The 42546-nt window shown below is 50.3% G+C and carries 37 protein-coding genes; 19 read left to right on the top strand and 18 right to left on the bottom strand.

Going from position 1 to position 42546, the window contains the following annotated elements:
* Positions 1-239 precede the first annotated feature (239 nt).
* On the bottom strand, positions 240-407 hold the full coding sequence (locus tag E1189_RS14020) for a hypothetical protein (RefSeq protein ID WP_155160954.1): 168 nt from the start codon (positions 405-407) through the stop codon (positions 240-242).
* Between the two features lie 99 nt (positions 408-506).
* Here E1189_RS14020 and E1189_RS26270 point away from each other — a divergent pair, with 99 nt between their 5' ends.
* Positions 507-854: a helix-turn-helix domain-containing protein gene (locus E1189_RS26270; protein WP_155160953.1), complete on the top strand. Its 348-nt coding sequence runs from the start codon at positions 507-509 to the stop codon at positions 852-854.
* Here E1189_RS26270 and E1189_RS14010 read toward each other — a convergent pair.
* On the bottom strand, positions 805-1179 hold the full coding sequence (locus tag E1189_RS14010; RefSeq protein WP_155160952.1) for a type II toxin-antitoxin system PemK/MazF family toxin: 375 nt from the start codon (positions 1177-1179) through the stop codon (positions 805-807). The two genes, E1189_RS26270 and E1189_RS14010, sit on opposite strands and share 50 nt — an antisense overlap.
* Positions 1179-1445, bottom strand: coding sequence for an AbrB/MazE/SpoVT family DNA-binding domain-containing protein (locus E1189_RS14005; protein ID WP_155160951.1), 267 nt, complete (start codon positions 1443-1445; stop codon positions 1179-1181). The genes E1189_RS14010 and E1189_RS14005 overlap by 1 nt, the downstream gene beginning before the upstream one ends.
* 180 nt (positions 1446-1625) lie before the next feature.
* Between E1189_RS14005 and E1189_RS25810 the strand changes: the two genes are divergently transcribed.
* Positions 1626-1760 carry a helix-turn-helix domain-containing protein gene (locus E1189_RS25810; protein ID WP_268921646.1) on the top strand — a complete coding sequence of 45 codons (135 nt, stop codon included), beginning with the start codon at positions 1626-1628 and terminating at the stop codon, positions 1758-1760.
* A 187-nt stretch (positions 1761-1947) separates the two neighbouring features.
* Positions 1948-2304, top strand: a complete 357-nt coding sequence (locus tag E1189_RS14000; RefSeq protein WP_155160950.1) for a hypothetical protein — start codon at positions 1948-1950, stop codon at positions 2302-2304.
* A 357-nt stretch (positions 2305-2661) separates the two neighbouring features.
* Here E1189_RS14000 and E1189_RS13995 read toward each other — a convergent pair whose 3' ends face one another.
* The 6 genes from E1189_RS13995 to E1189_RS13970 form a co-directional block, all read right to left on the bottom strand.
* Entirely contained in the window at positions 2662-4125 is a 1464-nt protein-coding gene (locus E1189_RS13995) for an ATP-binding protein (protein ID WP_155160949.1), read from the bottom strand.
* Positions 4126-4182: 57 nt separating this feature from the next.
* Positions 4183-7461 (bottom strand): type I restriction endonuclease subunit R, encoded by a 3279-nt coding sequence (locus tag E1189_RS13990; protein WP_155160948.1) that lies wholly within the window; start codon positions 7459-7461, stop codon positions 4183-4185.
* Positions 7462-7581: 120 nt separating this feature from the next.
* Positions 7582-8631: a PDDEXK nuclease domain-containing protein gene (locus E1189_RS13985; RefSeq protein WP_155160947.1), complete on the bottom strand. Its 1050-nt coding sequence runs from the start codon at positions 8629-8631 to the stop codon at positions 7582-7584.
* On the bottom strand, positions 8628-9950 hold the full coding sequence (locus E1189_RS13980) for a restriction endonuclease subunit S (protein WP_155160946.1): 1323 nt from the start codon (positions 9948-9950) through the stop codon (positions 8628-8630). Before E1189_RS13980 ends, E1189_RS13985 begins: the two co-directional genes overlap by 4 nt.
* The gene (locus tag E1189_RS13975) at positions 9950-11002 is read right to left on the bottom strand and encodes a PDDEXK nuclease domain-containing protein (RefSeq protein WP_155160945.1); all 1053 of its coding nucleotides are present in this window, start codon (positions 11000-11002) and stop codon (positions 9950-9952) included. The genes E1189_RS13980 and E1189_RS13975 overlap by 1 nt, the downstream gene beginning before the upstream one ends.
* Positions 10999-13263 (bottom strand): type I restriction-modification system subunit M, encoded by a 2265-nt coding sequence (locus tag E1189_RS13970; protein WP_155160944.1) that lies wholly within the window; start codon positions 13261-13263, stop codon positions 10999-11001. Before E1189_RS13970 ends, E1189_RS13975 begins: the two co-directional genes overlap by 4 nt.
* Positions 13264-13477: 214 nt before the next feature.
* Here E1189_RS13970 and E1189_RS13965 point away from each other — a divergent pair, with 214 nt between their 5' ends.
* Positions 13478-13723 carry a terminase small subunit gene (locus E1189_RS13965; protein WP_155160943.1) on the top strand — a complete coding sequence of 82 codons (246 nt, stop codon included), beginning with the start codon at positions 13478-13480 and terminating at the stop codon, positions 13721-13723.
* A 1328-nt stretch (positions 13724-15051) separates the two neighbouring features.
* On the opposite strand, the gene E1189_RS13960 is transcribed toward E1189_RS13965, so the two are convergent.
* Positions 15052-17343 (bottom strand): hypothetical protein, encoded by a 2292-nt coding sequence (locus E1189_RS13960; RefSeq protein ID WP_155160942.1) that lies wholly within the window; start codon positions 17341-17343, stop codon positions 15052-15054.
* Between the two features lie 453 nt (positions 17344-17796).
* Between E1189_RS13960 and E1189_RS13955 the strand changes: the two genes are divergently transcribed.
* The 3 genes from E1189_RS13955 (at position 17797) to E1189_RS13945 (ending at position 23553) form a co-directional block, all read left to right on the top strand.
* Positions 17797-18105, top strand: a complete 309-nt coding sequence (locus tag E1189_RS13955; protein ID WP_196221434.1) for a NirD/YgiW/YdeI family stress tolerance protein — start codon at positions 17797-17799, stop codon at positions 18103-18105.
* A gap of 90 nt (positions 18106-18195) precedes the next feature.
* Entirely contained in the window at positions 18196-20502 is a 2307-nt protein-coding gene (locus tag E1189_RS13950; protein ID WP_155160940.1) for a hypothetical protein, read from the top strand.
* Between the two features lie 303 nt (positions 20503-20805).
* Positions 20806-23553, top strand: coding sequence for a hypothetical protein (locus E1189_RS13945; RefSeq protein WP_155160939.1), 2748 nt, complete (start codon positions 20806-20808; stop codon positions 23551-23553).
* Positions 23554-23572: 19 nt separating this feature from the next.
* Here the strand turns inward: E1189_RS13945 and cysQ are convergent, their stop codons facing one another.
* Complete coding sequence (cysQ, locus tag E1189_RS13940) at positions 23573-24403, bottom strand: 3'(2'),5'-bisphosphate nucleotidase CysQ (protein WP_155160938.1); 831 nt, start codon at positions 24401-24403, stop codon at positions 23573-23575.
* A gap of 15 nt (positions 24404-24418) precedes the next feature.
* On the bottom strand, positions 24419-24979 hold the full coding sequence (gene nudE / locus E1189_RS13935) for an ADP compounds hydrolase NudE (protein WP_155160937.1): 561 nt from the start codon (positions 24977-24979) through the stop codon (positions 24419-24421).
* 133 nt (positions 24980-25112) lie between these two features.
* On the opposite strand from nudE, the gene E1189_RS13930 reads away from it, so the two are divergent.
* The 5 genes from E1189_RS13930 to E1189_RS13910 all read left to right on the top strand — a co-directional run bounded on the left by E1189_RS13930 (position 25113) and on the right by E1189_RS13910 (position 28873).
* On the top strand, positions 25113-26363 hold the full coding sequence (locus E1189_RS13930; RefSeq protein ID WP_155160936.1) for an ankyrin repeat domain-containing protein: 1251 nt from the start codon (positions 25113-25115) through the stop codon (positions 26361-26363).
* Positions 26364-26418: 55 nt separating this feature from the next.
* Positions 26419-27075 (top strand): GMP/IMP nucleotidase, encoded by a 657-nt coding sequence (gene yrfG / locus E1189_RS13925; protein WP_230460399.1) that lies wholly within the window; start codon positions 26419-26421, stop codon positions 27073-27075.
* A 10-nt stretch (positions 27076-27085) separates the two neighbouring features.
* Positions 27086-27523, top strand: a complete 438-nt coding sequence (gene hslR / locus E1189_RS13920) for a ribosome-associated heat shock protein Hsp15 (RefSeq protein WP_155160934.1) — start codon at positions 27086-27088, stop codon at positions 27521-27523.
* Between the two features lie 355 nt (positions 27524-27878).
* A complete protein-coding gene (locus E1189_RS13915; RefSeq protein ID WP_230460398.1) occupies positions 27879-28544 on the top strand; it encodes an AzlC family ABC transporter permease in 666 nt (221 codons plus the stop codon).
* The gene (locus tag E1189_RS13910; protein WP_155160932.1) at positions 28541-28873 is read left to right on the top strand and encodes an AzlD domain-containing protein; all 333 of its coding nucleotides are present in this window, start codon (positions 28541-28543) and stop codon (positions 28871-28873) included. Before E1189_RS13915 ends, E1189_RS13910 begins: the two co-directional genes overlap by 4 nt.
* Here the strand turns inward: E1189_RS13910 and E1189_RS13905 are convergent.
* Both E1189_RS13905 and E1189_RS13900 read right to left on the bottom strand, forming a co-directional pair.
* Positions 28865-29821 carry an alpha/beta fold hydrolase gene (locus E1189_RS13905; protein ID WP_155160931.1) on the bottom strand — a complete coding sequence of 319 codons (957 nt, stop codon included), beginning with the start codon at positions 29819-29821 and terminating at the stop codon, positions 28865-28867. The genes E1189_RS13910 and E1189_RS13905 overlap by 9 nt on opposite strands.
* A gap of 78 nt (positions 29822-29899) precedes the next feature.
* The gene (locus E1189_RS13900; protein ID WP_230460397.1) at positions 29900-30832 is read right to left on the bottom strand and encodes an alpha/beta fold hydrolase; all 933 of its coding nucleotides are present in this window, start codon (positions 30830-30832) and stop codon (positions 29900-29902) included.
* Positions 30833-31019: 187 nt separating this feature from the next.
* Here E1189_RS13900 and hslO point away from each other — a divergent pair, with 187 nt between their 5' ends.
* The 6 genes from hslO (at position 31020) to E1189_RS13870 (ending at position 38030) form a co-directional block, all read left to right on the top strand.
* Positions 31020-31895: an Hsp33 family molecular chaperone HslO gene (gene hslO / locus E1189_RS13895; RefSeq protein ID WP_155160929.1), complete on the top strand. Its 876-nt coding sequence runs from the start codon at positions 31020-31022 to the stop codon at positions 31893-31895.
* Positions 31896-32028: 133 nt separating this feature from the next.
* On the top strand, positions 32029-34407 hold the full coding sequence (locus E1189_RS13890) for a Tex family protein (protein ID WP_155160928.1): 2379 nt from the start codon (positions 32029-32031) through the stop codon (positions 34405-34407).
* Positions 34408-34681: 274 nt separating this feature from the next.
* Positions 34682-36268, top strand: coding sequence for a glutamate--cysteine ligase (gshA, locus tag E1189_RS13885; protein ID WP_155160927.1), 1587 nt, complete (start codon positions 34682-34684; stop codon positions 36266-36268).
* Between the two features lie 111 nt (positions 36269-36379).
* Positions 36380-36883 carry a disulfide bond formation protein B gene (locus E1189_RS13880; protein WP_155160926.1) on the top strand — a complete coding sequence of 168 codons (504 nt, stop codon included), beginning with the start codon at positions 36380-36382 and terminating at the stop codon, positions 36881-36883.
* 69 nt (positions 36884-36952) lie between these two features.
* Positions 36953-37315: a CidA/LrgA family protein gene (locus E1189_RS13875; RefSeq protein ID WP_155160925.1), complete on the top strand. Its 363-nt coding sequence runs from the start codon at positions 36953-36955 to the stop codon at positions 37313-37315.
* Complete coding sequence (locus E1189_RS13870; protein ID WP_196221432.1) at positions 37308-38030, top strand: LrgB family protein; 723 nt, start codon at positions 37308-37310, stop codon at positions 38028-38030. The genes E1189_RS13875 and E1189_RS13870 overlap by 8 nt, the downstream gene beginning before the upstream one ends.
* A 6-nt stretch (positions 38031-38036) precedes the next feature.
* Here E1189_RS13870 and E1189_RS13865 read toward each other — a convergent pair whose 3' ends face one another.
* Positions 38037-38258 carry a hypothetical protein gene (locus E1189_RS13865; RefSeq protein WP_155160923.1) on the bottom strand — a complete coding sequence of 74 codons (222 nt, stop codon included), beginning with the start codon at positions 38256-38258 and terminating at the stop codon, positions 38037-38039.
* A gap of 239 nt (positions 38259-38497) precedes the next feature.
* Here E1189_RS13865 and E1189_RS13860 point away from each other — a divergent pair, with 239 nt between their 5' ends.
* Entirely contained in the window at positions 38498-38710 is a 213-nt protein-coding gene (locus tag E1189_RS13860) for a cell division protein ZapB (RefSeq protein ID WP_196221431.1), read from the top strand.
* 54 nt (positions 38711-38764) lie between these two features.
* Here E1189_RS13860 and brnQ read toward each other — a convergent pair whose 3' ends face one another.
* The 3 genes from brnQ to E1189_RS23940 form a co-directional block, all read right to left on the bottom strand.
* Positions 38765-40075, bottom strand: a complete 1311-nt coding sequence (gene brnQ, locus E1189_RS13855; protein ID WP_155160921.1) for a branched-chain amino acid transport system II carrier protein — start codon at positions 40073-40075, stop codon at positions 38765-38767.
* 222 nt (positions 40076-40297) lie between these two features.
* Positions 40298-42232 (bottom strand): ATP-binding cassette domain-containing protein, encoded by a 1935-nt coding sequence (locus E1189_RS13850; protein ID WP_155160920.1) that lies wholly within the window; start codon positions 42230-42232, stop codon positions 40298-40300.
* Positions 42233-42344: 112 nt separating this feature from the next.
* Positions 42345-42546 (bottom strand): hypothetical protein (locus E1189_RS23940; RefSeq protein ID WP_196221430.1); only part of this gene is annotated, 202 nt, incomplete at its 5' end.

The raw sequence follows: 42546 nt of genomic DNA, 5'->3' as shown, positions 1-42546 counted from the left end.
TCCCGAGTTCGACTCTTGGTGCCGGCACCAAATTTCCTTATACAGATCAAGGCCTTAGCACTGCTAAGGCCTTTTTCGTTTCTGGCTCCCGGTCATCACGCGGCACGTCTGCGACATGAATAACCTCTATAAAATCCCCTGCCTCTATAAAGCCCTTCTATTTCCGTAGATGTCATATCAACTCCCATTTTGCTCGCCGGGGCATTTGCTGAATATTCGGATAGGTTGAGATTAAGGGTTCAGGCGTCGTCTGTGCTGTCCAGAGAATCAAGAAGGTCTGAGTAGGCATCGGAGAGAATATCGCCACAGGATTCCACCTCATCGGGCGTTAACTCCCCTGTAGCTTTCTTCAGAATTTTGGCGACAACGGCCAGGCGTCCCAACGCTTCTCGGAGCGTTTTGTTCATAGATGCAACCTCTTCACATGATGTAGCCGTAGTTAACTGATTGAAAAGTTGTGAACCGGAAGGGGTTAAGAAGTCAAAAACCTCCTTATTGTTGAGGTAATGAGTGAGACCAGAAAAGAAAAACCACAATCCTCTTTTGGCCGAAGGTTGGCTGTAGCGATCCGTCGCTCGTGTCGCTCAAAAAAGGATGTTGCCTCCCATCTGGGAGTGAGCCCCAGCATGGTCAGCCAGTGGTGCGATGACCAGAAAAAGCCGGGGTTCGATAATCTGTGTAAGCTGATTCTGTTTCTTGATGTGAAGGCTGACTGGCTGCTATTTGGTCATGACAGGAAAACTATCGACAGTCGTCTTCTGTCATCTTCCCAAACCATAAGCCCGGTTTCCCGCCGGGCCTTGGCTACTCCTCTTCGGACATGTACTCTTCAAGAACAACATCAGCCCCGATAAGTGGGATGATCTTCAAAATCACTTCTTCAAAAACACCTTTCCGCGCTTTGGTGATGTACTCCGCCCCCCGATCCTTCCAACTTAGTGTCTGGATCAAGCTGGCAGCAACGACAGACTTTACTTTGAGGTTATCTACCGGAACCTCTGTAGCCGCTCCTCGGATACTTGTGCTTATGGGGCAACAAATCAGTAACCCGGTCTTTTGGTTGTAGTCTTTGCTCGATAACACCAAGGCAGGGCGTAGTTTGCCGATCTCTTTCCCCTTGGTAGGCTCAAAATCCAACCAAATGATGTCATTCTTTTCTGGGATGTACTGCTTCTTCATTAGGCACCAAACTCAGAGGGATTCAGGGGGGCCAGCTCATCAGCATGAGCCTTTTCAGGAGTCATGTCTTCCAGCAATGACTTTTCAGAATACGGCAGTTTAAGTTTGCGGCGAGGTTTGGCTACTTTCTTCACCAGTAACCCATCAGGAGTAATATCAACAGACACCTTCGAGCCTGCTTCAAACTGAGGCAATTCAGCCATAGCACCAGAGATTCTCAGGGCCAGACTATTCCCCCATTTTTTGATTTCGCTTTGAACCTTCATGCTGCCACCTCATTTCTGCCATTATTAGTATATACATTGTGTATCCATTATGACATTAGCAGAGAAAAAAGGTTCCTGCTTTAGAGATTTGGGCTGTATCCGAGCGATCGGGCCGGATAAGAATCAAAACGCAGCTCCCGCAGAGCACCCTCTTGAGCCGTGAGAGCATGCTCGCTGCTATTGACCATTACTCGTCTACAACAGCGGTTGGTTGAGGAGGGCCTTGATGTCGCAGTCAACGGCAAGCGAAGTCACCATGGGCCAGCTCGCAAGCTGGATGGTGAGGCTGAAGCCCATCTCATTGCTCTTACCTGATCACCGCCACCGAAAGATCACTGCCGCTGGACTCTCAATTTGCTAAGAGATCGTATGATTGAGCTTGAGTATGTCGAGTCCATCTCGAGAAGTACGATTCATGAAGGGTTAAAAAAACGAACTCAAGCCCTGGCAGAAAAAGGAGTGGTGCCTTCCAAAGAAGGAAAACGCCAGTTTCGTAAGCGCTATGGAAGATATTCTTGAGGTGTACAAGCGCCCGTATGATCCCTTGCATCCGCTTGTTTGCCTGGATGAAAGCAGCCATCAACACATCATTGAGGTCGCCAACCCAATCCCTATGGAACCCGGTCAGGCAGAGCGCTACGACACAGAATATGAACGCAATGGTGTCAGCAGCCTATTCATGATGTTTGAACCCCTGTCAGGCTGGCGACATGTTAAAGACAATTTGAACACACACTCACCGACCTCCCTCTACAAGGCCTTTTCACCAGAGGAAGCCCGCAGAATCGCTGACAAGCTGGAGTTTCATTCAACACTTTGGGCCGGAGAAAAAACCAAAAGGCGCAGTGCTGGCCAGTGATTCCAGCTTTTGACCGGGGGGCAGGTGCCGGGTATGCTGGACATGGGACTCTACCCGGCTCTGTTTGGCTATGTCATGGGGGGGCACACGCAGTAAAAGCCTCCTGCATGGGCCGTCTCTATCAAATAACCATCAAATAAATTTTTTTTCATATAAACCCTTGATACACAAGGGGTTGACAGCAAAGACCCACTCTAAAATCCATTGTGAATGAGCCTAGCCATCAAATAACCATCAAATAAAACCTTTCCCTTCCAACCCCTTGATATAAAAGGGATTAAGAACAAAACCAACCCAAATATCCGCGACAAGCAGGGCTGCCTATCAAATAACCATCAAATAAACCCTGCGGTGGAATTAAGCCCAGGATGGAATGTACTTAGCGTTACGCCGCCCCTGGCTTGCATCAAAAGGACGAATCAGCCCTGCACTCAGCGCATCCCTGATTACACGCGAAATAGCTGCACTGTTTTTGGCTTCAATACCGAACCGTTCCCGGAGAGAGGCATTCGTCATCTGGCTTCGTTCAACCCACTTCAGGCAAGCGTGCTGGTAGCAGGCTCGTGCCCGGTCTGCCTGATCCATATCTGACCAATCTTTGTGTCCGAACAACACCGCAATGGTCGACTCATCCTTGGTTTCAAACAATGGCGCTGGAAGCTGGTATACCTCCGTCTGAGCAACGGCCTTATCTATTCCACTGCCGCGCTCTTCACATATGCCCACTCGTCGCAGGAGGGAAGCCATCGCCTCGTTGCGTGAACGGGGTGGGCTGTCGAGAAATCGGCTGGGGTCAACGAGAGGCACGCCCGGATTGGTTATCTCCATCCTATCTTCAAATATCTCCACCATTGGGCTGGTGCCTGTCATAAACAGGTCCTGGTGGATCAGGGCATTCGCAACCAGCTCTCGTACGGCCAGATCGGGAAACATCGGCACGTCCTTGCGTAAGGCCTTACCCATGACTTCATTGCGAGGCACAAAGGTATTGATGAAAGCGATTAGCCCTTCAAAACCATTGGCATACCCTTTACCGCCAATCTGCTCCCGAATCGTTTCCAGACGGTTTACGCCTTTATAAATGACGACCCGGATCGCTTTGCGCCGCAACTTCTTGAACTGTTCCAGATCCTTGGCAAAGAGCAGCGCACCCAGATTAGTAATATCCCAGTTTCCGGCCTTGTCGGGCTGAATCAGCATATCCTGCTTCAGCTTCTCCAGTATGCCTGCCCTATTGTCTGGCAGCGGCTGTTCCATCAACTCAAAATACGCCGGGTAATCCAGCACAGCCAATACCTTCTGACCATCGACATTCTCAAGTGCCAACTGCTCTTCAAACGGGGTATTGTCGAATGCACGCCACAGCGCCCGTTCCTTTTCGGGAAAGTCTTTGAGCTTTTTCTTGTAGCTACCCACACGGATGAACTCGGTACTGCTGAATTGTACTGGGGTGTGAACAGCCTTGGCGATTTCCAGTATCACCACGGGCTTGTCATCGCACTCAATGGTCTTAAAGTAGAAATGGATACGCGGGGTCAGCTTTTGTAGCAACCAGCTCTCCAGCTCCTGACCACCGCGTTTATCAGTGGCTGGCTTAAAGTCTGTGCCGATGATGTCATGGGTTTCATCATCGACGCCCCAGACCAGATAGGCATTTTGCTTGCCACACAGGGCCGCCCCATTACTCAAAGCAGAAATGTATTCGCCAAGGTCGTCAGGCTTAATACGGTTGGTTTTAAACTCCACCCACTCGGTTTCGGCAGGCAGCGCCAGAAGCTCCCGCAATACCCCTTGCCAATAACTATCCGGCTTCAAAATCATCCCCATGTCTCCTTACAACACGCTGCCAGTGTAACCGATAACGGCTCCGGCATTCCCCTACCGCTTCAACAACTCAAAAGCCAACCGCTTCAAACTGTCCGCCAGCTCGGGGTTAGACAGGTACTGCATCATCATTTCCTGGTGGGCTTCGTTGCTGTCCATAACAGCGTCATCAAACGCCTGTGGGAAGTCTCCCAGCAGTGCCTGACTGGCCGTGTTGTTTTTCACCTGCTTCATCACCGTGGCGTTCTCAGCCACCTTGCTGGTTGTGGTGTGCAGGAAGTTGATCATGTCGCCGTCGGTGAGGTTGTCGGTGATAAACATCTCGTTCAGGCGGGCGACGATCTGGGACAGGAACTCTTCTTTCTTGTCCTTGGCTTTGGCGGTGCCGACATCGCTGGCAGGTTCCAGCCTGTACTCTTCCGCATCTTCTTTCAGCTTGATGTGCTGTTCCCGAATCCTGGACAGGCGGTAATGGCTCATCACCACGTTATCCAGGTCGATGTCGTCTTCCTGAATCACCTTCTCCCGTAGCAGCGGACGCAGGTAACGGGCGAACAGGCTGAGTTTTTCCAGCTCCTTGTCGTCGTAGTCCACGATCTGGGACATAAACTCATAGAAGCGGGTGAAGCTACCCAGGTCCTTCTTGAAGATTTCCAGCCGGTCTTTTTCCTGCTTGCACTCCTTGAAGCTGTTCTCGGCGTTAGCCATCAACACGGCATCACCGGTTTTCTTAGTGCGCTCAAACATGTCTCTGGCCTGAATGTACGCTTCAACCGCCGAGCTGTACCGCTTCTGCCAGCGCTCAACCGCAGGCTTCACGATATTGCTGATGGCCGCATTGCTTTTGTTCTTGGTCAGAAAGGCTTCGCAGAAACGCTCCACCTCATTCCAGGTGAAGATGCCACTGGCACGGAGCTTTTCGTACAACTCAAACACCTTGTCCGGGTCGCTCACATCCGCTAACTCTGCAGTCTGGTAGTAAGGCTGGAAGGCCGCCAGAATCTCTTCAGGCTTGTTGAAGAAGTCCAGTACAAAGGTGCCGCACTCGGCTTTGCCGGGATAGGTGCGGTTGAGTCGAGAGAGGGTCTGCACGCACTCCACACCGCCCAGAGGTTTGTCCACGTACATGGCGCAGAATTTGGGCTGATCAAAGCCAGTCTGGAACTTGTTGGCGACCAGCATGATCTGGTAATCGTCGGTATCGAAAGCCTTGCGCATATCCCGCCCTTTCAGGCCGGGGTTCATGCTTCTCTCGGTAAACTTCTGATCCAGCAGAGCGGTGCTGTCCGGGTCGTTCTGGTTGAACTCCACTTCTCCGGAGAAGGCCACCATCACCGCCACACGGCTCTGCCCCTTATGAGCTGTCTCGGCAAGGTACTTATCAAATGCCAGCTTGTACCGTACTGCCTCTTTACGGGAGCTGGTCACCACCATCGCTTTGGCCTGACCATCCAACAGGTGCATCACATGGGTTTTGTAGTGCTCAACAATCACCTTCACCTTCTGGGCGATGTTGTACTCATGGAGCCGCACCCACTGGTTCAACTTAACCTTGGCTTTCTTGCTGTCCACCTCTTCATCGGCGGCTTCCATCTTCTGGGCCAGTTGGTAGGCCACCTGATAGTTGGTGTAGTTTTTCAGGACATCGAGAATAAAGCCTTCCTCAATAGCCTGACGCATGGTGTAAACGTGAAAGGCTTCGGGAACTTGCTTTTGTGAAGAGCTTTCGGAAGCAGATTCATCCGGCTTGGGCAGACGACCAAACAGCTCCAGCGTCTTGGCCTTGGGCGTTGCCGTGAAAGCGTAGTAATTCAGGTTGCTACTGCCCCTTCTTGCGGAAAGAGTGGCCGCAATGGTGTTGTCCAGAATATCTTCAGACGACAGGGGCTGATCATCACCACCTTCGTCGCTCTCCACCATCAACACTTCTTTCAACTGCCGTGCCGTGGAGCCGGTCTGGGACGAGTGGGCTTCGTCAGCAATCACTGCATAACGGCGTTCCTTCAGGCTGGTGCTGTTTTCAATAGCCGCCAGTACATGGGGGAAGGTCTGGATGGTGACGATGATGATAGGCTGGGCGTTTTCCAGCGCCTGCGCCAGCTTCTCGGACTTGGAGCCGTCACCTTCCCTGCGGTTGATGCGCCCCACCACGCCGTCGGCATGTTCAAACTGATAGATGGTGTCCTGCAACTGGTCGTCCAGTACCGTACGGTCTGTGACCACAATCACCGAATGAAACTGCTTGTTGCCTTCGTCATCGTACAGGGTTGATAGCTGATGGGCTGTCCAGGCGATGGAGTTGGACTTACCCGAACCGGCGCTGTGCTGCACCAGATATTTATTGCCCGTTCCTTCCGCTTTGGCCGCCCCGATCAGCTTATTCACCACATCCCACTGATGGTAACGGGGGAAGATCAGCACTTCTTTTTTGTACTTGCGGCCATCGGCGTGTTCCTTCTCTTCTATCTGGAGATGAACAAACCGGGCAATAATATTCAGCAGGTTGTCGGGTAGCAGTACCTCATTCCACAAGTACTCTGTCGCATACCGGTTATCATCTTCCGGCACATCATTGCCTGCGCCGCCGTCCTTCGTACCTTTGTTAAACGGCAGAAAGTAGGTATCGCTGCCCGCCAGTTTGGTGGCCATATGCACTTCGTACTGACTCACGGCAAAATGCACCAGCGCACCTCGCTTGAAGGTGAGTAGCGGTTCCGGCTTGCCGGTTTCCGGATCTTTGGGCAGGCGGGTTTTCTTGTACTGGCGAATGGCGTTATCGACGGACTGCTTGAACTCCGACTTCAGCTCCAATGTCGCCACCGGCAAACCGTTGATAAACAGCACCAGATCAATACGCCATGCCTTCGCCTTCTTGCCGGTTGCGGCCAAATGCTCTGCCGTTGCATAGGGGGAATACACCAGCTCCGGCACAATACGACAATGGTTTTCCTTATAGCGAGCCAGCGTATCCGGGTTGAGGTTATGTTCCGGCATAAACTGGCACAGTGAGAACCGGGCATTACGAATCTTCAGCCCGTGACGCAACACACCCAGAGTGCCATAGCTGCGCATTTCCTTGTCGATGGCGTTGGGATTGGCCTTTTTCAGTTGCGCCGTGAGATGAGCGATAAAGTGCGCGTCTGAATCATTGGGGAACAGCTTGCAGAACTTGTCCCATTCCTTTGGCTGAGTGTCTTTCACAAAGGCCAGCACGTCGGCAGTGTAGAGGGCGGTTTTACGGTCGTACTGGTCGGGTGTGCCCAGCAGCCAGCCGTTGGCCTGCATTTGGGCGATCATTTCGTTCTGGAAGGTAATTTCGTTGGTACTGTCCATATTCCAAGGTCTCAGAATGGTACCTGAAGGTTCTTTTTTGTAACTCTTCAGGATTTTGCAGACAGTGTCTGCCCAATGTTCAAATCGAATTGTCTCCACACTGTGGAGACAATTGGCTGCTTACTCTTCGCCCTTGTTCTCAATACGCTTGCGGGCATTGTGGATTGCCTGCTGGAAGCGAGCTTCCAGGGATTCATGGGATGGCAACTTAGTCAGGTACTCCGCCACATGAATCTCCCCTTTATCCAGCCCGAGTAACTCTATTTGTTCCTGCTTTTTGCTGGCACAAAGAATAATACCGATAGGGGGGTTCTCATGGAGCTGGCGATCGTGCTTGTCGAGCCAACGAAGATAAAGTTCCATCTGGCTTTTATGACTATGCCGAAACTTTTCAGTTTTCAGTTCAATCGCAACCAGCCGGTTCAAAATGCGATTGTAAAAGAGCAGGTCAAGGTAAAAGTCATCATTATCAATCTGGATACGCTTCTGTCGGGCAACAAAAGTAAAACCCGCTCCCAACTCCAGTAAGAAGTGCTCCATTTCCCTCAGAATGGCATCTTCGAGGTCTCTTTCAACATAGCGATCGGTGAGTTGCAAAAAGTCGAGAAAATAAGGGTCTTTGAGAACAAGATCCTGATCCATTTGCCCATTGTTTCGAAGCGCCTGTATTTTCTCCTCCAGCAATTTCTCCGGCTTTTTGGATACGGCTGTACGCTCAAACAGCATGGAATTCACCTGTTTTCGAAGCGTACGCACACTCCAGCGTTCAAGAGCGCACATTTGCACATAAAAGTCCCTTGCTAGCGGTTCTTTGTGGTAAATCAGCTCAAGGAAGTGGCTCCAGTGCAATTGTCTAGACAGTGTCGAGACAATTTCTTGGTCGGCGTAAACCTCTGCAAACCGGCAACAATGGAGTAACTGTTTTTGTCCCCAGCCTCTGCCGAATGCCCCCGTTAGCTGTTTAGACAGGTTGGCAATCACCTGCTTGCCATAATCTGCCCGCTCCCCCTTGAGCACCTCGGTATTAATGCGCTGCCCCACCTGCCAGTAAAGCAGGGTGAGTTCGGCATTCACAGCCACGGCAGCCCGCTGTTTTGCGGACTGGATCAGGTCTTTGATTTCGCCGAACAAGGCATCCGGCGTATCGGCAGACTGGGGTGTTTTGCTCATACAGCGGCCTCTGGGATTTGTTGTTTGTGTTGTGAGGTAGAATCAGGGGCTGACCATTCTCTTACGTCGATTTTGCCGGTTACGGCGGCGGAGATTAGGGCGGTGCGGCGTTCCTTCAATAAGACAATCTGAGCTTCTGCTTCTGTCATCAAATCAGCATATTTATCTTTGATTTGTCGCAGATAGTCATTGATCAATAGTTGCTCATCTAACGGTGGCTGAGGTGTACGAACAAATTTAACCTCACCACAATTCAGGTGTGGGTGCATACCACCAGTTCGGATTGAATAAAGAACTGCATACCCATAACTGGAAGATAAAACGTGAGATAAAAACTCACCCGATATTTTATCGTTTTTTGGCTGAACGATGATTAGTGCATGGCAGTTATAGCCAGCTTCATTTTCAGACACCAAGCCGACATCACCTGTACCCGCTCCGGTTTGAACAATCAACACATCATCCTTTTTCAGGATTGACTTTGAATGTTTATTACTCCATTTGTCAGTGACAAAGTAGGCATTATCGAAGTTTACTTTGCCATTTTTTATGTGGGTTGCCTGAATATAAGGAACACCACTTTCAACCAATATGTCTCTTGTCGGGCCTACGTAGCCGTTAGTAATTTTTTGCGACACTTGAGAAATGGTATTCACTTCCCAATGCTCCGGCACTTCCCCAAGCCACTCCACACCGGAATCCTTCATCGGCGCATCCGGGTTCAGCCCCTTGGTGACGGCATGACTGATCACCGCCTGTCGTTTTTCCTGCAACAGCCGGATCAGGGATTGCTGCTCTTCGATCAGAGTGTCGATTTTGGCGGTTTCGTGGTCGAGGAAATTTTCAATACTCTCTCTTTCCTTTCGGGAGGGCGGAACAGCAAAAGTAAAATTGCCAAGGTGTTCCTGAGTCATGCTTGGCAAAGCAGTGTTTGTCGAGTAACGGTCAAACTGTATGGTTAAGGCCAAATAATGAAGGTACTTTGCCGGGACATCATTCTTGATTTCGGTGTAGTACATTGTATCTACAGTCCAGAACGGCTCATTGATATATAGGGGCTTATCAATGGTTCCTTTTCTGCCAAGCAGCACGGACTCTTTGTCGTATAAAAAGTCAGTAGCATATGTAAATTGCCCCCCGGAACCTAAAACTGGAAATCCTTCGCTAGCTTCAACTATTTTATAGTCTTGACCATTCTTAATCTGAGCTAGGTGCTTCAATCTGGTAATCTGCCAGTGCGCGGGAACACAGCCCAACCACTCAACCCCAGAGTCCTTATACTCCGGATAAGCCTTGTACTTACCACTCACACCAGCCATCACAATTCACCTCCCAAGCCCTGCTCAATTTCTTCAATACTGGGCAGTTGGGATTGCAACTCCTCCGGCAGCGATTGTGTTAACTGGTATTCCGAAACACCAATCGGTTTCTGGATATCGCTCAGAGCATATTCAGCGACCATCTTGTCTTTGTTCTTACACAGCAACATGCCAACGGTGGGCGCATCACCCTCCCGTCGTAACTGTTTATCCACAGTCGTGATATAGAAATTCAGCTTGCCTGCGTGTTCCGGCTTGAAATCACCAGTTTTCAGCTCAATGACCACATAACAATGCAGATGCGTATGGTAAAACAACAGGTCGACATAAAAATCCTGTTGCCCCACCTGCAAATGCACCTGCTTGCCCATGTAGGCAAAACCAGCTCCCAGCTCCAGTAAAAACTGAGTGATATGTTCAATCAGTCCCTGCTCCAGCTCCTTTTCGTTATAACTTTGGGTCAGGGTAAGAAAATCGAATACATAAGGGTCTTTCAGGGTTTGCTGTGCCAGATCAGACTGAGCAGCCGGTAGAGTTGAGTTGAAATTACTGACGGTTTTGCCTTTCCGCTGCCACAGGTCGCTTTCAATCTGGTGAGTGAGAACGCTCCGGCTCCAGCCGTACTCGATGGTGTTGCGTACGTAATACAAAGCTTCCTGTATGCTCTGGCATTTGCTGATGATCTGCAAATTGTGCCCCCAGGGCACCTGCACCAATTGGGCAACAGGCTGTTGCCCAATTGTCTGCTCATGGGTGTAGAACAGATGCCACTGGCGAATATATTTGAGGTTACGCTCTGAAAAACCTTTGATATCAGGGAATTCCGCCATCAAATCTTTGCTGAGCTGCTTCAGAAATCCATCGCCCCAGTTAGCTTCTGCCTGTCTGCGAACAATGTCTTCTCCCAGTTCCCAGTAGAAAGCCAACAGGGTGGAGTTAACCTGAACCGCTGCCTTAAGCTGGGTTTGAAGAACTTTCTGCTTAAGGGTTTTCAGCCAGCTTTTGTATTCGCTGTTCAGGCTGAGGTTTGTGCTTTTTGTTAGTTTTCTCATGAATGAACCTCTTGCAACAGGTTCATAATTCTAGCGCTTACGGCATCCAGATCCGCATCAATGTCTTCCAGCGCACGGGGCGGCTGGTACACATAGAAATGGCGGTTAAAGGGAATCTCGTAACCTACCACGCCTATCTGTTCATCCTGCGGGTCGCACTTGTCAGCATTGATCCAGGCATCGGGCACATGGGGTGCCACTTCCCGGTTGAAGTAGGTTTCAATCAGCTCGGCGTTGCTGAAGGACGGATCGAGAGGAATGTTCTCGTTATCCCGCAGGTCGCCATCAGGTTGGAACTCAACGACCTTCCCTTTGTACTCAAATGCTCCATACAGAGGCTGTGGCTCTTCCTTGAGTGCTTTTTTCACCACGGGTTCAGCTTCGGGGTTCTTCCAGGTGATGGCATCGAGGAACTGTTTCTTTTCCTTAGCATCCAGCTTGATGGCCAGCGTCTTCAGTGCCGCTTTCAGGGTGATGTCGAAGGTGTTGAAGTCATCCGTTTGTGCAGTGCCGACCTCGCTCTGAATCTGTTGAGCCTTACTCATCAGGCCAAGCTGGAACAGCCAGAGTTTGTCGCTTAATACATCCTTGATCTGCTTTTCTTTCAGCTCTTTGAAGTCTTGCTTGATCTTGGCGCGGATGGCTTCGGCATTGTCTGACAGGAGCTTGTGGCACTCGTCGCCAAACTCAGCGTGAATCCAGCGCATTACAGTGTTGTAGGGCTTGGGCGCAAAGCGTAAGCCTGCCACGGCTTCATCGGTGATTTGCGCAGACAGACGCAGTGGGCGTTCAACAGTTATACGACGGTAACCGAATTCGTGGGTGTCGAAGATTTTGGAAGCAAACTTCTCATCACTGGCAACCTCGAAGGCACCAAAGCTGCGGGTAATCGTCTTCCGGTCTGCCATGCTCATGATGTTGCGCTTGGAGCCGAGGGACTTGCGCATCTTGCCGTACAGGTTCGCGCCGTTAATCAACTGCACCTTACCTTTGCGCTCGGCTGACTTTTTGTTGGTCAGTACCCAGATATAGGTGGCGATGCCGGTGTTGTAGAACATATCGGTGGGCAGGGCGACGATAGCTTCCAGCAGGTCAGCCTCAAGGATGTAGCGACGGATTTCACTTTCACCACTGCCTGCACCGCCGGTAAACAGGGGCGAGCCGTTGAGGATAATGCCAATGCGGCTGGGGTTGTTGTTTTCTGGGCTGCTTTTTTCAAGAGACGTATCCCTGAACTTGCTGATGAGGTGCATAAGGAACAGCAGGGAGCCGTCGGACACTCGGGGCAGGCCGGGGCCGAAGCGGCCGTCGAAGCCTTTTACAGTGTGTTCGGTTTTGATTTCAGACTCGATCTTCTTCCAGTCTACCCCGAACGGCGGATTGGAGAGCATGTAGTCAAACTGGTCGCTGGCAAGCTGATCCTGTGACAGGGTGTTGCCCAGTTTGATGCGGCTGACATCCTGCCCTTTGATCATCATGTCCGCCTTACAGATGGCGTAGGACTCCGGGTTCAGCTCCTGCCCAAAAGCCCGCATAACCGAGTTAGGGTTGTGCTTGTAAACGTAATCCATACCCGACGACAGGAAGCCACCTGTGCCCGCTGTGGGGTCGTAGATGGTGCGGATCACACCTTCTTTGGTGAGAGCGTCGTCATCTTCCATAAACACCAGCGAGGTGGTGAGCTGGACGATATCCCGTGGAGTAAAGTGTTCACCGGCAGTTTCGTTGGAACCTTCTGCAAAACGGCGGATCAGCTCTTCAAACACCAGCCCCATATCGTGGTTGCTGATGGCGGTTGGGCTGAGGTCGATATTGGCGAACTTTTTCACCACTTTGTACAGCAGGTTGGCGCTGGCCAGGGTGCCGACAAATTCATCGAACTTGAAGTGCTCGAAGATTTCACGGGCGTCTTTGGAAAACGACTGGATGTAGGTGTCCAGGTTGTCTTCTATATCGCTCTGGCCGAGCTTCTGAAGGTTCATGGGAGACGTATTGAAGAACACCAGCCCTTCTGGCTTGTCGGCAGTTCTGGTAGCCCGCAACAACATCATCTCCTTGCCGTCTTCCGGCAGGTTCATGGCCTTGGTTTTCTCGAACTGGGCCAGTACCGCGTCTTTGGTGGGTTCCAGTACGCACTCAAGGCGACGCAGCAGGGTGAACGGCAGGATGATGCGCCCGTATTGGGATTGTTTAAAGTCACCACGGAGCAGATCGGCTACAGACCAGATGAAGGCGGCCAGATTGTTGTGGGTGTTGGGCATGTGGGTATGTATGAATTCTTTGTGGGTATTGATGGCGCAGAGTAGAGTTAATCTGTCGTCTGCACCCCATGAAAGCTGTGAGTTAGAAATAAGTTTACTCCTAAACATCTGCGCACTGAACTTGTAATCCTTACTCCTGCATACGATCGTGGTCGCGCATGAGGCAGCTGCAACATTCATTAAACTTGATGGACTTACTGATCGGGTGGTAGTGATGAGCAGAACAGCTTATGCAGGGCTTAAACCCAAACACCAAAAATTTGTCGGTGATTACATTGAAAACGGCTCAGTTGCTGGTACTTATCGTCGAGCTGGTTTTAAAACAGATGGGCATCATGCCGCAGAATCCAATGGCTCCCGGTTGATTACCCGTGATGACGTAAAGGCAGCGGTTGAGGAGAGGCAGGCAGATCGGAGCCAAACCGAAGTTGACGCCAGAGCAGGAGGCGGCGCTTGTTGAGGCAGCAAAACAGCCTGGAGCCTACAAAAAAGAACTGGCTAAGGAGTATGGAATCAGTCGCCAGGGCGTTTACAATATTCTGAAAAAGGCGGGATAATCTTCATTGGCAATCGGGCCGGAAACGGCCTGCATGCTTTTCTCACGCATCCATTTTTCCTATTAGCATCTTGCAGACTCATCATCAGGAGATGACCAGAATGGCGCACAGGGATGACTTCACACCATATTCTGACGATCGTGCACGCCTTCTCAGAACAAGCTATCCAAGTGATAACACTCAACCCTTACCTTTGGACGACACTGATACATCGGTTTCGCCTGACTTTCTGGGGATTGCGAGTAATGGCTATAGTTCGGGCTTGAAGACATACGGCGTACGGGGTAAACAGAGCCACTCGCCATTGTCCAGTTCTATCGCCGCTCCGTGTCCCTTCTGGTACAGTGAATGCAGGTGGTCTGGTGTCAAGTATCTCCCGTCTCGTGTCCGGACTCCACCGTTGTCCGTGTTTTTCGATGTACTCTTCATGGCTATTAAATAATTCAATGGTTATATGGGCTTTTGTGGTGCGTCCAGCCTGATCAGGCAACAGGCGAACTTTGCGTAAGGCTGTCCGCCTATCTAATGGAGAGTGGCTGGATTTTCCTCGATTTCCACCTTAGGGGCAGGTCTGCCCGGATTGTTACTTGGAGAAAACAACTCCCTATAAAACCCTATTTGACCAGATCAATAACCGTCCTGGTGAGCCTTGCCGGAAAGGGAGAAGAGCAGTGTGAATCCATTCTCCTGAATTTTGTCTACAGACAGATATGAGATAACTCTTTTACCGTGCCTTGTATAGCACGTTTAACACATTGATGAATCAGTGTGTCATTCCGGAAGCCTTGGTATGACTGCGATATCACACATCTAACACACATAACACATTCTTTCTCTTGTCTGATTTTGTGTGCTCACTCTTCTCAACCTCTCGAGATCATGTGTGATATATGTGATATTGACTCTAAGCCTGTTGTAGCAAGGGGAGTCAGTTCACACACTGTTAAGTAATAAGTACCCGGACCATTGCTTTCGCATAATGGTGGCGAGTGAATTTTTTCGCTCTTCAAGGAACAACGTCGGGAGCGTAGCCCGCAACGTGACCAGAGCTGTGACGCAGCAAGGGCGAAAAAAGACGCCGCCAGACTATGCGAAATCAATGGTCCGGGTACTTACACTGGGCAGCCGATTGTACTTATTGCTTGAATCCAGCATCACGCCAAAAATAGGCGGTCCAACAAATCAGTGAAACTATAAAAAACAAAGGAGCTGCAAACGCAGCCCCTATGACTTAACGCCGGCCCCAAGGTTTTATAATGGCTCCCCAGTTCCAGGAGGGTGGCCATGTCCAAGTCCAGCTTCTTTGGGAAGATTGAGCTGCATCTGTCTTAGGTTGAGGTGCAGTGCTGGTAACGCTTTCACCTTTTTCATCCTCATCATCCCACTCAGCTATATAGCTCTCCTGCCCCCTGTTAGTATGACTTGTGCCGACCGTGCCAAATGAGTCACCAACGCTACGTGTTGCCTTTACTGGTGCCCGTGTCTTTTGGGTTTGATCAGCAACCTGAATTGGTTGAGCGGCCTTCTCTGTTACAGGTTCCCAATACACTTCATGCAATACCAGTATTGAGCCATCATCCCCTTTGCTCAGCAAACGAAAGAGGGGTTTAGTCTCTGTTGGAACCATAAAACCTTTTGGTTCAAGCAAAGTTGTACTTTCGAGAGCTTTACGCCCACCGTCTTTTTCTAGAGCAAGAATCTTTTCAACCCTCTGTTTTACTGCATCGATATCAACTACTGTGTATATCCCAACAGGCGCTTCAGGATCAAACATGTCCCTCTGAATATATAAGGGTGGTGATGAAGTTAACTGGTTATAAGGCTGTCCAGTCAAGGGGGTCATCACCTCATCAAAGGTTAACCTGGCCCGCTCCCTATCCTCGCCTAAACCTAATTCTCTGTAACTTCCTGCTAACTGATCAAGAATGAGGTTAGAGGGAGCTGCAAGATACTCTGCACCACTTCCAGCCAAAGCGCTCCATAATTGGTCATGGAACTCCCCGGTTTTCATGTAGTTAACAAAAGCCACTACACCAATTTTTTGTATCACCTTTTCGAATTGTTGCTGATAGAAGTCAGCCGTTGGTTGCTCCACAGCACTGTCCCGAGCCCTACTCAAAAGGTTAGAATCCTCTCCTGTAGCAACGTTCAGCAGCTCCTGAAAATCATCAAAATCAAATTCAAGAAACAGCTTTTTAAGAGGTATACTGAGAGAGCTTTTTTCAATTCTTCTCCTTAAATTGGCATCCATTCCATCAAGTTGACTGCTCAATTGACTCGATTCTGAGCTGTGTTTAGTATCCTTTTGTTCATAACGCAGGCTGATATTAAAAACCTGTTGATTGGCATAAATGGTGTGATCGTCTGCAGACGCAGGAATAACATAGACCTTCAAATCAACATCGGTATAACGCTCCCCCAGAGAATTCGTGTCTTCATCGGAGGTCAGCACCGCATGCATAATATGATTACCCATACCTTCAGGTTGTAACAGTATGGGGCCAGAGAAGAACACACCTTCATCAGAGTACCAAGTGGAACTGAAAGAGGCTTTACCAGGCAGCTCATATCGAATCCTGACCTGCTGCATCTCTTCTTCCATTCCTGGTTCATAAACGACATGTTTTTCGTTTTCCTGCCCAGTTGCCTCATCTTGCTTTGTAGCTAATTCAGAAGTCATGACAGTCTCGAATGCAACCTCGGTATCCTCCTTATCAAGGGCTCGGTCTTCTTTGTGGGGTACTGTATCCTCACCACAAGAACCATCCTCTTCCTTGTGAGACGCAACTTCTTCACCAACAACGCTGCCCTCTTCAGTGGCCACTTCACTTGCGTCTTTTCCCGGTTCAAACTCAACGCCTACTGCAGGTTCATTGGCAAGGCTATCCTCAGAGGGGAGAGGTTCTTTCGCCCCAGCCTCAGGGGGATTAGCACCACCAGATAAAACATGTTTACCAGCATCTGTCAGGCTGGCGCTTTCGCTAGGTAACAACTGATTATCTGCAGGGGTTTCAGCCTGAGGAGCTTTTATGGTGGCTTCTATGTCATGAACAGCAGCTATTACAGTTTTGTCTGTAGTGGCGGCCTGGTTGTCAAGTTCAGAGGCGCGAGCATCAGATAAAGCTTTTTCACCCTTTGAGGTTGGTGTTTCAGCGCTCATCAACAGTGGGGGTGGCTGTGCAATATCATCTTTACGTTCTTTTGTGTGTTTCTTTTTCTGTTTTTTTCCCTGAGGAGCAGCTACAGCAGAGCTATCCAAAGCTTGCAGATTTTCAAAATCTACAGCCTTTTCTCCGGCTAGCCTGCGACTTGTCCGCGAAGGTTGGCTCTCCTCCATCTTTGTAGCAACAGTCGTCAAACTTTGATTGTCCGGTGTCTTTTTTGTCTTATCTAATAGGGGAGGGAGCGGAGACAGAGTAGCACTCTTTCCTTCTGTCGCTGCCTGAGCAATGTCGTTTGCTCCAACAAACAATAAAAGACAAAACAACCTGAGCTGAAACACACCCGCCAACACCTGCCACATACAACAACTCCATCCAGCGTACGTTCCTACAACGTACAAGCTGTTGATGTATAGAACAGCTTGCGCATTTTTAAAGTTTTTATGAGCAAATGGAGAGGGTAAGGAAGGTTCACAATTAATCCTGACCAGCATCATTGCAGCACCGCTTCATATAAGTACCCAACGAAGTTGCCCATGCCAATCTGTTGAGCTTTTTGAGTAGCCAGTGCGCCAGCCCCATAACAAGCCGGGATAATAGTGACTGGGTTATTGACGGCATTTAGTCTCTTCAAGTTGTCGGGAGCATAGCTTGTTATCCTGCGTCGGTTGCTCTGGAGAGCAACTGGCCCTACATAAAGCCCTGTTGATTTGCCTATATTTAAAAGACTTCAGGCAAACCTCGGAATTGAGACACCAATGCGAGACGACGGGACATTTCTTTCACTGCTATATCTTTCCATCCTGCTCATCGGGATGAGATGTTCCCTTGTTCTGGCCGAAGTCAACTTGCCCCCTCCCTCAAAAATCACTGTAAAAGAAGCATTAAGTGAAGATTTTCATGGGAAGACCGTTGATATTACTGGTGTAGTCATCCGTCAGATTGGTCCGGAAACCATACTCTTGCATGATGGTACGGCTGCTATTGAAGTGGATGTTCCCCCCAACCAGATTCCACAGGGTGGTCTCAAACCCAACACCCGAATAAGAATTAAAGGTGAGGTAACTCTCGAGGGGCGTGGGAGCCATGAAGTGGAAGCTAATCAGGTATTCTGGGTTTTTTGATCTGCCCCAAAATAAAATATTCAGCAGCTTTCGCTGCTCACTTCTAATATTCATGGCGTTATTTTGGACGGACATCCCTTCGGTACCGTTATGAAGCCCTTAAAACATCCCTGCTCGCTTGCAGCTCTTGTATTCTTTATCCTTATTTTTTTACAGGCTACAGCGCAAGCGGACGAAACACTATTCACAATTCTTTTCAAATGCCCGCTGCCTCAAGGAGCTGTAGCCTACCAAACCGTCCCGGGATTACATGGCGGAAGGGCTGATTACGCCTATATTATCGGCCCCCTGAAAATGCAGGATGGTTCAAAATACACCCTTGAACTCAGAGCCAATGCAGAAACAAACGGTGTAGCGGCTTTCCTGCGTCAAGCCCCAAAGGAAGGTGGTACCAAGCTGGCTACCATACAAGCAGAAAGTATCGTTGGTGGCGTTAATTTGTTACTTCGCGACCAACACTATTTTTACCAGACTCTGGGGAAGGATAAGGATCCGGATGCTGAAGCGGTAGAAATCCCAATTCCAGATGGGCAGCCAGTCGTACCCCTCCTCCATGTGCGAGAAAATCAATCTGACGTAGCCATGCCTGACCCTATCGCAGTGATGAAACTGATCATTAAGCGCCGGCAGGAGAAAAAGATGGGGGATGAGGGCGATTCGTTGGTTACCGCACTGTCAAAGCTCTCCCTCGATGCGCCCCCAAAAGAGAGTCTTATCACCTTTATATCGGCTAACGATGACAGAACAGGGTTTATCCAACCAGACCAATGGGCTCATGTACAGGTTCACACCCTGAACAGCCCTCTGCAATCTCAGATTGAGCTTGAAGTAAAATCTGCCACACCTTCCAGATTTTATCTCAAGCCTCCAGTTGTATCTATTCACTCCCCACAAATCACCAACCCCGATGCGATCATCACCATGCCATTTTTTGTGGAGGGGCTTGGTGACACTCTCGTTATTAAAGGAAAAAAAGCAGTCCGTGGCAGTCACTACTTTTTCCAGGTTTACAAAGACGGTGACGGCCTGAGCATCAGCATGCGCAGGCTGCAGCATACCACGGTCGAAGAATCAGCAGCAGATCCAAAGAATGCCCATGATGCCCTGGTTCTTCATATAGAGCCAAACAACTCCACAGTCGTTCTTCGGGATGGGGATGGACAAGAACTCACCAGAAGAAGTGTGGATCATCTATTTGGGAAGCAGGCTCAAATAGACACCATTGAGGGTAAAATTGGCACATTCAATCACGTGAAGCTGGTCAACCTGATGTCGCGCTGGGCTCAAAGCCTCCATCCCCCCCAGCACCCCTCTCTTCCCGATCCAAACTATGCGGCGTTTACAGATGAAGAGCTCAAGGCATGCTTTAACGGTGAGGAATCCCCAACCAGCCAGCTGAATTCTCATATTACCTTCGACCATTTTCCCGGGGTTATGGACCTGAACATTGGGTTTCAGGATTCCCATATTCACACTTCGATGATGCTCCATCATGCGACCCCTGCCAGCGGGCTTGAGACAGGAGGCATCGTACTCACTAATCAGACAACTGGCCAACAAAACACCTTCTCTTTTATTGTGCGGTCACACACACCTCACAGCTTTAGTGTATCCATGCACCCCCTCGACCCCTCCGTGAAAAAGACCTCACATTTTCACACCATGGAACAGGCTGCTGTGCTGTTGCATGGTCGAAGCAATGCCATTGTCACACTGGACGTGAACTTTCCTTATGAAAACCAGATGAACGTCGTAATGACTAATCATCAAGGCAAAACTCTTTACACCAAAACATTGCACAGCGTGGACTGGAACACTTCCACCGATGTGATCAGTGTCTTGCCGCTTCCCGCGAAGGGGCTGGAAGGAAAACGCGTAAACCTGCCAGGATTGGGCACTTGTATAAACTTGCTCTCTCATGCCATAACCGGGGAGCTGGATGCAAGTTTTGATGACACACAGCTACCCGCTATCTATCACAGACAAACTTCAATGAATGTTACCCATCCCAAGGGAGCCTATTTCAGTAATGTGAAGAGAGACTTCACTACCGTGCCTCCTTACCGAACAGGTCGCCTGTGGCGTCATGCAGTCTATGGAGCCAAGCTAATTGGGTACCCCGCTCTCTGGGCTTGGAAACATCCCAAAAGCACGGTTACTGGTGCAGCGGTTTTTGCAGGATTAGCAGGTACTGCTTACGCTTTCCCGGATGAAAGTCAGCAACTTCTGCAAACGGTTGCAACCGCGTACGAGCCTGTGCTTATGCACACACTCCCTTACCACCGACACTGCCCAGCACCCGACCCAATACAGACAGTGGAATGCACTTCCGGGGGGTCCAAACCAATAGTTCCCCCCCCTTCCAGCGAGAACATTACGCCTAAAGTATTTCCTTGAAATAAAGAAGCCCACTGTCGTCTATCCCTTACGCAGTGGGCTTTCTGGCAAAAAAACTTCGGCAGGGTTTACGACGAGGTTCTAATATTCATGCTTTTTAGTGCAGCGATACTTCATCATCCTTCGGTTCGCTCCTTCACTACCGCGTCCGTTTAAAACGGTATGGCTATGAATACCCTTCGACTCCATAACACGATCCTTTTTATATTATGTTTCCTTACGCCCTTTGTAGGGAGCCAGACTGCATACGGCAATGAAAAAGGCACTACCCTTCTCCGCCTAGTGAAAGGATCTCCCAGCGCAATGGAACAGCGGGTTATTCCAATAAACTATCTCAATAAACTTGAAGAGGGCTACCTCATAGGTCCAATGGAAACAGAGGAAGTGCAGGCACCAATCACCCTGGAGATGAAGTTTTATAAGGAGGGCATCGCCGTATTGCTGCGTGTCGCTCCCGGAGAGAAACCATCCTATACAGATATGGTGGAAAAAACGGTTTTAACCGGTCTCTATCTATCAAAAAAAGGAAGCCGTTATACCCTGCAGCACCTTAACTCCGATGTAATCCCTGTTGGTGATATCGTCGAGATACCGACCACTCATAAACAGACAGAGGCAAAACTTGCACTTATGCCATCTGATGAGAAAGCATTGCTTCCAGATCCCATTGCAATCGCGAATTATCTTATCAACTGGCATAAAGCGCGTACGGATGAGGGTACGCACGATTCGATCAAAACCCTTCTGGGTGATGGTAGTGAAGAGGGGCAGGCGATAGCAGCACTGGACAGACTGTATTCAGAACAGACTGACCCTTCAACCCTACTTATCTACACGCCAGCGAGAAGGTTTGATTTTATTCAGAAAGATGATTACATGATACTCCCCGTGCACAGTTTTGCATCAGCACTGTCTCCTTTTCCCGCAGAGCTTCATGCTGTAAAACCACCACCCACCAGGATCAATAAAACCCCCAAAGCCATCACAAAAATCTACTTCCGGCATGATATGCCTGATCTGGGTGTTCTCACCCCACCAATGTTCATTGAAGGGGCAGGGGAGATGTTTATTTCCCGAGAAGACAATACTGTTGCAAGAGGGGGGCAGTACTTCTTTCAAATCAAGGAGGATAACACCACCGGTGGAATGGTCGTTGCCCTGCACCGGTTGCATCGCTCCACTGTGGAAGAATCTGCCGAATTTTTGCCTGACGAACGAGGCCCACTCTTCCTTTATCTTGATAACAATGGCGCCACTTTGACAGACCAGAGCGGTCAAAACCATGGCCATACTGAATTTTTCAGACCTGTCTCAAAGTTCGAGGCCACTATCTCGTTTAAACGTAAGCTGAAGTACATCAACTATGTACTCCTTGCCAATCTGATGTCTGAATGGGTAGATTTCCTGCAGGATCCCGACAACACCGCTCCTCCAGTTCTGGACGAAAAGGCTGTTCGAGAGTGTTTTAACGGCCGTTTTACGCCGACAGAAAGCTTAAAGCCCACGATCTTCTTCGGCGCTCCTCCCGTTATGAAAGACCTGAACATGGGTTTTAAAGGTTCCCACCTGCATACATCTATACTCGCTCACCCTCAGATTCCAGCCAGCGGCTTTGAAACTATGGCTCTGTCGTTAAAAGATGAGCTAGGTTATCGGGCAAATTACTTCCTGCGCCTGCATCAGGTATCGTCTCAATCCTATGTTGCATCATTACATGAACAAGATAAGAAGAGAACGCTGAAAGATATTGACGATGATCAGGCGTGGTTGGCATTAAGCGGCCAGAGTAGTGCCCTCGCAACGCTGTATGTGGAATATATCGGCAAGGACAAAATGTATGTTCGATTAACAGACAGAAACGACTCCGCAATTATTGCCAGGCCTATGGCAACAAACTGGAACCCCGATGTCGATAAAATAAGCCTGTTACCTCTGAACTTACCTGCAGATGAACAAAGCAACACGCGTATTCACCTGCCCGGCATTGCCCTTTGCACAAACCTGCTGGCTCATGTCACAACGGGGCGTATTAAAGGGACTATTGACACGGACCTTCTTCCACACCTGACCCATCCCCAGGCATCTGCAGATATGTCTGACCCGAATGGAGCATACAAAAGTGCAATTCTTCGGGAAAAGTCCGTCGTTCCTCACTATCGTAACTTCCTTTCACGCCAGGCTCTGGGGCTCTTTAAAGAGCCCATACGTATTGTCAGAAAACACCCGGGAAAAAGTGCATTGATTGGTAGCGGTATCGCTTTAGGTGCGAGCGGGTTAGCCTGGATGTATCCGGAACAGGCCTATGCGGCTTATACGACAACAATGACAGCAACAACGAATGCTGCCGCATTCCTCTTGAGTTTAGGAACATCCGCAGTGGACTATAGCAAGAGTAAGCTTGGGTACAATGCAAATACAGATGGTGAAGGAGCAAATGGCGAGATTGAGGTTAACGACTCTGAGACTGTAACCCCAGACGTTCAGACCCCTCCCCTGATTGATGATCCTGACAGCCTGTCATATGGGGTGAATGGCTCCGATATGTTATCATTCGGATCTTCTGAGCAACCTGCGCCCAAAGCTTCGCCTGCAAATACAGATGGTGAAGGAGCGAATGGCGAGAGTGGGGTTAACGACTCTGAGACTGTAACCCCGGACGTTCAGGCCCCGCCCCTGGTTGATGATCCCGACAGCCTGCCATATGACCCATATGAACAATATGAGCCCTATGACTCCGGTATATTACCATCCGGACCTTCTGAGCAACCTGTGCCCAAACCTGCACCTGCACCGACTGAGCCTCAACAGGACCCTGTAACCCCAGACGTTCAGGCCCCTCCCACAGTCGATGAGTCTGACAACCTGCCATATGGGGTGGATTACTCCGATATATTACCATTCGGATCTTCTGAGCAACCTGTGCCCAAACCTTTACCTGCATCGAGTGAGCCTCAACAGGATCCTATAACCCACACCGCTCCTTCAACATCAAAAGGGGATAATGGCATACCTGCAGTTCCAGGACATACCGACACAATGAAAGGCGAATAAAGCGGGAAAACCGGCCGGATCAGTTTGATCCGGCCAGCAGTGCTTCCCACTCTGCAGCTGGGTCACCCAACACATAAAAGTCTGGGTTAATGAGGGACTCTTTGTTGTTATAGCGAAGGGGTTGCAAGTCTCCATTGAGAAGCATACCACCCGCTCCTTCTACAATGGCCTGGCCTGCAGCAGTGTCCCACTCACTGGTTGGCCCACGGCGGGGGTAGATATCCAACGAACCTTCCGCCACTAAACATATTTTCAGGGAGCTGCCTGCCACCGTAAGATGTACTTCCGAGAAGCGCTGTTCAAAACGGTCTATCAAATCCGTTAAACGATCCCGCCCATGATGACGACTCACTGCCACATTCAACAAACCGGCAGGCGCACAGGAGCGGGTTTGAATAGCAACCACCTCGCCACCTTCTTTTTGCCGCCAGGCACCATGGAGCGCGGAACCACCCCAGTAAAAAACACGGGCCACAGGTGCATAGATGATGCCCAGAACTGGTCGGCCATTGTCTATCAGGGCGATATTCACAGTGAACTCATCAGTACGGGCGATGAACTCTTTGGTGCCATCAAGAGGATCCACTAACCAATAGCAGCTCCATAGGCTGCGCTCTTCCAGAGGGGGTATAGTTCCCTCTTCTGATATAACCGGAATGCCCGCACCCAGCCGCTCCAGCCCATCAGTAATCACCCTATGCGCCTGCCTGTCTGCCTGTGTGACAGGTGAGTCATCAGCTTTCTGAATTACTTCAAAATCAGCCTGTGAGTAAACCGTAAGAATGGCCTCGCCAGCCTTCAGGCAGAGCTCTTTCAGACTGCCGACAAGAGCAGCATGGTCAATGTTCATGCAAGTACCCCAAGGTTAACTGTGGTTTCTGCCTGAAAGAGTATCCCGTGCCAGATAGAGCGCTGCCAAGGCACGAGCCTCTGAAAAATCCGGACGGGTGATCAGTTCAGGCAAGTCATCAAAGGAAAACACATGCACACCGAGAGGTTCAGGTTCGTCACCTTCCAACCTCTCTTCATAAAGATCCTGAGCCAGTACTATTTGCATGCGGTGGGTCATATAGTTGGGAGATAGGGTGAATTCAGTAAGGTGTTCCAGTTTTCTGGCACCGTAGCCAGCCTCTTCTTTCAGCTCCCGATTGGCACCATCCAGAAGGTCCTCTCCAGCTTCTACCAGCCCCTTGGGAAGGGAGAGCTGATAATCTTCAGTGCCTGCGGCATACTCTTCTATCATAACGAAACGGTTGTCATCCAGCATGGGGATAACCATCACCGCCTGATGCCCCTGACCAAAACCAGCCAGACGTTCATAGGTGCGTTCCGCTCCATTGGAAAAACGCAGCTTGAGTTGTTCCACTCGAAACAGGGCGCTGCGGGTGACTTCCCGGATATCGTGGATGTCTGGCAGTTTTTTCATAGGTTATTGATTCCGGGCACTGTCTGTAGAACGTGAAGCAAGTATACGCGCCCCTGCTTCATCTCTAAACCTAAGGGAGGCAAGCTTACCCGCCGACACACACTACATACTTTTCTGCGAGGTCATTTCAATAATGGTCAAACAGCTCAATTCTCTTGTTATGGTTTTGTTGACGGCTACCTCTCTCTGCGTCACAGCTGGATTCGCGGACGATAACACTTTAGATCAGCAGATTATCCCCGACCTGAGAAACTCGGAGACCTTCTTCGCCAACAAGCGGGTTGAGGAAACAATTCTCAAAGCCTGGCAAGACCAGTACCAGCAGATTATGGACACCGGCAATATTCCCCGGGCTGTGAGGCTGCTGAATGCACCGATTTCCGGAGAAACGGCTCACCGTGGCCGTCACCTGCTCTCCTTTTCCGCCTTTGCCGGTTTTAAGAAACTTGCAGCCTGGGGGTTGAGAAAGGGAGCCGACATTAACCGAGGCGATAAAGACAACGCCACCATGCTGCGTATGTCGGTAGCTAACCAGCTTCCTTACATGGTGAAGTTTGCTCTCGACAATGGTGCCAACCCCAACTGGCTGCAGGGGCAGGGCAAGCGTAACACCTTTGGGGATATGATGAATTTCAGCTGGCCGCTCTCCGGTTTTGAGTTGGCCTGGGAGAATGGCGCACGTTTGCAGAACGAAGAGCAGCGAGACCAACTCATCGCCTATCTCAAAGAAGAACACACAGACCCATCATGGAAAGAGCAGGCACGGCTGAAGTACTTTATTGACCGATTAGAATCTCCCGAAGCCATGCTGCCTCCCAATAAACCTGTGCTACTCACCTCTCCGGGCCAGCCCATTGATATTTATATGATTGGCGTAATGAGTGATGCCCTGACAGTGGCCATGAAAAGCGGCGATATTGGCACGACAGATATCATCAATTTCAATGTTCATGGCATGCCGCTGGCTCACTTCACCACCTTCAATGGCATGACCGGTGCACTGCAGTATATTCTGGAAAACATTCCCAAAGCCTCGGCCACCTATCAGGTGAAACGCCGGGACAGAACCGGTAACGACCTCATAACTGCTGCCATAAAGAGTCTGAATGTGGAGGCTCTGCGTATGGTGCTGTCCACATCCAGTGAAACCATTAACACCAAAACCCCCTCGCTGCCTGTGTATTACAGCCAGGGGCATACGCCCCTTCACATTGCAGTGATGTGGGAAGCCCCCGATGAAATGTTCTCTCTGCTTTTTGAATACGGAGCTGCGGAAAGCCTCAATATCACCAACAACAGTGGCCTGACGCCCATGGACGTTTTGGAACAATGGTATAGCGACTCTCCCCACTACGAGCGAATAAAAAAAGCCCTGACACGATGATGTAAAAACCTGGTCTGTTGTATGATCGGGTTATAACCACTACAGGCTGACGGCCATGCTGAACTGGAATGATATCGACACTGTCCTGTTTGATATGGATGGCACTCTTCTTGACCTCCATTTCGACACCTATTTTTGGAAAACCCTTGTGCCCGAGCGGTACGCAGAAAAAGAGGGCGTCGCTATGGAAGAGGGGTGGAAAAAATTTGCTCCCAAACTGAAAGAGGTCGCAGGAACACTGGAGTGGTACTGCTTTAACTACTGGACTCAAGAGCTGGGTATGGACATCCTTGCAATGAAGCGGGATATCACCCATAAAATTCAGTTCCGCCCACACACCGAAGAACTCCTCCAGGCCCTCCATGCTTCCGACAAAGCTGTAGTGCTTGCGACAAACTCCAATCGGGATGGCATGAACCTGAAAATGGAGTTTCTCCCTTTTGCCCAGTATTTTGATGAGCTGCACACTGCCCATGATTTCGGCCACCCTAAAGAGGAGCAGGCTTTCTGGGAAAGACTCTCCCAAGAGCACCCCTTTAATCCGGAACGTACCCTGTTTATCGATGATAACCTTGAAGTTCTTCGTTCCGCCCGCACTTATGGCATTAAACACCTTTTAGCCATCTCCCAACCGGACTTGTCGTTACCCAAAATCGATACCGGGGAATTTCAGGCTATAGATAACTTCCAGGATCTTCTTCCCATAGAGTAAGTTGCGGTACATGAGTAAGCGAAAGCAAAAAGCGGAACCAGAAAGTACAATTCAGAGTCAAAGCAAAGTGCGTCTCGATAAATGGTTGTGGGCAGCGCGATTCTACAAAACCCGCGCTATTTCCAGAGATGCCATTGAAGGCGGCAAAGTTCACGTCAACGGCCAGCGTGCCAAGCCCAGCAAAGATGCCCGAGTGGGGGATATGCTGGTGCTCCGACAGGGCTTTGATGAAAAAACCATTGTGATCAAGGAGCTGTCCGACTCCCGCCGTGGCGCGCCGGAGGCTCAAAAGCTCTACACAGAAACTCAGGCCAGCATCAACAAACGGGAAGAGGCGGCCGCCAATCGCAGAGCTCTGCGTGGTTCTCACCCATTTTCGGAGCATCGCCCAGACAAAAAGCAGCGCCGGGATATTGATAAGCTACGTCAGCAGGACTTTGAAGCTTAGGCCACATAAGTCCCCAAACCCATGATGACTGCTGCCAGTTTTCCGCACTCTTAGGAACTGTCTGAAAATAACGTCCCTATTTCGATACTCTCGAAACCGTCATTCCCACGAAGGTGGGAATCCACCACGGACAGTGGATCCCCGCCTGCACGGGAGCGCCCCCCGAACAGCGTTTTCTGATGGGACTTCTGAAAGACACTCAGTGGTAAATACTATCTGAATATGCGGAGCGGGTTGAAGACTTTTCACCCGCTCTCCTTTAACCTGTTACAACCACTTTGGTTACTTTTTACACCTCAGGATTTTTGTGACAGCCTCCACTTTTCGTTCGGCGTTCCGCTCGGGAGCGCTGACCATGCTTCCCATTATTCCGGGACTGATTCCTTTCGCCATGATTGCAGGGATGTCAGCCATTGATGCTGGCATGAACCCACTTATGGCGCAGCTTTATTCAGTGTTTGTTTTTGCTGGCGCCTCACAGATTGCAGCCGCACAGTTGATTGGCCAACATGCTGAACCACTGGTGATTATTCTCACCATCTGGATTATTAACCTGCGCTTTGTCATGTACAGCGCGTCCCTCTCTACAAAACTGCCAGCGTCCACTATCCCCAAGCCTTTGCAGGCTTATGTAATGACAGATCAGTCGTTTGCTATCTGCGTGGGTATGTTTGATCAAAATCAGGTTACCCGTGAGAATCGCGCCGCGTTTTATCTGGGCAGCTCCGTTGTACCTTGGCTGGTATGGCAAATCGCTACTGGCCTTGGCATTGTGTTTGGTTCGGTGATCCCTGCGTCCTGGTCTTTGGATTTTGGGGTTTGGCTCTGTTTTATCGCCATTATGATTCCGGGACTTCGGGATTTCCCTGCGGTGATTGCTGCGGTTGTGGGCGGCTCTCTGGGTTTAGCTTTGCACAATTTGCCTTTTAATCTGGGATTGGTTTTTGGTTCTATCGTCGGCATCACCTGTGGTTATCTTGCAGAGAGAAGCTTCGGTAAGAAAAAAGGAGCACTGACATGAGTACGGCGACTATGTGGCTCGTTATTTTTGCAGGCGGGCTAGGCACATTTCTGGCTCGTTATTCTTTCTTCTGGCTATCCGATCGTAAAGCACTGCCAAAGGAGTGGGTTCGGGTTCTGCGCTTTGTGCCTCCTGGGGTTTTGGGGGCGTTGATTATTCCCGGTGTGGTTGTGCCAAGCCTTCATTCTGGAAACGTTCTGTTGAATCCTCGCGTACTGGCGGCACTGATCTCCATTCTGGTGGCCTGGAGAACCAAAAACGTAATGATCACCTTTGCTGCGGGTATGGGATCGCTCTGGTTGTTGCAGTCTATCGAACCCCTACTCTGACTCTTTCACCAGTTTCTCTACATACTCCGCAAGCTGTTGCGGTGCTTCTATCGTCAGAGCATGGCCGGCATCGGATAAACGGTAAACCTTAATGTCCGATCGCATGTTCTCCGCAACATCTGCCCCACGAATATGCGTGATCTGATCTTTCTCTCCCCAAATAACCTGCATGGGAGCATCAATATCAGACGCCAGTTGTTCCAAATTTTTCTTTCCACTCTGAATATCTTCACGGGTTGTCAGCAACCCTTCAGTCACTTTCTCCAGCTGCTCAGCATTACGCATGTGTTCCCAGGCCAGAAAACGGTAACCTCCCCAAGGAGCCCAGGGTGGATTATAAAAATTGGGTTTAACAACCTGCTCATAAAAGTCACCCGCACGATTGATACGAAAACGGTTACGTCCCGTTTGCACCAGTTCGAGCATAAAAGGCGTCATACTGCTGTAATCTGCTGGCACGTCTTCGATTCCTGCCGGGGCTATCAAAGTCAAACTGCCCACGTGTCCGGTTTGCTCAGCAGTAAACCAGGCTGCAACTGACCCACCAGCGGAGTGTCCGGCTATATGTACCCGCCCGACACTTAATCTGTCCAGAAAGGCCTTCAGCCAGCGGCTGTAACCCTGCATGGAAAAGTCCCGTTCCATATCTCGGCAGCTTTGTCCATGGCCAGGCAGATCCGGAATGATCAGGTGATAGTGCTTGGCGAGATAAGGAATTACCGGCAACCAGACTTCCTTGCTGGCAGCAGCACCATGAATCAATAACAGTGTTGACCCATGGCCTTTTTCAAGATAACGAGTGGTGCAATGGTCGGCTGTCACTTCACGGCTATGAAAACCGTAATACCAGGCAGCTGCAGTTTGAGCGGCAGAATATGCGGAATGAGCAACTTCAACGGGCACTTGCTGAAGCTGGCTCCAAAGATAAAATGCCAGCGCTGGTAACATGGGCTATTCCTTTCATGCACAAAAGCAGAAAAAGTAGGCAGCCCAGTGTAGTTCATGGAATAAGCAGAAACGTACCTGTTACAAATTGGCTACAAAATTACGAAACGCAACACTCACCTGTTCCGGCGCTTCAACCATAGGTACATGGCCGATACCGGGAAGAATGACAGATTTGGCATTCGGCATGTAAGTTTCCATGACCTTCACGCAGGACACATCCAGCACGCGATCTTCTTCGCCCCAGATAATCAGCGAAGGGGTCTTGATGGTGGTTAGCATAGAATTCACAAAGTCGGCCTCTCCCATCTCTGCCTGAGACTTCATTAAATCAGCAAACACTTTGTCATTCAGATCCACACGGGCAATGGCCTTACGTTCCATAACCGCAGAGACAGGCCACGGAATAAAGGGCTTCTCGCTCATAACAAAGTCCAGCAACTCGAAGTAATCACCGGGTTTGCGGGCAATCAGCGGGTTTTCTCCTTTATCTAATAGCTTAAAGAACTCACTCTCCCGGGGTGATTCAATACCGGCATTATCCAGCAACACCAGCGACTGCAAACGCTGTGGATACAGCGCCGCGAAAGCCAGGCCTATTGCTCCCCCCATGGAGTTGCCCATAAGGTGTACCTTTTTAATCTTCAATTTATCAAGAAGTGCATTCAGGCGAGCGGCCTGGGATGTGATCAGAAAACCCAGCTCCTCGCCTTTGTTATTTTTATACAGGCTACTCTCGCCATGGCCTGCCAAGTCAACTGCAATAAGGTGGTAGGTATCTTTCAACTCTATGGCCAGACGCACCCAGCTATCTTTATCCGCGCCAAAGCCGTGCACCATCAGAATGGTTTCACCGTTCGGGTTGCCACCAGTCAGCAGGGCGAAGTCGATATCTCCGGCTGAGACATGAGTCAGCTCCAGATTGGCACGGGCACGCTCAAAGGCCATAGCTGAGGTATAAATGTCGTCCTGCACTCTCTGGCAGCCCGCTAAAAAGGTTGTTAGGAATCCCATAACAATGAGCAGATGTGCCCTCATCATTCCTGACCGCAATACCTTCAGCATGGCCTATACCCTTCGTTTCTTGTGCTGTTATCGTTAAAAATACCGCCAAACCTGCCATAAAACGATGGCCGAAATTGTGGGATCAGACGGTATAATAGGCCGTTTACACATTTTGCTAACAGGTATCGCCCCTTTTATGATGCTGACCGATTCCACCCAACGCTTTATTTTCGATAGTACTGATATGCGCGGTGAGCGCGTGCAACTGGATGCAAGCCTGCAGGAAGCTTTTGCTCCACATGCTTACCCCGAAATCATTCGCGTTCTTTTGGGTGAGCTGGCAACCACAGCCGTTCTGTTGAGCACCACTCTCAAGTTTGAAGGCAAAATGACTCTGCAGGCCCGTTCTACCGGCCCTATCTCCCTGCTGATGGTGGAGTGCACCGACGAGCGCACCTTCCGTGGCGTGGCACGCTGGAGTGATGAAAAACTGTTGCCTTCCGACAAAAACCTGTACTCCCTGCTGGAAAATGGCCAGCTTGTGATCACCATTGACCCAACCCAAGGCAAGCGTTATCAGGGTATTGTGCCTCTGGACGGTGCTGATCTGGCCACTTGCTTCAGCCGTTACTTCGAGCAGTCTGAACAACTACCTACCAAATTGTGGCTCACCTGCGATGGCAACAAAGCTGCTGGTTTCCTGCTGCAGGCACTGCCAAGCCAGAAAGAAACCGACCCAGCGGCCCGTGCTGAGCGCTGGGAACATCTGACTGTTCTGGCAGAGACGCTGAAAAGCGAAGAGATGCTGGAGCTACCCACAGAAGAACTGCTGCACCGTCTGTACCACGAAGAAGACGTGCGCCTGTTTGACAGCGAATCCGTAAAGTACCACTGTAACTGCTCCCGGGAACGTACTGGCAGTGCACTGATTACTGTTGATCCGGTAGATATTCAGGAAATTCTGGAAGAGCAGGGCCAGGTGGATATGGATTGCCAGTTCTGCAATACACGCTACACCTTTACGGAAGCGGATATCAGTAAGCTGATGGGCGCAGACGAAACCCGCCACTGATTCAATTGCAAGTCTCTTGTTCTTCGGGTTGTTATTCGGAGAACAGGAGAGAAAGTACTTCCAATACTGTGAACTGCGCAGATCATCAGTATAATCCTGCCTTTGCATTTTTAAGACGCACAGAGACTACCGGATGGAGAGCATCTTTCAGCGTATAGCTTCGGAGCTGAACGTTAAGGAACAACAGGTTGCCGCGGCAGTTCAACTGCTCGACGAAGGCGCCACCGTTCCCTTTATTGCCCGTTACCGTAAAGAGGTAACCAACGGTCTGGATGATACCCAGCTCCGAAACCTGGAAGAGCGCCTGCGTTACATCCGGGAAATGGAAGAGCGCCGCGGCGCCATTCTCAAGAGCATTGAAGAACAAGACAAGCTGACTCCCGAGCTGGAGAAAGCTATTAAAGAGGCCGATACCAAAACCCGCCTCGAAGACCTTTATCTCCCATACAAGCCCAAGCGCCGCACCAAAGGCCAGATTGCCATTGAGGCTGGTCTGGAACCACTGGCAGACGCGCTGTTCAATGATCCAACTCTGACACCGGAAACCGAAGCGGCCAGGTTCATCGATGCAGACAAGGGCGTGGCGGACACCAAGGCCGCTCTGGATGGTGCCAAGTACATTCTGATGGAACGCTTTAGCGAAGACGCTGACCTGCTGGGCCGTCTCCGTAACTTCCTGTGGGAAGAAGGCCAGATGTCCAGCCGCGTGATAGCAGGCAAAGAGAGCGAAGCGGCCAAGTTCCGTGACTACTTTGAGCACGATGAGCCTCTGAAGACAGTGCCTTCTCACCGTGCACTGGCTATTTTCCGTGGTCGCAACTCAGGCCTGCTGCAGGCCTCAGTGGTTATCACGGGTGCAGAAGACCGTACAGTCACTCACCCTTGTGAGCTGATGATTGCCGAACACTGGAATCTGGAAGACCAGAGTCGTGCAGCAGACAAGTGGCTGAAAGACACCGTTCGCTGGACATGGCGCGTGAAGCTGCTGCCCCATCTGGAAACCGAACTGATGGGTCGCATTCGTGATGCCGCAGAAGAGGAAGCCATCAAGGTCTTCTCCAAAAACCTGAGCGACCTGCTGCTGGCTGCACCTGCCGGCCCACGCGCCACTCTGGGCCTCGACCCCGGCCTGCGTACCGGCGTAAAGGTTGCTGTGACCGACGCGACCGGCAAACTGGTGGATCACACCACTGTTTTCCCCCATGTTCCTCACAATAAGTGGACGGAATCTCTGGGCACTATCGCCAAGCTGGTTCTCAAGCATGGTGTGGAGTTGATCGCTATCGGCAACGGTACTGCGTCCCGTGAAACTGATCGTTTTGCAGCAGAAGTTATCAAGCAGTTCCCTAAGCTGAACCTGTCCAAGGTTGTGGTGAGTGAGGCTGGTGCTTCCGTGTACTCCGCGTCTGAGCTGGCTGCGAAAGAATTCCCTGATCTGGATGTATCCTTCCGTGGTGCGGCCTCTATCGCCCGTCGCCTGCAAGACCCACTGGCGGAACTGGTGAAGATTGATCCCAAGGCTATCGGGGTTGGTCAGTACCAGCACGACGTAAGTCAGACTCACCTGGCACGCAGCCTGGAGAGCGTGGTGGAAGACTGTGTAAACGCCGTCGGTGTCGATGTGAACACAGCCTCCAGTGCTCTGCTGACCCGTGTATCCGGCCTTAACGCTACCATCGCCCAGAACATTGTGAACTACCGTGATGAGAACGGTGCGTTCGATAACCGTAACACTCTGAAAAAAGTCTCCCGCCTTGGAGAGAAGACCTTTGAACAGTGTGCGGGCTTCCTTCGTATTATGAATGGCGACAACCCGCTGGATCGTTCTGCAGTTCACCCAGAGGCCTACCCGGTTGTGCAAAACATTGCGGCTCGTTTTGAGCGTGATGTGCGTGGTTTGATTGGCGACACAATGTTCCTCCGTGGCGTAAAAGCCGCTGAGTTCACTGATGAAAAATTTGGCCTGCCGACCGTAACCGACATCATCAAAGAACTGGACAAGCCCGGCCGTGACCCTCGCCCTGAGTTCAAAACGGCCAAGTTCCAGGAAGGTGTTGAAGACATCAAAGACCTGAAGCTCAACATGGAGCTGGAAGGTGTGATCAGCAACGTGACTAACTTCGGTGCCTTTGTAGATATCGGCGTACATCAGGACGGTCTGGTTCACATCTCCGCACTGTCCGACAAGTTCGTGAAAGACCCTCGCGAAGTTGTGAAGGCCGGTGATGTTGTACGTGTGAAGGTTCTGGAAGTGGACGTTGAACGTCGTCGAATTGCACTGACTATGCGTATGTCTGACGATGCCCACGCTCAGGCTGGTGATGCAAAATCTGCAGGTGGCCAGAACCAACGTGGCGAACGTCGTCCTAACCGCAACAATGGAGGTAACGACAACCGTCGTCAGGCTCCACGTGGGGGCCAGAAGCCTCGCGGTGGTCAAGGCAGCAATAAACCTGCCCAGGGTGCCACCTTCGCGGACTTGTTTGCTAACGCAAAGAAGCTGCGTAAGTAATCGTATAAGTAACTGCAAATACATTCCGGGCATCGCTTTGATGCCCGGAATTCGTTTGTGGGGGTTGAAGGATTTTTTTTCGCCTTTATATAGAAAGGAATCGTCTTTTAAACGATTGCCCGTCTTTTATCAGGGAGCGCTTAGCCCGTCACCAACTTTGCTCTTGGGTAATGTCAAGGTTATAGTGCTCCAGGTGCCTGCGCTTACACATAGAATTGTTCGGAGAGTTCGCCCTGATGGCCGCTGTCCGAGTACCACACCAAAAGGTTCCATCTTGTCAGCCAGATTTTCAAAGCGTCTCCAGATCCTTTCCAAAGGAGACAACCTTGCCTGCCTTACCCAGATTCAACATGGCATTGAAAAAGAAGGCCTGCGGATTACGCCTCATCTGAAGTTATCCCAGGCGGCACATCCTGAGTCTTTGGGTTCAACCCTGACTCATCCGTACATCACAACGGATTACTCCGAAGCTCTGTTGGAGTTCATTACGCCGGTTTACCGTGATGCCAGCGACGCTCTGGGTTTTCTGAGCGAGCTGCACACAGAAGCCCTGAACAACATGGCTGATGGTGAAGTTGTGTGGGCCAGCAGCATGCCAGCCATTCTGGAGGGTGATGAAAATATCCCCGTAGCTTACTACGGCGCCTCCAACACCGGGAAAATGAAACACGTTTACCGTCTTGGCCTGGCACATCGTTATGGCAAAGCCATGCAGACGATTGCAGGGATTCACTACAACTTCTCCCTGAGCGAAGATTTCTGGCCACTGATGCAGCAGGCCGATGGTGGCAACTCTCTGTCTGCCATGGATTATCAATCGGCTGGCTACTTCGCCACGATCCGCAATTTCCGCCGTTATGCATGGCTGCTGTCGTATCTCTTTGGTGCATCCCCTGCACTGGACAAAAGTTTCCTGCAAGAGGGTCATGAGCACGGTCTGAGTGAACTGGATGAAAACACGCTGTTTCTGCCGTGGGCCACCTCCCTGCGTATGAGTGATCTGGGTTACACCAGCGATGCTCAATCCAGTCTGCCAATCTGCTACAACTCACTGGATAACTACGTAAGCAGCCTCTGGAAGGCGATTCGCACACCTTACGCCGATTACGAAAAAATCGGTAAGGGCCCTCATGGCGAATACCGCCAGCTGAACAGCAATTTGCTACAGATTGAAAACGAGTACTACAGCACGATTCGCCCCAAACGTGTGGCGCAATCCGGCGAAAAACCGGTTGTCGCCCTGAAAGAGCGTGGCGTTGAGTACATTGAAGTACGCAGCCTTGATATCAACCCATTGTTGCCTATGGGAATTGATGAACAGCAATCCTACTTCCTGGATACGTTCCTGCTGTTCTGTGCCTTGCAGGACAGTGCCAACATGTCCGATCAGGAATGCAGCGACATCACCGAAAACTTCACTCTGAGCGTGCAGGAAGGCCGCAAACCTGGCCTGCAGCTGAAAGATGGTGATCGTTCCCGCGAGCTGACCGAGTGGGCAGCCGAAGTTATTGAGATAATGGCTCCTATTGCTCACCTATTGGACAAAGCCAACAGTACCACTGCTTATTCAGAGAGCCTGATGCTGGAGCGTGACAAGGTGCACAATCCGTCCCTGACTCCGTCGGCTATCATTCTGGCCGAACTGCAAAAAGGTATGTCGTTCCGTGAGTTCTCCATGAAACAATCAGCCAATCATGCTGAATACTTCCGTAGCCGTGCCCTGCACCCTGAGCGTGAGGCTTACTTCCGTGAACTGGCTGAGCAATCTGTTAAGGAGCAAGCCTGCAAGGAAGATGCGGATACTTTGGACTTCGAGACATTTCTTCAGGAGTATTTTGCTTCAGATGACATCACCGTCTGATAAATTAAAATAAATACTCGGGAGGGGTGGTTCTCTCCCGAAACACTGTCTCAGAATGAAGGATGGGCTTGGAGACATTTCCAGAAAAATTCTAAGAGTTTCAAACGAAACATGGGAATTCCTGAATCTCGTCCACTCCACGGCCTTGCTCTCCTTGTTTCAGCCGGGCTAATTACCGCGGCCATGATTTTCGAGCATGTCATGGGAATGGAACCCTGCCCTCTGTGCATGTCGCAACGTGTGGTTGTGGCTGCTATCGCTTTGACCTCTCTTATTGCTGCTGTACATAATCCCGATAGCCTTGGTCGCAGACGTTATGGTTGCACGGTTCTGCTTTTGGCCATTATCGGTGCAGCTTTGGCGATTCGTCAGCTTTATCTGCAGGGTTTGCCCCCAGAGCAGGCACCAGCGTGCATGCCTGGAGTGAGCTATCTGGTCGATATCCTTCCCTTGGTGGACCTGCTAACCATCATGCTCAGCGGTACGGGTGACTGTGCGCAAGTGCAGTGGGTTTTCCTCGGATTATCGATCCCCGGCTGGACACTTATTTGCTTTATCGCTTACGCCTGTTTTGGCTTTTTTGAATTACTGCGAAAGCACCATCTCTACCACTGATAGCGCTACCCTAACGTTCCGGAGGCTTTTACAATAGGCTCCCTTCAATTTTAAGTTCACGATTTCATTATGCGCGGTCTGTTCGTCCTGCTGCTATTCCAGTGCCTTGGAGAAGCTCTTCATCGTTTTGGGCATATTGCCTTACCGGGGCCGGTGCTGGGAATGCTAATTCTGTTTGTAGCTCTTTGTATTTATAAGGCAGTTCCCGACAGTCTGGCTGAATCCAGTAACAACCTCATTGGTGTGATGAGTATTATGCTGATTCCTGCCGTGACCGGTTTTTGTTTTTATCTTCTGGACATTGGCGACCAGCTTGTCCCTATTCTTGCTGCCACAGTTTTCGGCACAATCATCGCTATTGTCTTCACGGCTCTGCTTATGGCCCGTCTAATCAAGGAAGAACACAAATCTCTGGATGATACACATGAATGATACACTTACCGTCTTCAAGGGCATGATCACAACACCACTGTTCATGCTGACTCTGACTATCGGTAGCTTTCTTCTCGGGCAAGCCATTTACAAGCGTTGTGGACGTTTCGCAATACTACCTCCCCTTGTCATTGCTGCCATTATAATCACTGTTACCCTGAAATGGCTCGATGTAGATTACAGCCAGTACAAAGAGAGTGTTCAAATACTTGGCCTTTTACTGGGAACGGCAACGGTTTCCCTTGCCATTCCGCTATACCAACAACTACATCTTATTCGAAGCTACGCCCGCCCGTTACTGGTAACCGTTATTGCTGGCGGCTTTTTTGCCCCAGTCAGTGCTGTCGCCATTGCCTGGCTTTTTGGAGCAACAGATTTGACTCTGCGTTCACTGTTGACAAAATCCATCACAATGCCCATTGCACTCGCAACAACTGAAAACCTGGGAGGGCTCCCAGCCATTACAGCGGGTGCCGTTGTACTGTCTGGAATAGTTGGAGCAACATTCGCTCTGCCAATTATGAATCGACTGAAAATACACAGCCCTGTTGTGCGAGGCTTTACCATGGGACTGACCGCGCATGTGATCGGTACAGTCCGCGCGTTTGAGTCTGACAAGATGACTGGCTCATTCTCCAGTCTCGGATTAGCGATAACAGGGGCCTTTGCAGGCCTTGCCATCCCTCTCATTTATCACTTGGTCATAGCATTTTAGATTTCGCTATATGCCGCCCTGGCTCAGGGCGTAATCTGAAAGTGCCAGCAGGTGGCTTATAAAGGTGTTTTCGACCTGCGGCGAAGCGAAGCGAAGTTCTCTGGAAGTTATATACTCATCAACTGTATCCCCCACTAGCAAGGAGAGGCAAAACGCCTTCAGGGCTTCATCGGCAACATTATCGTGAGATACGATTCGGGCTGAGATGACTGGTATGGCTTCCATCATGGGCCCCGTAAACCTGTTGGCTGAATGTTGGGAAATGTGCAGTATAGGACGTAACGGTAAGAAACTGCTGACAATACCCACATCAACTATGGTTTTTACTAACTTCGAGACAATAATCATCTCCGCGAATAAAACTTTGTCTTAGAGAAATATCAGAAGGTACATGTTCTGATATTTACTACTGCCCCCGAAAACTCCTAATATGAGCGGGTCTTATTTTTTTCCGTGGGATGTTAAATATGTCTATAGAATCTCTGACTCAGCTAGAATCAAAAATCCAAAGCGCTATCGAAACCATGGGCATCTACCGCCTGGAGATCGACGAGCTGCGTGAAGCCAAAACCAAGCTGGAGGCAGAGAACGCAGAACTGCGTAAAGAGCTGCAATCCTGGTCAGACACTGTAGGTTCCCTGCTAGGTCGTCTGGAGACTGTAAGCGAAGAAACTGCTTAAGCCTGCCTTCTCTATTCGCGACAAAGGCCATCTAAACAGATGACCTTTGTCGCTTTAGTCTTCTTCTGCCCTTTTGCCTGTCATCGATAACATCAGCCCCACCATTCCCGGCACAAGCCAGCCTAAACTTTCATCATGAAGGGGAAGTACAGCTAACGATGTATCAGCAATGCCCTTAGCCCATTCAACGCCACTCACTGCCAGACCATCAATTAACCCCACAACAAATACCGGGAACAGCGTCATCAAATAAGTGCGAGGGGGATTTTTCAGATAACCGCGCACCAGTGCCAGGAAAATCAAACAGATAGCCACCGGATAAACGATCAGCAAAGCAGGTATCGTCAGATCCAGCAGTTCATTCAGCCCCACATTGGCAATCAGAGCACTCACCAGCGTACATAAAATCACAAATCCGCGGTAACCCAGTATCGGAACTGCCTCACTAAAATACTCTCCACAGGCCGTCATCAAACCCACTGTTGTGGTCAGGCAAGCCAGCGTAATCGAGATTCCCAGCAGTACCGTTCCCCACTCACCATAGAGCTGGAAGATGTAACTGGTCAGGATGTCTGCACCGTTCTCAGCATCGGGCACAATAGTGTGACTGGTCGCTCCAAGGTAGGACAACGTTATATAAACGGCACACAACCCTACAGCTGCCATAACTCCGGCTGTGATGGTGTGGCGCGTGAGTTCATCCTTATCAGTAACACCCCGCTCTCTTAAAGCAGTGATAATTACAATGCCAAAAGCAAGGGAGGCCAGTGTATCCATAGTCTGGTAACCTTGCTGAAAGCCCCAGGCGAATGCGCTATCAGCAAAGGTTGGAACAACATTGCCAGCAGGCCCGAGAGGAAAAAAGATAACGCCTACGGCTATGGCCAACAGAACCAGCAACAGCAACGGTGTAATCACCTTCCCGATACTGTCGATCAAGCGCCCCGGAAACAGCGAAAGCCAGAGGGTGAAGGAAAAGAATACCGCACTGTATACCATTTGCCCGTGAGGCTGTGATTCAAAGTGATCCGCAAAGCTCATCTCCCACGCAACAATGGCCGCACGAGGTGCAGCGAACAGGGGGCCGATTGCTAAATACAGCACAAGCCCAATCACAACCGCCACCCAGCTGGGCAGATCTCGGGTAAAATTGCTCAAGCCACCACCAAGGCGGGCGGCAGCGACAACCCCAAGAAGTGGCATGCCCACACCCGTAATAAGAAATCCAAGTGTTGCGACAACAAGATCTGCCCCCGCTACCTGCCCAAGATAGGGGGGGAAGATCATATTGCCGGCGCCGAGAAACAGCGCAAACGTCATCAGCCCGATTGCCAGAATATCTGTAGACTTGATGGTGGAAGACAAAAAATAAGCCCCTTTAAAGTGCCTCTATAAAATTGCTTTAAATTGTCATCGGAAGCATCAAAGGAGTTCCGCAGCTTACGGAACCCATGATCTTATTATGGCTGGATAAACCACTTTTCGTGTCTACCTTTGTGAGATAGCACATTTGACTTGGATTAAAGCCACGTACTTATATGGCACATGGACGGCAAACCGGCAATTTTTCAGAGCCTCTGCACTCCCTCAGAACGTACTCAGTGCTTTGATTTCTTCTTCCACTTCCTCCAGTTCTTCAGAGGCCTGCAGCCATTTTTCTTCAGTCTCCGCTGAAGATTTTCGCAGTGCAGTTTGTTCTGCCAGAAGTTTTTTCAGATCGGCCTTGGCAGAGTCTTCGTAGAGTGCAGGCTCCATCAGTTTTTCCTCAACAAGCTGAAGGGATTCTTGTTGTTTCTCCATTTTCTGCTCAAGCTTGTCCACGATTTTGCGGTAAGGGCGCAACTTTTCCCGCAGCTCTGCTTCCAGGCGTTTACGAGCTTTCCGATCCTGAGCTGTCACACGTTCTTTCTGAGGAGTCTCAGAATCGGCCTCTACAGCGTTCGCAACTTCTTCTTTCTTCTGCCTGGCCAACCATGTGGCATATTCGTCCAGATCGCCCTCATACAGCTCTACAGCGCCATCGTGAACTAAATAGAGATCATTCACTGTGTAACGTAACAGGTGACGATCGTGGGATACCAGCACCATTGCACCGTCAAACTCCTGCAGTGCCATAGTGAGGGCATGACGCATCTCCAGATCTAAATGGTTGGTAGGTTCGTCCAGCAGCAGCAGGTTAGGCTTCTTCCAGGCGATAATCGCCAGCGCCAGACGCGCCTGCTCGCCCCCTGAGAAGGAGCCTACGTTTTCATCCACCTTTTCCCCATGAAAGCCGAAAGAGCCGAGGAAATCCTTGATGGACTGTTCACGGGCCTCGGGAGAGAGGCGCTGAATATGAACAGCCGGAGTCGCATGCTGATCCAGCGATTCCAGCTGATGTTGAGCAAAGTAGCCGATACGCAAGTGTTCACCACGCTGCTCTTCACCTGCCAGCTTTTCCAGCTCTGCGGCAAGGGTCTTCACCAGTGTCGACTTACCCGCCCCATTTGGCCCCAGCAGGCCGATGCTGTCGCCCGGTTGAAGGTTGAGAGTGACGTTCTTCAATAGAGCCGTGTCGTAGCCCAGAGAGGCTTTGCGCAGGGAGATGAGAGGTGTGGACAGTTTGTCCGATAGAGGAAAACGAAACTTAAATGGAGAATCCGCATGAACCGGAGACACCATATCCATACGTGCCAGTGCCTTGATACGGCTTTGGGCTTGTTTCGCTTTAGTCGCTTTGGCACGGAAGCGTTCAATAAAGCGCGTGAGGCGCTCCTGCTCCCTCAATTGACGCTCGTGAATAACCTGTTGCTGTGCCAGGCGCTCGGAGCGGATGCGTTCAAAAGCTGTATAGTTGCCTCGATAAAGCGTGACGGTTTTCTTTTCGATATGGGCAACATGCTCAACCACATTGTCGAGGAAGTCTCTGTCGTGGGAAATCAACACCAGTGTGCCCGGATAACGCTTCAGCCACTCTTCCAGCCAGAGGATTGCGTCCATATCCAGGTGGTTTGTTGGCTCGTCGAGAAGGAGTAGGTCGGAAGGACACATCAGAGTACGGGCAAGGTTCAGCCGCATTCTCCAGCCACCGGAGAAATCACGAACGCTGTTTTCAATCTGGTTCTGGTGAAAACCAAGGCCGTGCATTAACTGCTCGGCACGGGATCGGGCGGTGTAACCGTGGTGGGCATCGAAATCGGCATGCAAGCGTGCCAGTGCATTATCATTGCCGCATTGCTCTGCGGCCTCCAGCTCGTTCTCTATACGTCGCAGCTCATGGTCGCCATCCAGAACGTACTCGACAGCTGCCTGCTCAAGTGCTCTCACTTCCTGTGCCATGTGGGACACGCGCCAACCAGAGGGGATTGAGATGTCTCCGGTATCGGCATGTACTCGCCCCTGAATTAACGCAAATAAAGACGACTTACCGGAACCATTTACACCGGTAAGACCAACCTTCTGCCCTGGGTGGATAACAAGATCACTGTCTGACAGCAGTACCTTGCCACCTCGTAATAAACTGACTTTATTTAACCTGATCATGGACGGATTTTAGGCTGATCGGGCGTGTATTCCTATAACTGAAGGGGCATTGCAGAAAATAAATAACGGGGCTTTATAGCCCCGTTATGTCCTGTTAACAATACAACAGGAATTACTTACGCTTTGCGCTCTTTCGAACGGCTTTGCGCGCTGCTGGCTTGCGCTTCACAGCGGATTTACGAGCTGCACTCTTGCGTACTGCTGGCTTACGCTTGGCAGTAGTTTTCTTGGCTGCTGCCTTCTTAGCAGTCGACTTGCGAGCTGTCGTCTTACGTTTCGCGGTAGTCTTCTTGGCTGCTGTCTTCTTGGCAGTC

It is taken from the genome of Parendozoicomonas verongulae, from assembly GCF_009711465.1.
Classification (GTDB): Bacteria; Pseudomonadota; Gammaproteobacteria; order Pseudomonadales; family Endozoicomonadaceae; genus Sansalvadorimonas; species Sansalvadorimonas verongulae.
Note: the sequence above shows the minus strand (reverse complement) of the source record. Positions and strands in the feature narration are given on the sequence as shown.

What these genes read in the sequence shown, in the direction of transcription:
- E1189_RS14020 (WP_155160954.1), bottom strand. Translation starts at nt 407, where the DNA reads ATGAACAAAACGCTCCGAGAAGCGTTGGGACGCCTGGCCGTTGTCGCC.
- E1189_RS26270 (WP_155160953.1), top strand. Translation starts at nt 507, where the DNA reads ATGAGTGAGACCAGAAAAGAAAAACCACAATCCTCTTTTGGCCGAAGG.
- E1189_RS14010 (WP_155160952.1), bottom strand. Translation starts at nt 1,179, where the DNA reads ATGAAGAAGCAGTACATCCCAGAAAAGAATGACATCATTTGGTTGGAT.
- E1189_RS14005 (WP_155160951.1), bottom strand. Translation starts at nt 1,445, where the DNA reads ATGAAGGTTCAAAGCGAAATCAAAAAATGGGGGAATAGTCTGGCCCTG.
- E1189_RS14000 (WP_155160950.1), top strand. Translation starts at nt 1,948, where the DNA reads ATGGAAGATATTCTTGAGGTGTACAAGCGCCCGTATGATCCCTTGCAT.
- E1189_RS13995 (WP_155160949.1), bottom strand. Translation starts at nt 4,125, where the DNA reads ATGATTTTGAAGCCGGATAGTTATTGGCAAGGGGTATTGCGGGAGCTT.
- E1189_RS13990 (WP_155160948.1), bottom strand. Translation starts at nt 7,461, where the DNA reads ATGGACAGTACCAACGAAATTACCTTCCAGAACGAAATGATCGCCCAA.
- E1189_RS13985 (WP_155160947.1), bottom strand. Translation starts at nt 8,631, where the DNA reads ATGAGCAAAACACCCCAGTCTGCCGATACGCCGGATGCCTTGTTCGGC.
- E1189_RS13980 (WP_155160946.1), bottom strand. Translation starts at nt 9,950, where the DNA reads ATGGCTGGTGTGAGTGGTAAGTACAAGGCTTATCCGGAGTATAAGGAC.
- E1189_RS13975 (WP_155160945.1), bottom strand. Translation starts at nt 11,002, where the DNA reads ATGAGAAAACTAACAAAAAGCACAAACCTCAGCCTGAACAGCGAATAC.
- E1189_RS13970 (WP_155160944.1), bottom strand. Translation starts at nt 13,263, where the DNA reads ATGCCCAACACCCACAACAATCTGGCCGCCTTCATCTGGTCTGTAGCC.
- E1189_RS13965 (WP_155160943.1), top strand. Translation starts at nt 13,478, where the DNA reads ATGAGCAGAACAGCTTATGCAGGGCTTAAACCCAAACACCAAAAATTT.
- E1189_RS13960 (WP_155160942.1), bottom strand. Translation starts at nt 17,343, where the DNA reads ATGTGGCAGGTGTTGGCGGGTGTGTTTCAGCTCAGGTTGTTTTGTCTT.
- E1189_RS13955 (WP_196221434.1), top strand. Translation starts at nt 17,797, where the DNA reads ATGAGATGTTCCCTTGTTCTGGCCGAAGTCAACTTGCCCCCTCCCTCA.
- E1189_RS13950 (WP_155160940.1), top strand. Translation starts at nt 18,196, where the DNA reads ATGAAGCCCTTAAAACATCCCTGCTCGCTTGCAGCTCTTGTATTCTTT.
- E1189_RS13945 (WP_155160939.1), top strand. Translation starts at nt 20,806, where the DNA reads ATGGAACAGCGGGTTATTCCAATAAACTATCTCAATAAACTTGAAGAG.
- cysQ (WP_155160938.1), bottom strand. Translation starts at nt 24,403, where the DNA reads ATGAACATTGACCATGCTGCTCTTGTCGGCAGTCTGAAAGAGCTCTGC.
- nudE (WP_155160937.1), bottom strand. Translation starts at nt 24,979, where the DNA reads ATGAAAAAACTGCCAGACATCCACGATATCCGGGAAGTCACCCGCAGC.
- E1189_RS13930 (WP_155160936.1), top strand. Translation starts at nt 25,113, where the DNA reads ATGGTCAAACAGCTCAATTCTCTTGTTATGGTTTTGTTGACGGCTACC.
- yrfG (WP_230460399.1), top strand. Translation starts at nt 26,419, where the DNA reads ATGCTGAACTGGAATGATATCGACACTGTCCTGTTTGATATGGATGGC.
- hslR (WP_155160934.1), top strand. Translation starts at nt 27,086, where the DNA reads ATGAGTAAGCGAAAGCAAAAAGCGGAACCAGAAAGTACAATTCAGAGT.
- E1189_RS13915 (WP_230460398.1), top strand. Translation starts at nt 27,879, where the DNA reads ATGCTTCCCATTATTCCGGGACTGATTCCTTTCGCCATGATTGCAGGG.
- E1189_RS13910 (WP_155160932.1), top strand. Translation starts at nt 28,541, where the DNA reads ATGAGTACGGCGACTATGTGGCTCGTTATTTTTGCAGGCGGGCTAGGC.
- E1189_RS13905 (WP_155160931.1), bottom strand. Translation starts at nt 29,821, where the DNA reads ATGTTACCAGCGCTGGCATTTTATCTTTGGAGCCAGCTTCAGCAAGTG.
- E1189_RS13900 (WP_230460397.1), bottom strand. Translation starts at nt 30,832, where the DNA reads ATGGGATTCCTAACAACCTTTTTAGCGGGCTGCCAGAGAGTGCAGGAC.
- hslO (WP_155160929.1), top strand. Translation starts at nt 31,020, where the DNA reads ATGATGCTGACCGATTCCACCCAACGCTTTATTTTCGATAGTACTGAT.
- E1189_RS13890 (WP_155160928.1), top strand. Translation starts at nt 32,029, where the DNA reads ATGGAGAGCATCTTTCAGCGTATAGCTTCGGAGCTGAACGTTAAGGAA.
- E1189_RS13880 (WP_155160926.1), top strand. Translation starts at nt 36,380, where the DNA reads ATGGGAATTCCTGAATCTCGTCCACTCCACGGCCTTGCTCTCCTTGTT.
- E1189_RS13875 (WP_155160925.1), top strand. Translation starts at nt 36,953, where the DNA reads ATGCGCGGTCTGTTCGTCCTGCTGCTATTCCAGTGCCTTGGAGAAGCT.
- E1189_RS13870 (WP_196221432.1), top strand. Translation starts at nt 37,308, where the DNA reads ATGAATGATACACTTACCGTCTTCAAGGGCATGATCACAACACCACTG.
- E1189_RS13865 (WP_155160923.1), bottom strand. Translation starts at nt 38,258, where the DNA reads ATGATGGAAGCCATACCAGTCATCTCAGCCCGAATCGTATCTCACGAT.
- E1189_RS13860 (WP_196221431.1), top strand. Translation starts at nt 38,498, where the DNA reads ATGTCTATAGAATCTCTGACTCAGCTAGAATCAAAAATCCAAAGCGCT.
- E1189_RS13850 (WP_155160920.1), bottom strand. Translation starts at nt 42,232, where the DNA reads ATGATCAGGTTAAATAAAGTCAGTTTATTACGAGGTGGCAAGGTACTG.